The 57,671-nt window shown below is 69.5% G+C and carries 44 protein-coding genes and 5 pseudogenes (1 of these 49 running past the window's edge); 25 read left to right on the top strand and 24 right to left on the bottom strand.

What is annotated here, in order from left to right:
• The 3 genes from ACIA6T_RS29125 to ACIA6T_RS29115 form a co-directional block, all read right to left on the bottom strand.
• Positions 1–380 carry the 5' portion of an SDR family NAD(P)-dependent oxidoreductase gene (locus ACIA6T_RS29125; protein ID WP_399449470.1) on the bottom strand. The gene continues 358 nt to the left of window position 1, outside the view, so the window shows 380 of its 738 coding nt (coding positions 1–380); the start codon lies at positions 378–380; its stop codon lies off the left edge, out of view.
• The gene (locus ACIA6T_RS29120) at positions 377–1,120 is read right to left on the bottom strand and encodes a class I SAM-dependent DNA methyltransferase (RefSeq protein ID WP_399449469.1); all 744 of its coding nucleotides are present in this window, start codon (positions 1,118–1,120) and stop codon (positions 377–379) included. Before ACIA6T_RS29120 ends, ACIA6T_RS29125 begins: the two co-directional genes overlap by 4 nt.
• Positions 1,121–1,458: 338 nt before the next feature.
• Entirely contained in the window at positions 1,459–2,424 is a 966-nt protein-coding gene (locus ACIA6T_RS29115; protein WP_399449468.1) for a UDP-glucuronic acid decarboxylase family protein, read from the bottom strand.
• A 103-nt stretch (positions 2,425–2,527) separates the two neighbouring features.
• On the opposite strand from ACIA6T_RS29115, the gene ACIA6T_RS29110 reads away from it, so the two are divergent.
• Positions 2,528–3,778: a sugar efflux transporter gene (locus ACIA6T_RS29110; RefSeq protein ID WP_399449467.1), complete on the top strand. Its 1,251-nt coding sequence runs from the start codon at positions 2,528–2,530 to the stop codon at positions 3,776–3,778.
• Between the two features lie 19 nt (positions 3,779–3,797).
• Here ACIA6T_RS29110 and ACIA6T_RS29105 read toward each other — a convergent pair whose 3' ends face one another.
• On the bottom strand, positions 3,798–4,703 hold the full coding sequence (locus ACIA6T_RS29105; protein WP_399449466.1) for a glycosyltransferase family A protein: 906 nt from the start codon (positions 4,701–4,703) through the stop codon (positions 3,798–3,800).
• Positions 4,704–4,855: 152 nt separating this feature from the next.
• Here ACIA6T_RS29105 and ACIA6T_RS29100 point away from each other — a divergent pair, with 152 nt between their 5' ends.
• A complete protein-coding gene (locus ACIA6T_RS29100; RefSeq protein WP_399449465.1) occupies positions 4,856–6,040 on the top strand; it encodes a glycosyltransferase in 1,185 nt (394 codons plus the stop codon).
• A gap of 72 nt (positions 6,041–6,112) precedes the next feature.
• On the opposite strand, the gene ACIA6T_RS29095 is transcribed toward ACIA6T_RS29100, so the two are convergent.
• Positions 6,113–8,134, bottom strand: coding sequence for an alpha/beta hydrolase family protein (locus ACIA6T_RS29095; protein ID WP_399449464.1), 2,022 nt, complete (start codon positions 8,132–8,134; stop codon positions 6,113–6,115).
• A gap of 388 nt (positions 8,135–8,522) precedes the next feature.
• Here ACIA6T_RS29095 and ACIA6T_RS29090 point away from each other — a divergent pair, with 388 nt between their 5' ends.
• The 11 genes from ACIA6T_RS29090 to ACIA6T_RS29040 all read left to right on the top strand — a co-directional run bounded on the left by ACIA6T_RS29090 (position 8,523) and on the right by ACIA6T_RS29040 (position 21,888).
• Positions 8,523–9,089 (top strand): hypothetical protein, encoded by a 567-nt coding sequence (locus ACIA6T_RS29090; protein WP_399449463.1) that lies wholly within the window; start codon positions 8,523–8,525, stop codon positions 9,087–9,089.
• A gap of 106 nt (positions 9,090–9,195) precedes the next feature.
• Positions 9,196–11,238, top strand: a complete 2,043-nt coding sequence (locus tag ACIA6T_RS29085) for a non-ribosomal peptide synthetase (protein WP_399449462.1) — start codon at positions 9,196–9,198, stop codon at positions 11,236–11,238.
• Positions 11,235–11,996 (top strand): thioesterase II family protein, encoded by a 762-nt coding sequence (locus ACIA6T_RS29080; RefSeq protein ID WP_399449461.1) that lies wholly within the window; start codon positions 11,235–11,237, stop codon positions 11,994–11,996. Before ACIA6T_RS29085 ends, ACIA6T_RS29080 begins: the two co-directional genes overlap by 4 nt.
• A gap of 110 nt (positions 11,997–12,106) precedes the next feature.
• Positions 12,107–13,117, top strand: coding sequence for a glycosyltransferase family 2 protein (locus ACIA6T_RS29075; RefSeq protein ID WP_399449460.1), 1,011 nt, complete (start codon positions 12,107–12,109; stop codon positions 13,115–13,117).
• Complete coding sequence (locus tag ACIA6T_RS29070) at positions 13,114–14,562, top strand: NAD(P)/FAD-dependent oxidoreductase (protein ID WP_399449459.1); 1,449 nt, start codon at positions 13,114–13,116, stop codon at positions 14,560–14,562. Before ACIA6T_RS29075 ends, ACIA6T_RS29070 begins: the two co-directional genes overlap by 4 nt.
• Positions 14,555–15,988 carry an aspartate aminotransferase family protein gene (locus tag ACIA6T_RS29065; protein ID WP_399449458.1) on the top strand — a complete coding sequence of 478 codons (1,434 nt, stop codon included), beginning with the start codon at positions 14,555–14,557 and terminating at the stop codon, positions 15,986–15,988. Before ACIA6T_RS29070 ends, ACIA6T_RS29065 begins: the two co-directional genes overlap by 8 nt.
• A complete protein-coding gene (locus ACIA6T_RS29060) occupies positions 15,985–16,371 on the top strand; it encodes a hypothetical protein (RefSeq protein WP_399449457.1) in 387 nt (128 codons plus the stop codon). Before ACIA6T_RS29065 ends, ACIA6T_RS29060 begins: the two co-directional genes overlap by 4 nt.
• On the top strand, positions 16,368–17,861 hold the full coding sequence (locus ACIA6T_RS29055) for an FAD-dependent oxidoreductase (RefSeq protein WP_399449456.1): 1,494 nt from the start codon (positions 16,368–16,370) through the stop codon (positions 17,859–17,861). The genes ACIA6T_RS29060 and ACIA6T_RS29055 overlap by 4 nt, the downstream gene beginning before the upstream one ends.
• Before the next feature lie 371 nt (positions 17,862–18,232).
• Entirely contained in the window at positions 18,233–19,141 is a 909-nt protein-coding gene (locus ACIA6T_RS29050) for a UTP--glucose-1-phosphate uridylyltransferase (protein WP_399449455.1), read from the top strand.
• Positions 19,142–19,765: 624 nt separating this feature from the next.
• Positions 19,766–20,662: a glycosyltransferase family 2 protein gene (locus ACIA6T_RS29045; RefSeq protein WP_399449454.1), complete on the top strand. Its 897-nt coding sequence runs from the start codon at positions 19,766–19,768 to the stop codon at positions 20,660–20,662.
• 410 nt (positions 20,663–21,072) lie between these two features.
• The gene (locus ACIA6T_RS29040) at positions 21,073–21,888 is read left to right on the top strand and encodes a glycosyltransferase family 8 protein (protein ID WP_218518593.1); all 816 of its coding nucleotides are present in this window, start codon (positions 21,073–21,075) and stop codon (positions 21,886–21,888) included.
• A 305-nt stretch (positions 21,889–22,193) separates the two neighbouring features.
• On the opposite strand, the gene ACIA6T_RS29035 is transcribed toward ACIA6T_RS29040, so the two are convergent.
• The 3 genes from ACIA6T_RS29035 to ACIA6T_RS29025 all read right to left on the bottom strand — a co-directional run bounded on the left by ACIA6T_RS29035 (position 22,194) and on the right by ACIA6T_RS29025 (position 26,875).
• Positions 22,194–23,972, bottom strand: a complete 1,779-nt coding sequence (locus ACIA6T_RS29035) for an ABC transporter ATP-binding protein (protein ID WP_399449452.1) — start codon at positions 23,970–23,972, stop codon at positions 22,194–22,196.
• Positions 23,969–25,780, bottom strand: coding sequence for an ABC transporter ATP-binding protein (locus ACIA6T_RS29030; RefSeq protein ID WP_399449451.1), 1,812 nt, complete (start codon positions 25,778–25,780; stop codon positions 23,969–23,971). Before ACIA6T_RS29030 ends, ACIA6T_RS29035 begins: the two co-directional genes overlap by 4 nt.
• Before the next feature lie 156 nt (positions 25,781–25,936).
• Positions 25,937–26,875 (bottom strand): hypothetical protein, encoded by a 939-nt coding sequence (locus tag ACIA6T_RS29025; protein ID WP_399449450.1) that lies wholly within the window; start codon positions 26,873–26,875, stop codon positions 25,937–25,939.
• Positions 26,876–27,260: 385 nt separating this feature from the next.
• Here ACIA6T_RS29025 and ACIA6T_RS29020 point away from each other — a divergent pair.
• Positions 27,261–27,395: pseudogene (locus ACIA6T_RS29020) on the top strand (VOC family protein); the annotation flags it as partial.
• Between the two features lie 1,402 nt (positions 27,396–28,797).
• On the opposite strand, the gene ACIA6T_RS29015 reads toward ACIA6T_RS29020, so the two are convergent.
• Positions 28,798–29,778: a phosphotransferase family protein gene (locus ACIA6T_RS29015; protein WP_399449449.1), complete on the bottom strand. Its 981-nt coding sequence runs from the start codon at positions 29,776–29,778 to the stop codon at positions 28,798–28,800.
• Between the two features lie 187 nt (positions 29,779–29,965).
• On the opposite strand from ACIA6T_RS29015, the gene ACIA6T_RS29010 reads away from it, so the two are divergent.
• Positions 29,966–31,075: a MupA/Atu3671 family FMN-dependent luciferase-like monooxygenase gene (locus ACIA6T_RS29010; RefSeq protein WP_399449448.1), complete on the top strand. Its 1,110-nt coding sequence runs from the start codon at positions 29,966–29,968 to the stop codon at positions 31,073–31,075.
• Here ACIA6T_RS29010 and ACIA6T_RS29005 read toward each other — a convergent pair.
• From ACIA6T_RS29005 to ACIA6T_RS28975, 7 genes are all read right to left on the bottom strand, one after another.
• Complete coding sequence (locus ACIA6T_RS29005) at positions 31,045–31,425, bottom strand: phosphomannose isomerase type II C-terminal cupin domain (protein WP_399449447.1); 381 nt, start codon at positions 31,423–31,425, stop codon at positions 31,045–31,047. The two genes, ACIA6T_RS29010 and ACIA6T_RS29005, sit on opposite strands and share 31 nt — an antisense overlap.
• A gap of 46 nt (positions 31,426–31,471) precedes the next feature.
• Entirely contained in the window at positions 31,472–32,818 is a 1,347-nt protein-coding gene (locus ACIA6T_RS29000) for a hypothetical protein (RefSeq protein ID WP_399449446.1), read from the bottom strand.
• Positions 32,819–32,904: 86 nt separating this feature from the next.
• A complete protein-coding gene (locus ACIA6T_RS28995) occupies positions 32,905–33,870 on the bottom strand; it encodes a hypothetical protein (protein WP_399449445.1) in 966 nt (321 codons plus the stop codon).
• A 152-nt stretch (positions 33,871–34,022) separates the two neighbouring features.
• Positions 34,023–35,111, bottom strand: a complete 1,089-nt coding sequence (locus ACIA6T_RS28990) for an SPASM domain-containing protein (protein ID WP_399449444.1) — start codon at positions 35,109–35,111, stop codon at positions 34,023–34,025.
• A gap of 38 nt (positions 35,112–35,149) precedes the next feature.
• Entirely contained in the window at positions 35,150–36,469 is a 1,320-nt protein-coding gene (locus ACIA6T_RS28985) for a hypothetical protein (RefSeq protein ID WP_399449443.1), read from the bottom strand.
• 24 nt (positions 36,470–36,493) lie between these two features.
• Positions 36,494–36,730, bottom strand: coding sequence for an acyl carrier protein (locus ACIA6T_RS28980; protein ID WP_399449442.1), 237 nt, complete (start codon positions 36,728–36,730; stop codon positions 36,494–36,496).
• A 2-nt stretch (positions 36,731–36,732) separates the two neighbouring features.
• The gene (locus ACIA6T_RS28975) at positions 36,733–37,932 is read right to left on the bottom strand and encodes a radical SAM protein (RefSeq protein WP_399449440.1); all 1,200 of its coding nucleotides are present in this window, start codon (positions 37,930–37,932) and stop codon (positions 36,733–36,735) included.
• 359 nt (positions 37,933–38,291) lie between these two features.
• Here ACIA6T_RS28975 and ACIA6T_RS28970 point away from each other — a divergent pair, with 359 nt between their 5' ends.
• Positions 38,292–39,701, top strand: coding sequence for an MATE family efflux transporter (locus ACIA6T_RS28970; RefSeq protein WP_399449439.1), 1,410 nt, complete (start codon positions 38,292–38,294; stop codon positions 39,699–39,701).
• A 60-nt stretch (positions 39,702–39,761) separates the two neighbouring features.
• Here ACIA6T_RS28970 and ACIA6T_RS28965 read toward each other — a convergent pair whose 3' ends face one another.
• On the bottom strand, positions 39,762–40,742 hold the full coding sequence (locus tag ACIA6T_RS28965) for a ParB/RepB/Spo0J family partition protein (protein ID WP_399449438.1): 981 nt from the start codon (positions 40,740–40,742) through the stop codon (positions 39,762–39,764).
• Positions 40,743–41,330: 588 nt separating this feature from the next.
• Between ACIA6T_RS28965 and ACIA6T_RS28960 the strand changes: the two genes are divergently transcribed.
• The 3 genes from ACIA6T_RS28960 to tkt all read left to right on the top strand — a co-directional run bounded on the left by ACIA6T_RS28960 (position 41,331) and on the right by tkt (position 45,880).
• A complete protein-coding gene (locus ACIA6T_RS28960; protein WP_399449437.1) occupies positions 41,331–42,647 on the top strand; it encodes a condensation domain-containing protein in 1,317 nt (438 codons plus the stop codon).
• A 183-nt stretch (positions 42,648–42,830) separates the two neighbouring features.
• Complete coding sequence (locus ACIA6T_RS28955; protein ID WP_399449436.1) at positions 42,831–43,829, top strand: glycosyltransferase family 2 protein; 999 nt, start codon at positions 42,831–42,833, stop codon at positions 43,827–43,829.
• Positions 43,826–45,880, top strand: coding sequence for a transketolase (tkt, locus tag ACIA6T_RS28950; protein ID WP_399449435.1), 2,055 nt, complete (start codon positions 43,826–43,828; stop codon positions 45,878–45,880). Before ACIA6T_RS28955 ends, tkt begins: the two co-directional genes overlap by 4 nt.
• Positions 45,881–45,943: 63 nt before the next feature.
• On the opposite strand, the gene ACIA6T_RS28945 is transcribed toward tkt, so the two are convergent.
• Positions 45,944–46,732, bottom strand: a complete 789-nt coding sequence (locus tag ACIA6T_RS28945) for an SDR family NAD(P)-dependent oxidoreductase (protein WP_399449434.1) — start codon at positions 46,730–46,732, stop codon at positions 45,944–45,946.
• A gap of 317 nt (positions 46,733–47,049) precedes the next feature.
• Here ACIA6T_RS28945 and ACIA6T_RS28940 point away from each other — a divergent pair.
• Positions 47,050–47,310, top strand: a pseudogene (locus ACIA6T_RS28940) (transposase family protein); the annotation flags it as partial.
• A 76-nt stretch (positions 47,311–47,386) separates the two neighbouring features.
• Here the strand turns inward: ACIA6T_RS28940 and ACIA6T_RS28935 are convergent.
• Positions 47,387–47,482, bottom strand: a pseudogene (locus tag ACIA6T_RS28935) (pentapeptide repeat-containing protein); the annotation flags it as partial.
• 568 nt (positions 47,483–48,050) lie between these two features.
• Between ACIA6T_RS28935 and ACIA6T_RS28930 the strand changes: the two are divergent.
• Both ACIA6T_RS28930 and ACIA6T_RS28925 read left to right on the top strand, forming a co-directional pair.
• The gene (locus ACIA6T_RS28930) at positions 48,051–48,581 is read left to right on the top strand and encodes a hypothetical protein (RefSeq protein ID WP_399449433.1); all 531 of its coding nucleotides are present in this window, start codon (positions 48,051–48,053) and stop codon (positions 48,579–48,581) included.
• Positions 48,582–48,809: 228 nt separating this feature from the next.
• A pseudogene (locus ACIA6T_RS28925) lies at positions 48,810–49,649 on the top strand (IS1380 family transposase); the annotation flags it as partial.
• A 514-nt stretch (positions 49,650–50,163) separates the two neighbouring features.
• Here the strand turns inward: ACIA6T_RS28925 and ACIA6T_RS28920 are convergent.
• Positions 50,164–51,351: an MFS transporter gene (locus ACIA6T_RS28920; protein ID WP_399449516.1), complete on the bottom strand. Its 1,188-nt coding sequence runs from the start codon at positions 51,349–51,351 to the stop codon at positions 50,164–50,166.
• A 758-nt stretch (positions 51,352–52,109) separates the two neighbouring features.
• Between ACIA6T_RS28920 and ACIA6T_RS28915 the strand changes: the two genes are divergently transcribed.
• Positions 52,110–52,790, top strand: coding sequence for an IS5 family transposase (locus ACIA6T_RS28915; RefSeq protein WP_399449432.1), 681 nt, complete (start codon positions 52,110–52,112; stop codon positions 52,788–52,790).
• A gap of 85 nt (positions 52,791–52,875) precedes the next feature.
• On the opposite strand, the gene ACIA6T_RS28910 is transcribed toward ACIA6T_RS28915, so the two are convergent.
• The 4 genes from ACIA6T_RS28910 to ACIA6T_RS28895 form a co-directional block, all read right to left on the bottom strand.
• A complete protein-coding gene (locus ACIA6T_RS28910) occupies positions 52,876–53,382 on the bottom strand; it encodes a hypothetical protein (protein ID WP_399449515.1) in 507 nt (168 codons plus the stop codon).
• 157 nt (positions 53,383–53,539) lie between these two features.
• A complete protein-coding gene (locus ACIA6T_RS28905; protein ID WP_399449431.1) occupies positions 53,540–54,835 on the bottom strand; it encodes a transposase in 1,296 nt (431 codons plus the stop codon).
• On the bottom strand, positions 54,772–55,245 hold the full coding sequence (locus tag ACIA6T_RS28900; RefSeq protein WP_399449430.1) for a transposase: 474 nt from the start codon (positions 55,243–55,245) through the stop codon (positions 54,772–54,774). The genes ACIA6T_RS28905 and ACIA6T_RS28900 overlap by 64 nt, the downstream gene beginning before the upstream one ends.
• A gap of 95 nt (positions 55,246–55,340) precedes the next feature.
• A complete protein-coding gene (locus ACIA6T_RS28895; RefSeq protein ID WP_399449429.1) occupies positions 55,341–55,634 on the bottom strand; it encodes a hypothetical protein in 294 nt (97 codons plus the stop codon).
• 152 nt (positions 55,635–55,786) lie between these two features.
• Here ACIA6T_RS28895 and ACIA6T_RS28890 point away from each other — a divergent pair.
• Positions 55,787–56,179, top strand: a pseudogene (locus ACIA6T_RS28890) (transposase family protein); the annotation flags it as partial.
• A gap of 80 nt (positions 56,180–56,259) precedes the next feature.
• Entirely contained in the window at positions 56,260–57,576 is a 1,317-nt protein-coding gene (locus ACIA6T_RS28885; RefSeq protein WP_399449428.1) for a phytase, read from the top strand.
• Positions 57,577–57,671: the final 95 nt, after the last annotated feature.

Here is a 57,671-nt window from a genome sequence, read left to right as displayed (position 1 = left end):
AGCAGCGGCAACAGGGCGTGGATCATGGCGACCGCGCCGGTCACGTTGACGTCGAGGAGGCCGCGGGTGAGGCCGGCGGTGGTGTCGGCGGCGGTGGCGCCGGCGAACACGCCCGCGTTGTTGACGAGGATGTCGAGCCGTCCGTGGTCCTGTTCCAGACGGCCCGTGAGCGCGGCGACACTGCCGGTGTCGGTCACGTCGACCGCCACGGGCGTCACCCGGACGCCGTCCTTCTCCAGCGAGCGGGCGGCGGCCGCGCCGCGTTCGGCGTCGCGGCTGCCGAGCAGGACGACGGCGCCGCGCAGCGCCAGTTGCCGGGCGGTCTCCAGGCCGATGCCCCGGTTGGCCCCGGTGACCAGGGCGAGCGCACCGGGCCTCATCGGGCGCGCCGGTACACCGACACGTGTCCGGTGCTGTCGGGGCCGAAGGGATGGCCGGACCAGTCGGCGACCCGCCGTTCGAGGCGGAGACCGGCGCGGTCTGCCATCAGGTCGAGTTCGGCGGGCCAGCAGTAGCGCTCGGCGTGCGGGCGCATATGGATGCCGTCGGCGTCGAAGGTGATCTTCTGGCTGTGGAAGCGCTGTGCCGCCAGGTCGAAGCGGTACACCTCGATGGCGGCGGAGTCCTCCGTGACGGACAGGGTGTGGACGCGCTGACCCCGGTCGAAGAAGGCCGGGTCGGGGACGTACGCCTCGATCACGAAGGCGGCCTCCTCGTCGAGGACGCGGGCGACGTTGTCGAAGCAGGCCTGCTGCCGCTCGGCCTCCAGCAGATTGAAGATCGTGTTGTAGACGAGATAGACGAGGGTGAAGGGGCCGTCCACCCGGACCTCGGCCATGTCCCCGACGGTCACCGGGACGGCGTCGCCGCCGGGCTTCTCGCGCAGCCGCGCGGCCATCCTCGCGGATCCCTCGACTCCTTCGACCCTGATGCCCCGGGCAGCCAGCGGCAGGGCCACCCGGCCGGTGCCGACGGCGAGTTCGAGGACGCGTCCACCGCCGGCGAGCCCGGCGAGGAAGTCCACGGCGGGCGTCGGGTCGAGGGTCGTCCTGTCGTCGTAGTCGTCGGCCCACACCTCGCCGAAGAGCGCCGGATCGCCGAACTTCCTGTGGGTGGCCATGAGAAACCCTTCACTCGATGTCATCCGCCCCTCATATTGCCTCGCTTGGCAATATGAGGGCAACATATTGCCTGTGGATCGGCTGAACTTCCGGCCGGAGGCGCCGTCCGGAGCCCTGCGCTGCCCTCACCGGCGATCGTCGCCGTACGGTTTCCCCGCCCCGACCGCCGCGTCGATATCGATGCCGCGCTGGTCACTGGGCTGATCGGCGCGATCTGGTGATCGCGTGGACGCTGTTCTCCGGCGAGAGTCCGGGGGCATTCCGGCGCACGACCGTCTGGCGGCGGATCTACGGAGCGGGTGCCGCGTCCCGGCCAGGGGCGCGGCACTCGCTCCGGCTATCCGGCCACTGTGACCTCCCCGCCCCGCAGTTCGCCCGACCGCGAGCGAAACCACTCGATGGTGTGCCCGAGCCCCTCCGTCAGGTCGACGAGCGGCCGCCAGCCGAGGGTACGGACGGCGCGTTCGATGGCCGGGCGGCGGCGCGGCGGGTCGTCCTGCGGCAGCTCCCGGTAGTGGACCGGCGCCGATATCTCCGTCATCTCCCGTACCATGACGGCCAGTTGGCCCACGGTGAACTCCGCGGGATTACCCAGGTTGACCGGCCCGTTGTGATCGGAGTCGAGCATGGCCATCAGGCCGCGGACCAGGTCGTCGACATAACAGAAACTCCGGGTCTGCTCGCCGTCGCCGTAGACGGTGATCGGATCCCCGCCCAGCGCCTGAGAGATGAAGTTGCTGACCACCCGCCCGTCGTCCGCGCGCATCCGCGGGCCGTACGTGTTGAAGATGCGGACGATGCCCGTGTTCACCCCGAGGGCGCCCCGGTACGCGGTGGTGAGGGCCTCCGCGAACCGCTTGCTCTCGTCGTAGACACTGCGTGGCCCGACCGGGTTCACATGCCCCCAGTACTCCTCCGTCTGCGGGTGCACCTGCGGGCTGCCGTAGACCTCGCTCGTGGACGCGAGGAGGAAGCGCGCGCGATGCCGCCGGGCGAGGTCGAGGGCGTGCTCGGTGCCACGGCTGCCGGCCGCCAGGGTCTGCAAAGGGCGCCGCAGATAGTCGGGTGGGGAGGCGGGGCTGGCCAGATGGGCCACGGCGTCCACCGGGCCCGGCACGCCCAGCCCCCGGGTGACGTCCGCCTCGACGAACCAGAAGGCCGGGCTGCGCCGCGCGTTCTCAAGGTTCTCCAGTCGTCCGGTCGACAGGTCGTCGACGCAGACGACGCTGTCGCCCCGGCGCAGCAGCGCGTCGCACAGGTGCGATCCGAGGAAGCCGGCCCCGCCGGTGATGACGACTCGCATGATCCTCCTCAATCGATCAGTCGAACGTTTGCCAAAAGCATTGCCTTACCTGTGCCAACTTGGCAATATTGGTGCGCCCAGATTTGCCAAAGAAAGGGTTGTTGTGACCAGTACCGGCTTCACGGCGGCCTTGTGGGGCCGTGCCCGCGTGCTGCACGGCTCGGCGGTGGGACTGGTCAGGGACGGTGCCCTCACCGGGCTGGTCGCGAACACGGGCCTGATCGGCGTCTCCGGCGCCATGATGAGCACCTCCGGCAGCCTGTTCCTGGCCGAGGAAATCGGCGTCGGCCCGATGTTGATCGGCCTGTTCTTCCTCGGCAGGGGCGTCCTCGGGGTCCTGTCGGGACTCGCCCTGGGCGCGCTGTCCGACCGGATCGGCAACCGGCGCCTGCTGCTCGCCCTGTGCACTCTGCTGTCCGCGGTCGGCACCTTCGCCTACGTCGTCGTCCGCGACTACTACCTGCTCTTCGCGTTCGGCGCGGTCTTCTTCGCGCTCGGCAGCGCCTGCTTCCCGCAACTGCTCGCCTACACCAGGGAGTTCGCCGAGACCCGTTCGCTGGACACCACGTTCTTCAACTCCCTGCTGCGCGCCCTTACCTCCTTGGCCTGGGTCGTCGGCCCCCCGATCGGCTTCCTGCTGATCGACACCCAGGGCTTCGGCGTCATGTACCTCGCCGTCACGGTGATGTACGTCCTGGCCTGCGTCCTGTGCCTGTGGCTGCTGCCGAACCGGCCCGCACCCGCCGCCGCCCAGCTGCCCTCGGCCGAGGGCAGCCTGTTCGCCGGCCTCCGGCGGTCCTCCTGGACGCTGCTCGCCGCCACCGTGCTGCTGCTGGCGGTCAACAGCGTCTACCAGATCGACATCGCGCTGTTCGTCACGGAGCAGCTCGCCTATGGCACGAGCTTCACGGGACTGCTGCTCGGACTCACCTCGGCGTTGGAGATCCCGGTGATGATATACCTGGGTGCCCGAGCGGAACGGATCGGCAAACGGCGGCTCGTGACATACGCCGCCGGCTGCGCGACCGTGTTCTTCGCCGCCCTGCCGCTGGCCGAGTCCCGGCTCGCCCTACTCGCGCTCCAGGTACTCAACGCCTTCTTCATGGCGGTGATGCTGAGCATCCCCGTGACCATCCTCCAGGAGACCATGCCCGACCGGGTGGGGGTGGCCTCGTCGCTGTTCACGGGCGCGTTCCAGGTCGGCGTGATGCTGGGCGGCGCCACCGCGGGCGCCGTCATCGCCTGGATCGGCTACGGCCGTGTCTTCTGGGTGTGCGCGCTGCTCGCTGCCCTGGCGACGGCGCTGCTCATGCTGGGGCGCGAGTCCGGACCCGACGGTGCCCAGGTGCCGTGAGCGGCGCGCCCGCCGCCGGTCAGCCGGTGGGTGCCGTGAGCGGTACGCTCACCGTCGGTTGCTCGGCGGGCGCCGCCGCAGTCGCCCGCGGCCGGCTGATCCGGTTCGAGACACCGCCGAGGTAGTACCGCACGGTCGGTTGCCCCGTCGACACCATCGCGACGCCGTTGTCCTGCAGGGTGCGCAGTAGCTTGTCGTCGGGAGCGGTGTTGGCCTCGTGCTCCGCGTCGGTGAACGTCTCCGGGATGGGCAGCTCCAGCAGCAGCTCCCGGCGCACCAGCCACACGCTCTGGTCCACCAGGGAGACCGGGTCCTCGGCTCGTATCGTGCTGCTGGTGCGGAAGGGGTCGCCCGGACCCCGGGGATCGGCGCGGTCCAGCAGGATGTTGGTGCCCCGGACACGGACGCCCTTGTCGCACATGACCTCGTAGATGCGCGCCGCCTCGGCCGGTTCGGTGACGGTGTGCCAGGCCTCGTCGAGATACGGGGCGCCGTCGGCGTACCACATGGTCCGCCCGGAGTGGGCGACCCGCACCCCGTGCTCCAGCGCGCAGTCCAGGAGGCCGCTGAGGTGGTGGGGCTCGTACTCGTTGTCGTCGTCCAGGAACGCGATCCAGTTCGCCGAGGAGACCCGGACACCGGTGTTGAACAGCCGCGAGAGCCGGGGGTAGACGCGGCGCTTGTCGCCCGGCGGCTCGTCGCGCTCGGCCGGCGGGCGTGGCTCCTGGTGCACGGTCACCCGCAGTCCCGGGCGGACGGGGGCGGCGGAGGCGGCCGCCACCGTCTCGGGGTCCTCGTCGTCGATGACGATCACATGCTCGATCAGACCGTCGAAGTCCTGTGCGTACACGGAGTCCATGGCGCGCCTGAGCAGCCGCGGCCGCCCTCGCGTCGCCGTCACGACGCCGATCGTGTCCTCGCTCATATGTTCTCCCCTTGCTCAACGGGGTACGGGGCTTCACTCCTCGCGGTACGGGAGCCGGCTACGATCCAACCAAGCATTGCCAAGTTAGGCAAGTATCTGGCAATATGTTGTCACCGGGGTGGCCGTGGAGTGATCCTCAAGGAGGGCGTGCGGTGGGTGGTCCCAGAGTCAGCGTCGTGATCCCGTACAAACAACGCCTGCGCAACTTCCGCGTCGCGCTCGCGGCGCTCGCCGAACAGACCTTGCCCAGCTCCGAGTTCGAGATCGTCGTCGGGGCGCTGGAGTACTCGCCGGAATACCTTGAGGCGTGCCGGGAGTACGCCGGCCGGCTGACCATCGTCTCCGTACTGGTCGACGAGGAGTGGAATCTGTGCCGCTCACGGAACCTCGCGCTGCGCCAGGTCTCCGGCGAGGTGGTGGTCTTCCTCGACGCCGACCTCGCCCTGCCCCCGCGCTGTCTCGAGACCCTCTACGGCCGGTACTACGCGGACGGGCAGGACGTGTGCGTGGTCGGTCAGATCGTCGGGCTCGACGGGCGCTCGGACCGGGAGGCGGAGACCGCGGACCTGCCGGAACACCGGCGGTTTCGGGAACTGCTCGCGGAGCTGGAGGCGGCTCCGGGCGAGCGCCACGACAAGCGGTGGCGGTTCGACCCGTTCGTGCTGCCCTGGACCCTGGTCTGGGGCGCGTTCATCGTGGTGCCGACCGCGTCGGTCCGCCGGCACGGGCTGTTGTTCGACGAGGGTTTCCACGGCTGGGGCGGCGAGGACCAGGAGTGGGGCTACCGCGTGCACACGGCGGGCATCCCGATCGTGCGCGGGGAGGACGTGTACGGGCTGCATCTGCCGCACATCCGTGATGTCTCGTCCAACTTCCGTGAGTTCGACGTCAACATGGACTACTTCCTCACCAAGTGGCCCGTCCTGGACGTCGAGCTCTTCCGCGCCTTCGACATGTGGGGCGCCAACCGCTCCTACGAAGAGGTCCGGCGCGAGATCGCGGCGATCGTGCCCGGCCCGGACGGCGCGCTCGGCGTCGCGCGCGGCACCGTTGACGGCAGGGACACCCTCGTCGTCGGCGTTCCACTGAGCGTCCCGGCCGGAGGACCCCCCGAGATCGTCGATCCCGCGGTCCGTGGGAGGTTCGAGACCCCGGCGAGCGTGCTCCCGCTGGTCGGCCTGGCGCTTCCGTTCGCCGGGGAGAGCGTCGAGGAGTGCCGGGTGCTCCCTGCCGTGACGCGGCTGAGCGAGCGGTACCGGAAGACCGTGCTGGACGAGGTCTCCCGGGTCGCGCGGCATGTCGTGACGGAGGCGGAGACCGCCGACCCGGCCGTCTGACGCCCGTCCGGCACCCCGGACAGGTGCGAGCCGGCCGGTGCCCCGTCGGGAACACCGGCCGGCTCCCGGCGCTCACGCCGACAGCTCCAGGCGCGGCACCCCGGGCGGCTCGAAGCCGAACATTTGGCCGTAGACGGACAGTTCCGCATGCAGACAGGCCATGACCGTCTCCGCCCTGTGGAACCCGTGCTGCTCACCCTCGAATGTGAGGTAGGCGTGCGGGACCGCGCCACCCAGCCGCTCCAGGAACCGCTCCGCCTGCACGGGCGGGGTGACCGTGTCGTCGAGGCCCTGCATGATGACGAACGGCGCCCGCACCCGGTCGGCCCGCCGCAGCGGCGACGCCCGTGCGTAGCGCTCCGCGGCCTGCGGCCAGGGACCCAGCAGGCTCTCCAGGTACCTCGACTCGAAGTCGTGCGTGCCGCGGTCGCGCCACTCCTCGGGGTCGAGCAGCGGGTAGTAGATGCCGGCGACGCGGTACAGGGACGGCTCGGCCGCCAGCGAGGCCGCCGCCGTCCACCCGCCCGCACTGCCGCCCCGGATGCCGATCCGCTCGGGGTCGGCGAGGCCCCGGGCCACCAGACCCCGGGCCACGGCGGCGCAGTCCTGCACGTCGACCACGCCCCAGTTGCCGCGCAGCCGCTCCCGGTAGGGCCTGCCGAAGCCGGTCGAGCCGCCGTACTGCACGTCGACCACGCCGATGCCCCGGCTGGTGAAGTAGGCGGTCTCCCGGTTCGCGACCAGCTGACCCCGGGTGGTGGGGCCGCCGTGCGCCTGCACCAGGAACGGCGGCAACTCGCCCTCGGGAGCGGTGAATCCGGGGTTGTGCGGCAGGTGGACGAACGCGTGGACGTCCTCTCCGTCCTCGTTGCGGAAGACCTCGTGACGGCCGTACGGCAGCCAGTCGGCGTGCCGGAAGGCCTCCTGCCCCGGGCCGGTGCCGCGCAGCACCTCCAGGCACGGCCCCTCGGAGGCGTGGCAGTGCTCGGGGGAGTCCAAGTCGACCAGGACGACGGAGGACCGCAGCCGTGGCCCCGCCGCCGTGCCCGCGACCCGACGGCCGTCGGTCGCCAACTGTGCCCACTCGGTGTACGGCGACGGCACGTCGACCAGTGAGCCGTCCGGGTGCAGCACGGCCAGTCGGCGCTCGCTCGTCCCGTGCACCACGAACAGCCGCCCGTCGTCCGCCGGCAGGAACCAGCGCGCGCCGATCCGCCACAGCGGCTCACCGAACTCCTCCGCGCGCGGGCACAGACAGCGGCTGTCCCCCTCCGGACCGATCTCGTGGAGGTTCCACCAGCCGTCCGGATCGCTCAGCGCATAGAGCACTCCGGGCCGGTCCGGCGCCCACTCCACCTGGCCGACCGAGACGCCCGGCCCGCCCGCGATCCGCTGGGCGGACCCCAGCGTGCCGTCGGGCCGCACCGGGGCGCACATCAGATCCGTGGTCTCCCACGGCATGTCCGGGTGGTTCCAGCCGATCCAGGCCACCTGCCGGCCGTCCGGCGAGACCTTGGGACCGGTCATCAGGTGATGGCCGGCGCCGAGCACCCGCACCGCCCCCGGGTCGCCGGCCGCGCGGCCGTCCAGCGGCAGCGCCACCAGCGCCCGGCGGACCTCCGTGCCGGCCGCGTCGAGCAGGGTCTCGCGCAGGCACCACACCTCTTCGCCGACCCGCGCGAAGTCGGCGTAACGGAGCCCGGCGGGCAGCTCAGGCTCCGGGCTGAGCGGCACCGGGTCGGCGCCCGGCACCCAGCGGTAGACCCGCTGGTCGTCGGCGTGCGTGAAGACGAACCCGGCGGAGATGTCCGTGCCGAGGGCGAGCCAGGGGCGTCCGCCGTACTCGATGACCCGGGAGCGCACGCTCCAGCCCGCGCCGAGCAGATCAGCGACGGTACCGTCCGGGGCCCGGCCGACCAGTGCCGAGCGGCCGCCCTCCTGAGGCCTGAGCTCGGTCCACCACACGTGCTCGCCGACGAAACCGACCCACTCGACGCGGGTGCCGGCGGCCGCCTCGGCAGCGGTGATCGGCGACGCCCAGGTGCCGTACGGGGCGGTCCGTGCCGTTGCCTCGGCCACCTCTGCTCTTGTCATTATTTGCCTCCCGGCATTGACCATGCTTCACATAAAGGTTGCCTCTTTGTGCCAAGGATGGCAGCATATTGTCAGAAGTCGAGGCGGGGGAATGAAGAGGGGTTGCCTGTGAACGGGACCGCACCGGAGGCAACACTGGAGAAGCTCCTGGGCGCTCTGGGCCTCCGCAGCGTCATCCCCGTCCCGGGAAAGCCGCTCGCGGCCCACTCCCCGGGCTCCGGCGCCGCGGCCGTGGGGATCGGGCTGTTGTGCCGCACCGTGTCCGCGGGGCAGTGCCAGGTGGCCGCCGCCGCCGTCATGCTGCCCCGGCCGCCCGCGCGGGATCCGGCCGCCCGCGCCCTCAGTCCGATGGCCGGTCGGCCGACGCGTGCTGCGCCGGGTCGCCGCCGTGCCCCGCATCCGCCGCGTCATCCTGGTCGGCGTCCTCGGCACGTTCGTGTGCGCCCAGTTCTCCTCAGTCTTCGTCTTCCACGTCGCCCAGGACTTCGAGTCGGCCGCGCTGCGCTCGTTCCTCGTGGCGGGACCGGTGATCCGGATCGTGCTCCTGCGGGCCGGGGGCACCGCGGTCTTCAGCAGGCCGATGACCCGCGACATGACGCCCTTCGCCGTGCTCGGCGGTGCCGGCCTGCTCTTCGGCGTCTCCCTGACGGCCCTGGGCCCGGGTCCGGCCCCCGCTGTCGGCGCGGTCCTCGCCGGCCGGGTGGTCTCCGTGGCCGAGACGGCGTTCGGCCCCATGGCGAGTGCCGCGTACGCCGCACTGCCCATCGACTCCGGCCCGGAGGCGTTCAATCTGCGTCAGGTGCGCTGGTCCTTCGGCGAGGTGCTCGGCGCGCTGTCGGGCGGCGCCCTGTCCGTCGCGCCGCACAGCCAGGGCCACGGCCGGCTCCACCGGGTCGTTCTCGACGCCCTCACGCTGACCGGCCGCGGGCCCGCTCCAGTGCCTCGCGCACCGTGACACGGGCGCCACCGACAACGCCACCGACGCCCCGCAGCCGGCGACCGTGACGGCGGGACGCACCCCCGCACCGCACAACCACCCCACACCCACCAGAGGAGTCCCGATGACCAGGTCACTCCAGACCGAGGTGCCGCCCGGCCGGCCGGTATCCGAGGGGATCCGGGGCGATGAACCGGAAGCGCTCGGCAGTGGTCTGCTCCTGCCCAGGGCCGAGCCGGCACTGGTGCACGAACTCGTGGCGCGGTTCGCCCGGGTGACCCCCACCGCCACGGCCGTCAGCAGCGGCGAGGGCGCCATCGGCTACCGGGCGCTGGACGTCTGGGCCGGCCGGATCGCGTCCCGGCTCACGCGGGCGGGCGTGCGCCGGGGCAGCCGCGTCGGCGTCCTGGTGGAGCCGTCCACCGCGATGGTGGCGACGGTGCTCGGCGTCCTGCGCGCCAAGGCGGCGTACGTCCCCGTGGACCTCGCCCACCCCGGCCGCCGTATCGTCGACGTACTGGGTGACGCCCGTGTCGACGCCGTCGTGGTCACCCGGGCCGCCGCGGACCGGGTGAGCGGCCTCGGCCTGCCGGTGGTGCCGGTGGAGGAGACGGACGGGACGGAGCCCGGTGCCGAGGCGGTGCCCGCAGGCACCGCCGACGACGAGGACGACCCGGAGGCCGATCCGCTCACCGGCGACGACCCCGCCTACCTCATCTACACCTCCGGCAGCACCGGCGAGCCCAAGGGTGTCGAGGTCGGGCACCGGGAGCTGGCCGCCTCGACCCTGGCCCGGCGCATGGTCTACGCCGGCAAGCCCGTTTTCCTGCTCGTCTCGCCGCTCGCCTTCGACTCCTCCGTCGCCGGTCTGTGGGGCACGCTCACGGCCGGCGGACACCTGGTCGTGGCCGGAGCCGACGAGGTATGCGACCCCGAGCGGTTGTCCCGTCTCGTCGAACGCCACGGGGTGACCCGACTGCTGTGCGTGCCCTCCCTGTACAGCGTGCTGCTCGACGCCGCCGAACGGTACGGGATGGAGCGACTGCGCACCCTGGAGATCGTGATCACGGCCGGCGAACCACTTCCCACGGAGCTGATGGACCGTCACTTCGCCCTGCATGAGGACCCGGTAGCCCTGGTCAACGAGTACGGCCCCACCGAGGCGACGGTCTGGGCGAGCTACCGCCGTTACGACGCCCCGGGGCCGGTCTCCATCGGAGGGCCCGTCCCCGGTGTCCGGCTGTACGTGCTCGACGAGCGGCTGCGCCCGGTGCCGCGCGGCACCGATGGCGAGCTGTACATCGGCGGCGCCGGGGTGAGCCGCGGTTACTTCGGGCGCCCGGACGCCACCGCCCGTGTCTTCCTCGACGACCCCTTCGCCCCTGTGCCCGGCGCGCGGATGTACCGCACCGGCGACCTCGTCCGCTGGACCGCTGAGGGCACCCTCGACTTCCTGGGCCGTCGCGACCACCAGGTCAAGATCCGTGGTCACCGGATCGAACTCGGCGCTGTGGAGGCCGCGTTGGGCTCCCTTCCCGGAGTACGCGAGGCGGTCGTCGTGCCGGACACGGCGGGGACCTCCCTCACCGGGTTCGCGCTGACACCCTCACTGCCTGACGCCCAGGACCTGCGCGAGCGGCTCGCCCGCGTGCTGCCGGCCGCGATGGTGCCCGCCCGGATCGAGGTGCTCGACTCCTTCCCCCGCACGGTCAACGGCAAGGCCGACCGCGCCCGCCTGCGCGACCGGGCCCGGCAGCCGGACCCCGACGCCGAGTCCGCCGCCGCGGGCACCGCCGACCCGACCATGCCCCCCGCCCCACCGCAGCCCGGCGCTGCCGGTGCCGACGCCGACCCGACCGAAGCGGTCCGGGCGGCCTGGGCCGAGATCCTGAAGGCGCGAGCGGTACCTGTCGACGTCAACTTCTTCGACCTGGGCGGCCATTCGCTCGCGATGTTCCAGCTCCAGGACGCGCTGGAGCGCCACACCGGCAGGCGCCCTCCGATCGTCGCCCTCTTCCGCCATACGACGGTGATGGCGCAGGCCGAGCTGATCAAGGGCGGCGGCGCTCAGGCACACGACGCCGAGGCCGAGGCCCGACGCTCGGCAGCCCGCCGCGCCCGCGCCCTGCGCGCCCGCCGCCACGCGAACCAGGAGCAGCCGAAGTGACCCCCGCGACGCCCGCCCCGGTATCCCTTCCGCCGCACACTCCCCGGGCCCGCTGGCTGCACTGCCCCGTCCCGCTGCCCGACCCGGACCGGCGGCTGGTCTGCTTCCCTCACGCGGGGGGATCCGCCGCGTTCTTCCGGGACTGGAGTGGCCGGCTGCCCGGAACCGAGGTGCACACCGTGCGCTACCCGGGCCGTGCCGAGCGCATCGACGAACCGCCGGCCAGGGACCTGCGCGTCCTCGCCCACGCCGTCGCGAGCGCCGTGGAGCCTCTGGCCGACCGGCCCCTGCTGTTGTTCGGGCACAGCATGGGCGCCGCGGTAGCCCTGGAGACGGCCCGCGCGCTGGAGCGGCGCGGCATCCTCCCCGCCCACCTCGTCGCGTCCGGCTCCCGGGACGCCCCCTACCCCGGCCCCGAGGACCCCGCCGCCGCGCGGGAAGAGGACGACGAAACCGTCGTCGCGCGCCTGCTCGCACTCGGCGGCACCGACCCGGAACTCGCGGCCGACCCGGAGTTCCGGTCCCTGGTCCTGCCCTACGTCCGCGACGACGGCCGCATGTTCCACGCCTACCTGCCCCGCCCCGACGACCCGCCCCTGAGCTGCCCCGTGACCACGATCGTCGGGGAGGCCGACCCCGACGCCGACCTCCGCCCCTGGTCCACGCTGACCACCGCCTCCCACCGCGAGCACGTGGTCGAAGGAGACCACTTCTACCTGGTGCCGAAGCCCCCCTTCGCCCTCATCCAAGCCCTCTGACCGACAGGCCTGCACGGGCGCGGGCGCCTGCGGCATCTCGACCTCCAGCCAGGCACCGCCGTGCACGCGAACCGAACACCCGACCACCGCGATCCACGACCGCACAGCGCATGCCGACAACTCCGCACCGCACCGCAGGAGGGGTTCCCATCGCTAACGACCAGCCGAGCGCAGCACCCCCGCGCTCGTTCCTCATCAGCGTCGTCCTGCCCTGTTACAACGAGGACCAGGTACTGCGACGCACCCATGACCGCCTCGCCCGTGCCCTGCACGACCTCCGGCACGAGATCGTCTACGTCGACGACGGCAGCACCGACGGCACGTGGTCGCTCATCCAGCAATTCGCCGACTCCCCCGACCACTTGGTGCGCGGAGTGCGCTTCAGCCGCAACTTCGGGCACCAGGCGGCCGCTCTGGCCGGCCTCGCCGAGGCCACCGGGGACGCCGTCGTCCTGATGGACGCCGACCTCCAAGACCCTCCCGAGCTCATCCCGAGCATGACGGAGCAGTGGTTCAAAGGCTGGTCGATCGTCTCCGCGCGCCGCGCCACCCGCCACGGCGAGACCCAGCTCAAGAAGTCCACCGCGTATCTCTACTACCGCCTCCTGGCCCGGCTCAGTGACCAGCCCGTCGCCCTCGACACCGGCGACTTCCGGCTCCTCGACCGCAAGGTCGTCGACTTCGTGACCTCGCTCGGGGAGAAGGAGCTGTTCCTGCGCGGCGCGATCAGTTGGACAGGTTTCCCCGAGACGAGCATCACCTACGAGCGGGACGCCCGTGGCGCCGGCACCACCAAGTACACCCTGCGCAAGATGCTGGCGCTCTCGCGCACCGGCATCCTCGCCGGAGCGGCCACCCTGCCGCTGCGTATCCCCACCTGTCTCGGCGCCGTCTCGCTGCTCGGCGCGGGCGCCGCGCTGGCCCGCGGCAGCGTCCGGCAGGCCGCCCCGCTCGGTGCGTTCGGAGCGCAGTCGCTGGCCTGCGGGGTGCTGGGGGAGTACCTGCTCGGCGTCTTCCGCCAGGTCCAGGGCCGCCCGCCCTACCTGGTCATGGAACGGACCGATTCGAGCCGCGGCACCGACGCGAAGGCATCCGCGGCCCGCGTGAAGGAGTTGGCATGAGCATGAACGCCGGAAACGTGAACCCCCGCGACACGAGCGCACCGGAAGCGGACGACCTGCGGGACGCCGTCGTCGTCGGCGGCGGCTTCACCGGCCTCACCGCCGCCCTGGAACTCGCCGAGCGAGGACACCGCGTGACGGTCGTGGAGCGCGAGCCCGAACTCGGTGGCCTGGCCGGAAGCTTCGACGTCGGCGACGGCCGGCGCATCGAGCGCTTCTACCACCACTGGTTCGACTCCGACCGCGAGATGTTCGACCTGTGCGAGCGGCTCGGTGTCCCGGACGCGCTCGAGTCCCACCTCACCCGCACCGGCATGTACTACGCCAACTCCATCTACCGCCTCTCCCGCCCGCTGGACCTGCTGCGCTTCGCCCCGCTCCCGCTCCTGGACCGCGTGCGGCTCGGCGTCCTCGCCCTGCGCGGCCGGCGCGTCACCGACTGGCGCACCCTGGAGCACCGTACGGCCGAGGAGTGGCTGGTCTCCCTCGGCGGACGCCGGGTCTACGACGTCGTGTGGCGGCCCCTGCTGGAGGGCAAGTTCGGCCAGTACGCGGACCAGGTCGGGGCCACCTGGATGTGGACGAAGCTCGCGCTGCGCGGGGGCAGCCGCACCAAGTCGGGCAGTGAGATCCTCTACTACCTGCGCGGCGGCAGCGAGATCCTGGTCAACGCCCTGCACAAGCGGCTGACCGAGCTCGGCGTGGAGGTACTCGCCGGCACCGCGGTCGATGCGGTGACCACCGACGACGCCGGTGTCACCGGCGTCCGCACCGAAGACGGAACGTTCCTGCCCGCCCGGCAGGTCCTGCTCACCGTCGCCCCGGAACTCGCCGCGAACCTGCTCTCCGCCGACGGGCCCGACGTTCCGGCCCACCCGGCGCTGCCCGCCCTCACGCGCCGACTGCGCGACATCCGCTACCTGGCGAACGTCTGCCTGGTCCTGGAGAACAACCGCAGGCTCTCCGACACGTACTGGCTCAACGTCAACGATCCGTCGTTCCCCTACGTCGGCGTCATCGAGCACACCAACATGGACTCCCCCAGCCGGTACGGCAACCGGCACGTCGTCTACCTCTCCAAGTACCTGCCGGCCGATGCCGAGCTGTACCGGATGAGCGACGAGGAGGTCTTCACGTACAGTCTCCCGTACCTGCGCCGGATGTTCCCCGGCTTCGACCGGAGCTGGGTCGAGGACTACCACGTCTGGCGCGCCGAGTACGCCCAACCCGTGATCACCCCCAACTACAGCCGGGACATGCCCCCGACGCGGACCGCCGTGCACGGCCTGTACCTGGCGAGCATGGCGCAGGTGTTCCCGGAGGACCGCGGCACCAATCACGCCGCGCGGGAGGGCCGCAGGAGCGGACAGCTGATGGCCGACCGACTGCGCACCGCCGGCGGGCCGGCCGCGCCGCGAGCGGAGGAGGAGGCCTCCCGTGCCTGAGCTGCTGACCCTCGACGATGCCGAGAACCTCGGCATCGACCAGGTCCACGACCTGTACGGAAAGTACATCAGCCGCAGCGAGGCCTCGCTCCTCGGCACCTTCGGGTTCGGCCGCGACCTCGTCGACAGCGCCGAGGGCGCGTGGATCCAGTTGCGGGACGGGCGCCGCCTCCTCGACTTCACCGGCGGGGTCGGCGTCCTCAGCCACGGACACAACCACCCCCGGATCCTCGCGGCCCGCGACCGGTTCCGGGAACGGCGGCGCATGGAGGTGCACAAGATCTACCTGTCGCCCTACGTCGCCGCGCTCGGCCACAACCTCGCCGCCCTGCTCCCGGGCGACCTGAACATCTCGTACTTCCCGAACTCGGGCGCCGAGGCCGTCGAGGGCGCCGTCAAACTGGCGTACAAGTACCACGGTGGCCGGCGCGGCACGATCCTGCACACCGACATCTCCTTCCACGGCAAGCTGCTCGGCGCCGGCAGCCTCACCGCGTCTTCCGAGATCCACTTCGAGTATCCGCGGCTGCCGGGCACGGACTCCTTCGCCTACGGCGACCTGGAGTCCTTCCGGCTCGCTCTGGAACGCCACACCGACGAGCGCGGCCGCAGCGACGTGTACGCGGTGGTGCTGGAGCCGTTCAGCGCCTCCAGCCTGCGCGAGTGCTCCGCGGAGTTCCTGTACGAGGCGCGTCGGCTGTGCACCGAGCAGGACATCCTGCTGATCTTCGACGAGGTGTACACGGGCTGGGGCAAGACGGGCCAGCTCTTCCACTTCATGCACCACCCCGGCCTGGTCCCCGACGTGGTGACGACGTCGAAGTCGTTCGGCGGCGGCAAGTCCTCGATCTCCGGCTACATCGCCCGCGAGCCGGTCTTCCGCAAGGCCTACGACAACCCGCGCGACGTCACGCTGCACAGCACCACGTACCACGGCTTCGGCGAGGAGACCGCGACGGCCCTGGAGGCGGTCGCGGTCGCCGTCGAGGAGGACTTCCCGGCGCGAGCCCGCGCTCTCGAGACAATCCTCGTGCCCGGCCTCGCCGACATCGCCGCCCGCCACCCCAAACTCGTGGCGGGCATCGCCGGCCGGGGTGCCCTGCACGGCGTCCGGCTGCGTCCCAGAGCCCAGCTGCCTACGGCCGTACGCGACCTGATTCCCGTCCAACTGGCCAAAGATCCGCAGGCGTTCGCCAAGCTGATCACCGGTGCCGTGATCGCGGCGCTCTACCGGGACCACGACATCCTCTCCTTCTTCGGCTCCACCCAGGACATCGCGCTGATCGTGTCGCCGCCGCTGGTGGCCGACGAGAAGGAGGCCCGGTTCTTCCTGGACGCACTCGACGCCGTGCTCGACCGGGGCGCGCCCCGGCTGCTGGCGGACTTCGTGAAGGAGACGGCGACGGCGGCGAGGAGGACACGATGAGGCGCGGCAGCGGGCCGATGCTCGCGGCCCTGCGCGCGAGCGGCCTGCGATCGTACTGGCGGCGCCAGTACCCCGTTCTGCGTGAGGCGCCCGCGATGGCGGCCGCCGAGGCGCACTTGCTGAACACCCTGCGGACGCTGCCGCTGACCCAGCGCGCCGGATACGCGGCCGTGCTGCGAATGCTGCCCCTGGCGTACCGGCTCACGACTGGCGGACGCTCCCTGCACCACGCGGCCGGCAGCGACGCGAACGGCGCCGGGGGAGGGCGGGGCCTGGGGGCGCTGACCGTGCTGCCGGGCTTCCGTGAGGTCGTCCGGTCGAGCACCGCGCTTGCCCTCCTCGGCGCCCTGGACGGCCGTACCGGACGGGAGGCGGCACGGTGAGACGGGGATTCGGACGGCAGCGGAGCGTCGACACGGACGTCCTCGTGATCGGCTCGGGCGCGGGCGGCTCGGTGGCGGCGCTCGAACTGGCGGCGGCCGGGCGGCAGGTGACGGTCCTGGAGGAGGGGCCCAGGGCCGATACCGCAGCCCTCGCCGCGGCGAGCCCGGCCGAGAACATGCGCAACCTGTACCGCAACGGCGGGCTCACGCCCGTCCTGGGCACCCCCACCATCGTCTACGGCGAGGGGCGCGCCGTGGGCGGCACGACCCTGGTCAACGGCGGGCTGCTGTGGGAGCCGCCGCCCGCGCTGCTCGCGCGCTGGGCGGCGGTGTCGGGCATCGACGGCTATCGCGCGGCGGACCTCGCGCCCCATCTGAAGACGGTCTCGGACCGGCTCGGCCCCATCGTGCAGCAGCACGGCGACGGCGGCGCCAACCGTGACTCGCGGCTCCTGGCAGTCGGCGCCGACCGCCTCGGCTGGCGCTGGCAGCACGCCCGCCGAGTCGTGCAGGGCTGTCTGCACCGCAACCGCTGCACCACCGGCTGCCCCAGCGGAGCCAAACAGAGCATGGCCGTCAGCTATCTCCCCCGGGCCGAGGCGCTGGGCGCGCGCGTCTACCCCGACACCCGTGTCCTGCGCCTCCTGCACGACGGCCGCACCGTGCACGGGGCCCTCGCCACCGGCCCCGACGGCGCCCGCACCGAGTACCGGGCCCGCTCGGTGTTCCTGGCGGCCGGCCCGCTCGGCACCCCCGGCCTGCTCCAGCGCAGCCGCATCCAGCAGCGCCGCGCGGGACGGGACCTGGCGCTCCACGTCAACCTGCGGACCGTAGCGCGCTTTCCCGAGCGGGTGGCCGCGCACGACGGCACCATTTTCACCGCGCAGCTGAAGGAGTTCGGCGACCGCGGCATCCTGGTGATGCCGTCCAACGTCTCGCGCGGGGCCCTCGCCGCCGCTCTGGCAGGCCGCAACCCCGCTGAGGTCACCCAGTATCTCGACGACTACGACAGGCTGGGCGTCTACACCACGCAGGTGCGGCTGCACGGCACGGCCACCGTGCGGGCCCTGCCTGGCGGCGGGCTGCTGCTGCGGCACAGCATGACGACCATGGACCACGGCGCCCTTGTCGAGGCCTTCCGTATCGGCTCCCGCCTGCTCCTCGCCGCCGGCGCCGACCAGCTGACGCCCCCGGTGTCCTCGGCACCGCCCCTGAGCACCATGGCCGAGGTCGAGGAGTTCTGTCGCCGGGTCCGGCCGGGCGACTGGGAACTGGTGTCGGTGCACGGCATGGCGTCCGCGCGGATGGCGCAGGCGGAGCGCGGCGGGGTCTGCGACGAGCGGGGCCGGCCGTACGGCTTCGAGGGCTTGCGCGTGTGCGACGCCAGCGTCCTCCCCGGCGTCACGGGCATCAGTCCCCAGGGCACGATCATGGCATTCGCCCACGAGATCACCGCCCGATTCATCGAGGACGGGGAGCCGACGGCATGAGGGACACGACGCGGGGGCGGCACCAGCGGCCGGACCGGAGGTCCGCCTGTCCACTACGGCCGCCCTGTCGCCTCCTGCGTGGGCTTCGCCCTGATCGGCGCCCTCCAGTCCTTCCACGGCCCCTCGATCCAGCCGTGGCCTGTTCCCTCATTCCTGTCGACATCGACCGCGCCGCGCATGTCGGGGATGCGCCTACCGACCCGGACGCTGCGCGCCGTGCCGGTGCGATGGGCGCTGCCGCGGGCTGGGGACACCTGTACGACGACACCGCACCAGCAGACCTGTTGCTGCGCAGCCCCGGCGAACTGCTCGTCTGCGTGTCGGCAGCAGAAGTGGCGACTGCGCCAGATCACTCGGACTAAGAAGGGCCTATGTCCAAGACCATTCGCAGGGCTGTCATCCCCGCCGCGGGGCTGGGATCCCGTCTTCTTCCCTTGACGAAGGCAACACCCAAGGAAATGCTGCCGGTCGGCGATAAGCCGGTCATCGAACACACGGTGCGGGAGCTCGTGGCGTCAGGCATTACCGACATCACCATTGTCGTTTCAGGCGGCAAGGGCTTGATTCAGGAGCATTTCCGCCCCAATCCGGCACTGGTATCGCAACTGCGCGAGGAGGGCAAGACCGTCTACGCAGACACCGTGGAGGAAGTCGGCGAGCTCTCCAGGAGAGGGCACATCACCTATCTTCACCAGCAGGGCCCGTATGGAAACGGCACCCCGGTCCTCAACGCGGCGCGGAACTTCGGCGACGAACCGATACTGGTCTTGTGGCCCGACGACGTGTTCGTCGCACAAGTACCTCGCGCACAGCAGCTGATCAGAGCCTACGAGGCGACGAGTTGTCCCGTGCTGGCCGTGATGCCCATGGCGGCGGACGACTCCCAGTGCTACGGCGTGCCGGTGGTCAAAGAGGACTTCGGAGACGGTCTTCTTCGTGTCACCGGCCTTGTGGAGAAGCCGAAGCCGCAGGACGCGCCGTCGGCGTACGCGGCCATCGGCGGTTATGTCGTCACCCCAGGAATCATCGACGAGCTTCGCGAGGAGACCAAGCGCTGGTACGAGCACCGCACCGGCGAGATCTACCTGACTGACGCAATCAACGCCTACGCCACCGCCCATGCTGTATACGGGCAGGTCATTCAGGGGAAGTGGTACGACACTGGTAATCCACTGGCGTATCTCACCGCCCAGTTCGCCGCAGCCCTTGCCGACCCGGAACACGGCCCCCTTCTGCGCAAGCTGACCGATGAACTCGACGGGCCCACGGTGCCTGCCTGACCTCGGTCTTTCGTGACGGTCCGTCGGATTCTCCGGCGGGCCTTGGTCTGAACCGCGCGGACATGGGTGAGGGCGTCTGAGGAGCGAGTCGATGGTCTGTTTCATGTACCGCCAGGCTCGATCTCGGTGGTGAGCTGGGCGACGAGCTGTTCGCGATGTGCTGGTCACGTTCGGCAGCTTCGGGGTTGTGGCAGATCACGAACCGTTCGGTGCCGGAGATCCGCACCTCCTCGACCCGCGTGTTCTGGACGATCTCGCTGGGGCGTACCCGCCGGGACAGGGCGGCCTTGACCTCCGGACTGCCGGAGCGAAGTTCCTCACCGACGATCCAGGCGATCCCGCCCTGGCGGAGGTAGCGGCGGTTGCGTTAGCTGGAGAAGCCGCGGTCGGTGACCCGCACGCTCTCGTCCCGCGCGGCCGGTGAGCCGATGGTGTCTGGACAAGGAATGACTGATACCGCCGCCGGAATTACCCGCCACGTTGGGCAGCGCTTCCATGCCGGAATTCGAGTGGAGGTGCTTAATGATCTGGCGAATCGAGAGCGGGACATTCTGATGCATCAAGGGCTAATTCCTCCCGGTGAGGGGAGAATCTCTGGAAGGAAATCCTGGAAGGGTCGGTTCAATGGCGATCAGAATGGTCTGCATGGTGGGCGGGGATACTTCACTGCTCGGTCCAGCCATCGAGCACTACCGGCGCCTTGGCGTTGACCGATTCCACATGGTGCGCCACGCGGACAGTCTGGACGATCCAGCTGTCGCAGCGTCGGAGGAGGTCATGCGGCGGGCCGGACTGGCGTTCTCCCGGGTCGTGGTCGGGCCCTGGCACGAGCACCTGAACCCGGCGGTCATCCGGGAGACGATGAGCGAACACCCTGACGATTGGTGGGTGGTGGCCGATCTCGACGAGTTCCAGCTCTACCCCGACGGACTCACCGCCGTTATCGCCTACTGCGAGCGGAACGGCTACGACTTCGTGCAGGGTGCCTTCCTCGACCGGGTCGCGTCTGACGGCACCCTGCCGGAGCCCGACAGGTCGGCACCGGAGGCGCTGTGGCGCCAGTACGGGCTGGCCGGGCTTCTCACCCTGCGACTGCTCCATGCCCGGCCCACCAAGGTCACGCTGGCCCGAGGGCGGACCGAGCTGTCCTACGGACAGCACAACAGTTGGTCCGGCCGGAGTGTGCCGCCTGGCGACATCTACGCCCAGGTGCACCACTTCAAGTGGACCGGTTCGGCCTGTACGCGACTGGCCCGCCGGGCGGAGTCCTATGCCTCCGGCGCCTGGGAGATCAACAATTCGGTGATCATCGAGGAGTCTCTGGCTTTCCTCGAGCACGTCGACGCCCACGGGGGCCGGATCGATGTCAGCGACTCCTCCTTTGGGTTCCTGCCTTGCGGCGAGGCGTACACGGACTACGTGAACTGGCCTGAGGTAGCAGCCGAACTCGCCGGCAGATACACGGAGTTCGACGCCGGGCGGGCCCGTAGGCGGCGGGCCGACCCGACGCTGCGCCTCTGACGGGACCTGCGGTGGCCGTGCTGCGGTGGGTGCCGCGCGCTCCTCACGAAGCCGGCGGACAGCCGCGCCGCAAGGCCGGACGCCCCGGCCCCCCATGGCCATGTCACGGTTCAGTCCTCTGTTGGGCTGTCCGGTGGTACGGGCCGCCGCGGGCGCCGGCCAACGGTCGCAGCGGATGGGCCCGACCGCCCCGCCATGTCCGGCGTTTGCCAATCCTGGCAACCTATTAGCTATCAAACAACCAGGGACTTCGGGCATCCGGAGTCTGCCAGCGCATTCCAAAGCCGCCTCGTGACCTCCCTTCTATTGCCAAGAGTTGCCAACTCCTCCTAGGTTGAGGGTCGAGCCACACGTCGGCCGCATGCCCGGACGGCGGCGCCCAGCCCGGATCACGAACCCGAGGAGCGAGGATGGGGCAGCAGGACATCCATGTGGTGTTCGCGGTAGACGACAACTACGCCACAGCCGCGACGGTCGTCGCCAGGTCGATCCGCGACGGCCTGCGCGACCGAACGCGCGGACTTGTCTTCCACGTCATCGACTCCGGACTCGGCGAGGGCAGCACCCGGATGCTCGGCGACGCGGGCGACGTCCGGATCCACGAGGTGCCCGACCGTCTGGAGATGGCGGTGCCCCGCAAGCACTGGACGGCAGCGACACTGCACCGCCTGCACATCGGCGAGATCGTTCCCGAGGACGTACACCGGGTGATCTACCTCGACGTCGACACGATCGTCCTGGACAACCTCGCGGAGCTGTATGACACCGACCTCGCCGGCGCGCCGATCGGCGCGGTCATCAATGAAGTGGCCCCGGCCCGTCTGCTGACACTCGGCACGACACGGGCGAGCCTCAGTGAGACCGGCGCCAAGGCGCCGGGCTACTTCAACGCCGGTGTCCTGCTCATCGACATGGATCAGTGGCGTGCCGAGGACATCACCACGCGGGCGGTGCACATCTACCGCACATACGGAAAAGACATTCCGACCCTGGACCAGGACATCCTGAACCACCTGTTCGCGGAACGCTGGGCCCCCATTCCCTCGAAATGGAACAAGTTCATCGAGCACCCGGTGCACGGACGATTCGGCCAAGGCCGGATGGAATATCTCACCCGCCGCGAAGGAATAATCCACTACATCGGCGGTGACAAGCCGTGGAGCGACGAATTCCCCGACAATCCGCTGCGGCGGATCTACCGCGAGTTCACCACCGTTCCCGCCTGACGACCCGACATCCAGGCGAGCACCCGTGAGCACCAACCACCTGCGCCCCGGCGAGGTGTACCCCCACTGCGGACCAGGTCCACCGGCTGGTGGCGGCGCAGTTCCCGCAGTGGGCCGACCTGCCGGTCACCCCCGTGGCGGCCTCAAGGGTGGACAACGCCGTCTTTCGGCTCGGGAACAGCAATGCGGGCCAGGACCGGTGCCCCGGAAGGGCTGGGCGCGAACCGATCGCGCGGTCACCACCGCCCCGGGGACGTGGACGTCGTCGATCGCGAACACACGTTCAACGCTTGCGCATGACACTCCTACCTATAGGCCTGCATCTGCGTCCGGTACAGCTCGGCATACTCGCCGTCGGTCGCAAACAGGTGCGCGTGCGTGCCTTGTTCGGTGATGCGACCGTCGCCGATGACGACGATGTGGTCGGCCGTGTGGACGGTGGAGAAGCGGTGGGAGACCAGCGCGGTGACGGCGCCGCGGCCGGCCGACTCCCGGGTCTGTTCCATGAAGAGTTCGTACAGCTCATGCTCGGCCTGCGGATCGAGGGCGGCTGTGGGCTCGTCGAGCACCAGAAGCAGCGGAGCCTGCCGCATCAGCCCTCGTGCGAGGGCAACCCGTTGCCACTGGCCGTGGGAGAGTTCGACTCCGCCGAAGGTCTTTCCCAACTGGGTTTCAAGGCCTTCGGGGAGTTCGTGGACGAGGCGTGTGGCGCGTGCGCGGTCCAGCGCCTCGGCGACCTGGGAGGCGTTCTGGACGGCGGGCAGGTCGCCGGCGCCCACGGATTCGCGCAGCGGCGTCTGGAGCTTGAGGAAGTCCTGCAGTACGCCGGTGCACACCGCCGCCCAGGCGGCGGGGTCGAGCTCCCGCAGGTCGACGCCGTCGACGGTGATCATTCCGGTGGTCGGCTGCTGCACGCCCAAGAGGAGTTTGACCAGGGTGCTCTTTCCGGCTCCGTTGGCTCCCGCGATACCCAGCGACGAGCCCGCCGGAATGGTCAGGTTGATCTCGCGCAGCGCGGGGGACACGGCGCCGGGGTAGGTGAAGGAGACGTTCCGTAGCTCGATGGCCCCCTTGAGACGGACAGGCGCCGGTGTTCCCGCGCGGGTGGTGACCGCAGCGTAGTCGAGGAGCCATCGGTGATGTTCCGCGATCCGGCCGCCGTTGGCGACCTGGATGATGGTGTCGACGGCCAGTTGCTGCTGTGCCCGCAGCTGGCCGGCGAGCGAGATGATGAACACGGCGTCCCCAGCGGTGGCGCCGCCCGTCCTCAGCAGATGTCCGACCACGACGAGGGCCCCGGCGAGGGCGGTGAAGTACAGCACCCATCCGCCGATCTCGTAGACCAGTCCGCGGAGCCGGACGCGCGCCTCGTGCTGCGCTCCCTCTGCCCACAGGTCGTTCGCACGTCTGTCCAGCCGCATGCCGTTGCCGCAGACCCACACCTCCTTCGCGGTCTGCGGGCGCAGGCAGAGATCGTGCAGTTCGGCCTCCTGCCGGAAGTGCTCCACGGCGGCGTCGGCCGCCTGCTGCTGCATCCGTTTGGCCCTATTGGTCAGGGGGAGGATCGGTACCGCGCAGGCGGCGAGGAGGGCGAGCAGCGGATGGATGTCCACGAGGAGCCAGAGGCTCATGGCGATGCCGGCCAGCGCAGAGAGCGCGTAGGCGGCGGCCCAGCCCGTGTTGGTGAGGGCCAGCGTGCCCCGTCGGAGCATCACGATGCGGTTGATGAACTCGCTGCGCTCCAAGTGGGCGATCGTGGGGATCTTCGCGGCGGCCTCGGTGACCTCCTGTTCCAGCGCCAGCTGGATGCGGTTACACAGGTCGTTGCGGTAGTTGACGGAGATCCGCTGACCGATCGTCTGGAGCACGTGGCAGACGATGCCCAGGGCCACCGCTCCCAGCAGACCAACCGCGATGTCGAGTTCGGCCGAGTCCACGAGCCACCGCTGGCTGAGCGCGGTCAGGGAGACGAGCCCGGCCTGCAGGCCAACGAGTACCCCGACGGCGATGGTCGTTCGCCGATCGGCCCTGAAGCTCAGCGACAGCGTGTGCCGGGTCATGCGCAGACTGTTCCGCATGCTCATCCGCGCTTCTCCTCAGGCTCTGCGGCGTTCGGCTCGGAACCTTCCCGCTCTGTGGCGTCAGGCTCGGCGGCGCCGTCCGAGAAGCGGGAGGCCTGGAGCCGGAACAAGCGCGCGTACTCGCCACCTCTCCTGAGGAGGTCGGTGTGGCTGCCATCCTCCGTGATCCGCCCGTTGTCCAGGATCACGATCCGGTCGGCGGACCTCACTGTGGAGAGCCGATGGGAGATCAGTACTACGGAGGCGTTGCGGACCGCGCCGACGACCTCGTCGTAGAACCGAGCCTCGGCCTTCACGTCGAGATGGGCGGTCGGCTCGTCCAGCACCACCAGTCGTCTGCCGTGGGACACGGCGTACAGCGTGCGCACGGCCGCCAGCCGCTGCCACTGCCCCCCTGACAGTCCGCGCCCTCCGCTGCCGGTGTTCCACAACACCGTGTCCAGCCCGGACTCCAGCGAGGCCAGCACCGGCTCCAGGGCACCGAGGCGCAGCAGTTCCTCAAGCTCGTCGTCCCAGGTATCCGCCTCGGGGGCGGCCAGGGTGATGTTCTCCCGAAGGGTCAGCGGGTATTGGACGAAGTCCTGGAACAAGGCCGTCATCCTGCTCCGCCACTTGGCGGGATCCAGGGTGCACAAGTCCTCCCCGTCGACGGTGATCCGGCCGGCTGTCGGCGTGTACAGTCCGGCGAGCAGCTTGATGAGCGTCGTCTTTCCAGCGCCGTTCACCCCCACGATCGCCAGCCGCTCTCCGGGCCGGATGGTGAGGTTCAGGCCGGAGAGGACGGGGCGTGACGCGCCGGGGTAGGTGAACGTCACGTCCTCGAAGCGGATCGTGGAGACCGTGGCGGCGGGTGTCCGTGTTCCCGTCACCGGCGGTGGCAGGCCCTCCAACTGGCGCAGGGCGTGATGGGCCGTCTTGCCGTACTCGATGTCGTACGACTCATTTCCCATGTTCGCGACGGCGAAGACGCCCCATGCCGCCACCAGGCAGAAGGCCAGGGTGCCCACGTCGATCTCGCCGTCGAGCGCCGCGGCACCGGGAACTCCGAGGGCCAGGGCGGCGCAGACAGCGGTGATCGCCATGGAGAGCTTCTGGCGGTGCAGGACGTTTCTGCGGATGCGCCAGTAATCGGCCAGCCAGGCGTAGTGTGCGGCCAGGCGGCGTTCGCTCACCCAGCCGGCCAGTCCGAACAGCCGCAGCTCCGTTGCCGCTTCCGGGCCGGCGGCCAGATCCGCCCAGAAGTCGACCTTGCGGCGCTCCGGCGTTGCGGCGTCCTTCACGTTCTCCAGGAACAGCCACTGCCGCAGCGTGATGGACCGGATCACGAAGCAGAGCACGACGAGCGCGCAGGCCAGGAGCGGGAAGTAGACGGCGAGAGCGACGCCCATGGCGAACGCCGAGAGCATGCGCCCGCCCGTCTGCACCTGGCCCACCGCGGCCATTCCGACGGAGCGTTCGCGCCAGGCGATGCCCTGGTCGGCCGCGCGCGAGGCGACGTCCTGGAACTCGGGGTCCTCCAGGTGCGAGATCCCGGCGGGGCGCAGGGCGATGAGCCGCATGCGGGAGCGGGCGGCGCCGTCGATGGTCTTGGCCATGGACTGCTTGAACGCCAGCCCCGCGATCTCGGCGGCCTGGCGCAGCAGCATGGCGGCGGCGAAGCCCGCCGCCGGCCAGAGGTAATCGCCCGTCTCATCGGTCAGGACGTGGACGAGCCTCTGGGCGCAGAGGGCGGTCAACGGTGCGATCGCGACCTCCACGAGCGTCGTCAGGACGATGGCGGCCAGGAGACGGCGGCTTCCGAATCGGAGCATCCCGAGAAGCTCACGGCGTTCTTCGTAGAGGCCTCCGAGGCGAGTCCAGCTGAGGTCGCGCAGGGAGAAGGCGGGATAAGGGACAGGACTCGTCATGCGTTCAGCTCCCCTCCGTCCCGTGTCCATGCGCGGAGGCGCGAGTCGCGGGATGCTGGATCAAGGGCACTTCCTGCCTTCCAGCCGGGCGAGGACGGAAGTGAACAGAGGCGCATAACGGCCGAAATTGTCAAGCGTGTGCGCCGTCCTGCCCGATGCCTTGCTGGAGGCGAAGTAATGGCACATGACGCGCCGATCCGCGTACGGCAGCCACTCCCACGGGCCAGAGCGGTAGGCCTCGCCCAGCGACCTGACGGCGCCGCCGAGTCTGCCTCCGAGCACGGAATAGAACATCTGGGTGACATGACGAGGACGGAAAAGGATGTCGCGCGGAGTGTCCTCCATCATCTTTTCAAGGTAATCCGCATCGAAGAATCGCTTGCGATCGGCGCACATGAATCCGCAGCACATCTCCGGCACGTAGGGCACGGACGGCAGGGCCTCGGGGATCCAGCTCACACCCATCGGGCCGCGCCCGTGGTCGAACTGCTCGTAGGAGTAGAGGAACGCGGTCCGGTCCGTGGAGTCGGCATTCCACCGCATCAGCTCGTCCGGGGTGTCGACGAACACGATGTCGCTGTCCATGCCGATAATCTTCTCGGTTTCCGCGAGCACGAAATAGTCGACCAGTTGCAGGATGCGCACGTTGCGCCGCCGGACCTCCAGCAACAACGGGCAGCGGGCCAGCGTCTCTTCGACGACGGCGTCGGCGGTGGCGCGGGGAATCACCCGAATTCCCTTGACGTGCCGCCGCAACGTATCGACGTCTTCCTTGGCGAGGCTGCCGTCGTCGTGCACGACAGCGCAGACACCGGGCCAGAAATGCCCCAGCGATTTGATGGCGAACAGATACAGGGGAACGTGTTCGCGGGAGACCAGCGAGTGGACCTCGACGGCAGCCGTGCCGTCCAGTCGTGCCTGCGGAGAGCCGAGGATTCCGCGGAGCAGTTCCTCGGGCTCCCGCGGCTGCCGAGGCGAATCCGCTGTGGACTGGCTCACGTGACCCTCACCCCTCAGGTGTTCACCTTCGCGTAATCGAAAAAGTCCTCGGATCGGGCACCACGCCACTCCGGCGCCGAGCATCCGCGTCGAGACTATGGGACAGTGCCAACGTTGGCAAGACATTGACAACATTAGGCAATGCGGGTCTGGTGGGAGGCGCACCCCGTACAGCCACCCCTTTGGGCCCTTCGCGCCCTTCAGGTTGCCTCTATAACTCCTGCCGAACGCCTGCGGCGGTTCGTTGTTTCCTGCATCGAGCATCTGGAAGCCACCCGTCTTCCTCGTTTCCGAATATGAGGTGAGCGTCGATGTGCGCACCGCCCTCGCCTTCACCCTCGGGTCCCTGAAGGCCGGCTACGCCCCTCCGCACTCCGGGGGATCGATGACCAGTGGGTTCACCGAGTTGGTCGTCGACTGCCACGATCCGGAGCGGCTCGCGGCCTTCTGGTGCGCGGTCCTGGGCTTCAGGGTGATCGACCGGAGCGAGGGCAAGGTCGAGATCGGCTGCCGGGAGCCGGCGTCCTGCTGGCCGGCGCCACCGCGGGCGTAGCCACCCGGTGGGCCGGTTACACAGCCGTGTTCTTCTTCTGCGCAGGGCCGTCGACGGCTGCCGTGTTTCTGGTCGCGGCGGGGTGGCGTGCCGTCACATGCCACGGCGCCCATCCGGATGCGGGCGACCGCCCGGAGCCGAGGTCCGGCAAGGACGCCGAATCCGGCACCGGACCGACACCGGACCGGTGAGGAGTCGGCTCCGGAGCGGCACCCCTCGCAGTCACCCGCGGCCGGCCCTACGGGAGCCGGAGAGCGCCGAGTTCGTCCCCGGTCACACGAGACTCAGAAGTCCAGCAGACTTCATCGTTTGCCGTGCCGAGCCTCCAACGACCGAGGGCGGCCGCCACCGCAAGTTGGTCGAGCGGAGTCGCCATGGCCACGGAGGAGGGACCTGTCGCCCGAATCGAATGGGCCGTTTCGACGTGACCCCGACCGTCATCGGCTCGGCGCGGGTCATGTCCCTTCTCGTGCGACACCGTTGCCTTTGGCGGGAGACGCCGATGTCAAGGGGCCCATCCGTCAGGGATCACTTGGGTGTGGATGGTGCATTTCTGGGCCTTCCGGGGGTGCCGTTTCCGGTTGAAGGGGTATTTGCTGTCCCTCTTCAACATCTGTGACTTCACTCGCCACCGTCGTTGCTGTGGGATCAGGTTCTCCAGAACGGCATGGCCGATCGCGCCGACCAGCGTCACCGGCTCCCTGCTGACGAGACGCTGGCAGACTTCGATGACAACGGGACCTCCGGGTTACCCGCCCTGGCTCGAAACCAAGGGACTTACCCGAGGTCCCGTCCTGCTGTTCGCCTCCTCGACGACCCGCCCGTCGGCCTAACGCAACGGTGTTGCACGACAAGGGACGCCATCACGGTGCGGGCACACGTTGGTGGGACAGCCGGCCCAAAGACCGTCCCACCCATGCCAAACCACCGCTACAATCGCCTCCGCCAAGTCGTTGACCAGGACTAATGCAGAAGTCCGGCTGGAGTATTGGCCCTGGCGCTGGAGTACGCGGCCGATCCCGCGACCTTGACGTGGCTGCGCTGCCTCGTCGAAGAGCAGGGGCAGTTGGCCGGTTCGTCGTGGAATAGTGCCGGCAGACTCTTGCGGCACCGGCCCGAGGGCCTCCGCTCACCGTCCGGGCTCTTGACCGGCGACTGCTCGTCGATGAGGGGAACGTCCCCCTGGGCCTTCGGATCCCACTGCGCTGACGTCCTCACTGCACCTGACCTGGATGCTCTCTCCGGGGCATCCGCTGGCCAGTCTCCGATGACGCATCACATGGAGTGCGTGTCCATCCTTGAGCTCGCCGTAAAGGGCGCCCGACCCGCTGGTCCTCACCGTTGCTCTGAGGTGCGGCGGTCCCAGTGCCTACTCGCCGAGCAGGGCCACGGTCTCCCGTAGGCGCTCGCACGCCCAGTCGTACTGCTCGGTGCCGGTGTGCGCGCGGAAGTTCGTCTCGATGATCTGGATCAAGGAGAGGTGGAGGTTGTACAGCCGCCGACGGGTCCGCTCGGTGGTGGTGAGCGGTCCGTGGCCGTAGCCGCGGATGAAGGCCGAGGCGTCCCCGAACGCACCCGACTCGGTCCCGGTGAAGCCGAACTCCATCAGCGGATCACCGTAGAACGCCCGCTCGTGGTCGACGATCGCCACGACCTGGCCGTCACGCACCATGCAATTGCCCGGCCACAGGTCCCACTCGACGAACCGGGGCTCGGTCACCTCGTCCAGCGAATCGGCGTGGGCGGCCACGATGTCGCGGATCGCGCCGTAGCCGTGGGGGAGGACGACATCGCGTCGCTCGCCGTCGGCCAGCAGGTCCTCGACCATCCGCAGGAAGGCCGCGCGCCACGTGCGCTCGCCCGGTCCGGCCAGCGGGCCGAAGACGGCGCCGGGGATGGTGTTGAGCTCGCGGGTGATCGCTCCGAGGGCCTCGTCGTACGCGTTGATCTGCGCTTGGGGCAGGGTGTCCCTGATGACCTGGAGGTTGTCCGCATCGATGTACGTCATGAAGAAGTAGTCGGCGTCGCACACCTCATGGGTCCGATCGGCGAAGTCGACCTCCGGCACGGGAACCTTCGTGTGCTCTCGGATCAGTCGCAGCGCCTCCAGTTCGGTGGCCATAGCGCCGCGCTCGTAGGTCATGACCTCGACATCCGGCGGCGGCGCGATCTTGAGGACGACGTGCGTGCCGGATCGCAGCCGGATCCGGTAGGCCACGTTGAACCAGCCGTTGCTCAGTTCATCGACCCAGTCCTCGCCCGCGACGCACACCTCTTCCGGGCCGTAGGCGCGGGCGACCATGGTGCGAAGCGCCTCAACGGGCTGCCGGTTCTTTGTGATGCTCTCCATCAGTAATCCTCCGCCCCAAGCATGATCGGACGGTAGCACCAGGACGGAGTTGTGCACTCGGGCCTCCTGGGACGCCTTGCCACCGCTGGTCTCTCGGCAACGTCGATTGCTAGCGTGGCGATTGTCCGGGCGCATGGTATGCGAGATGTGTCGGAGCCTTGGCGTCAGACAACTGACGGAGGAAACCGTGGATTTCAGCCTGTTCTATTTCGCGGACGACGGGGAAGCCGCGGGCGATCGCTATCGCCTGCTGATGGAGGGCGCCCGCTTCGCGGACGAGCACGGGCTCGCCGCCGTCTGGACACCCGAGCGGCACTTCCACCGCTTCGGCGGCCTGTTCCCGAACCCGTCCGTCACGGCCGCGGCGGTGGCGGCCGTGACCTCGCGGGTGCAGGTACGGGCGGGCAGTGTGGTGCTGCCGCTGCACCATCCGGTGCGGGTGGCCGAGGAGTGGGCCATGGTGGACAACCTCTCGCACGGCCGGGCCGGCGTGGCGCTCGCCTCCGGCTGGAACCCCCGGGACTTCCTCTTCAACCCGGACGCGTACGCCGACCGCCGGGAGCGCACGGTGGCCGCCGTCGAGACCCTTCGCCGGCTCTGGCGGGGCGAGACCTTCGACGCCGAGCCGGAGTACCGGGTCTACCCGCCGCCGGTGCAGGCGGAGATTCCGCTGTGGCTCACCAGCAGCGGCAACCCGGGCACGTTCGAGACCGCCGGGCACGTCGGCGCCGGTGTGCTGACGAACCTGCTCACGCAGAGCATGGAGGCGTTGGCGGAGAACGTCGCGGCATATCGGCGCGCCTACGCGGGCTCGGGGCGCGACGGCCGTGGACACGTCGTCCTGATGCTGCACACCTGCCTCGGCGAGGATCTCGAGTCGGTGGAGCACGTCGTGCGCGAGCCGCTGCGGCGCTATCTGATGTCCGCGCTGGATCTGAACCTGCGCTCGACCGGGTCGACCGCGGACAAGGGGACGGCCTCGGGCGAGGGGACTCCCACGGCGCGGCCGTCCGCGCAGGAGCGGGCCCGGGCCTGGGCCAGATCCACCTTCGCCCCGGCGGCCGTCGACGGCGCCTACCAGCGCTATCTCACCTCGGACGGCTTGTTCGGCGCGGTGTCGGACGTGCTGCCCGTCGTGGAGCGCGCGCGGGAGGCGGGCGTCGACGAGATCGCGTGTCTCATCGACTTCGGCGTGCCGGTCGAGGCGGCGCTCAGTGGGCTGACACGGCTGGACGAGTTGCGTGCCGTGGTGGACGGGGGGGAGGTTCAGCGGTCCGTGGAAGCGAGCAGACGGTAGTTGTCCTCCAGGCGTTCGATGTCCTCTTCGTCGAAGAAGCCGAGGGACAGTTCGAGGAACCTGCGCGGCTCACCGCCCGGGTTGTGGACGCGGTGGGCGAGGCCGCGCGGAATCCAGATGCGTTCGCCGGAGGCCGCCGACCACGCGCGATCATCGATCCGCACGTCGAGCGGGCCGTCCAGAACAGTCCACCACTCGTCGCGTTTGGCGTGCCGGTGCAGACTCACCCGCTGTCCCGGATCGATGGTGATGAACTTGACGGTCGATGCGGTGTTCAGCGTCAGCCGCTCCTGAACGCCGTAGGGCCGCGGATAGTAGTGGATCTCCGGCTCGGTGGCTTCCTCGCGCATGTCTCTCAGCTCCTAGCTCGTGCTCAACCGCTCGGTCGTGCTCGGTTCAGGCTTTCAACGACTCGGTGACGAGGACGTCCTCCAGCGTGGCGAGCGCCGAGGCGGCGGTGGCCGGCGCAATCCGTGTGTCGTCGCAGACCACTTGCAGGATCAGCTCCTCGCCGTCGCTGCCGAGATCGGCGAAGAGGGTGGCATCGCCCATGTCGCGCCGGCCGACGGTGGTGATGGATGACTCTTCGAGCAGGGCCTTCAGATCCGGCAGCCCGCTCTCCAGGCCCGCCCACACACCGCGATCGCTGCGCACGTCGTTGAAGTAGTACGAGAGGTCGGTCGCGAGCCCCTTCGCCGTGAGATCGGTGAGCGCGTCACGCCACTTGAGGCAGTCGTATCGCGAGCGGCTGTACGTGGTGATCGTCCGGGCGTAGAGGTTTTTCGTGTATTCGGCGAACCGGTCGCCGCCGCGATTCTCACTCGGCAGGACGAGCAGCCCGTTCCCGATGGTCTGGCCGACGAAATGCGTGAGCTTTGGATGCGACCGGTTGTTGCAGACGAGCAGAAGAGCGGAGAGCTCGCTGTCGACGTGTTGGCGGAGGGTTCTCGTCAGCGCGGAGACGACGACGCCGCTCGCGCTCACCCCGTGACGCAGGGCGAGTGCCTCGACGGCGACCGCGGCTGCCCGGGACCGGAGAATCGTCACCGAGAATGCGCCGGGAGCCATCGCCATCAGGCCGCGGCCGGACGGCAGTTTCGAGGACGAGGCCAGCCAGCCGTCGATCACGGCGTCGCTTCTGCGGACCTGGTCGGCCGACTGCTCGTAGCCGACGAGGTCCGCGGTCTGCATTCCGAGCGCGCGGGTTTCGCGCCCCTCGACCGCGTCGCGGAGCAGGCGATCCAGCGGACGGCAGGCGCTTCCGTCGAACGCGAGATGTGACATCGCAACGTTGATCTGTGTGACGATCCCGCCGACGTGCTGCAGTCCCAGCCGGATCTGGGGTTCGTCCATGCCGAACGCCCTGCTCGCCAGCTCCGCGCAGGCCGGATCCTTCCGCGTGTTGTACCCGTGCCGCACGGGAGCCGCGTCGGCCTGGGCCTCGGTCACGCGGACCTCGATACGGGCCTCGTCCTGGAAGGTCTGCCGCACGCGCTCCGTATCGAACGACGCGCGAAAGATGTCGAGGGAAGACAGCAGTCCCCGGAGGCGGTCGAGCGCCTCGGCCACGCTGATGCCGTCCTTCAACGAGGAGATGGGCCATGACACGTTGAGACGGTCCGACGACGGACCGAGTGCGGTCATGCTGTCCCACATGTTCCCCTGTCCCCATGTGAGGGGCATCGGGCCCTGCTCGGCCCCCCGGAGTGAGAGGCTGTGCGATTCACTGTCGACGACGGCCATCAATTCCCCTTGCTGGATCATCGATTCCTTGACCCGTATGGATCCTGTGAGATCTCAGCGCGCGATCGTCGCCGCGCCGCGAACCGTCAGTGCCTTCGCCGCCCGAATCCCTGGGCGACGATGCGGTCCGGATAGGAAGCGGCCCCGTCGAGGGCCGCACGAAGGCGCTCGTGCATGGCCTTGAGCAGGGCCGGATCACGCTGGTCCAGCCACTCCGACAGGCGCATCCCGAACCCGAGCGCACACCACACCCTTTCGTTGGCGAGCTCCCAGCCGCCCAGCGCCTCCGTGAACAGCACGGGCGTCGCGGCGTTGAGCGAGTCGATGAGGGTGCCCGCGCCCGGCTTGCTGACCACCGCGCGGCTGCGCCGGGTCAGCTCAAACGTGTCGGCCCAGTGCTCCCGGGCGTCGAACGAGGACACGCTCGCGCCCTGCCCCGCGACCAGTCGCGGAAAGGCCGTTCCCCGACCGGGCTCCCAGCTGGGGTCCTGGTGGTACGCGCTCAGCCCGGCCGGCGGATCGCTCCAGGGTTCCGGTAGGACCAGGCTCACCGATTCCCCCTGCTCGACGAGCCGCGCGGCGGCGGCCGCATGGGTCCCCATGCCCCAGCCGCCGCCATGGGCGAGGAAGCTGATCGACCGCGATTCCCAGGGGAGCCGCGCCCCGGACATCGTCACCGGGATCGTCTCGTTCAGCGTGTTCGTCCGCGCGTCGAGCAGCCACGTGTGCGTGCTGCCAGCGAGCTCCGCCGCGTGACGGTGCGACGGCGAGGGCACCGCGTCGACATGGCATACGTCGACGAGGACGTCCGGACGCCGGTCGACGTATGCCGCGACGACCTCCGTCCAGAATCCGGAGAAGACGGTGATCGAGCCCACGTCGGCCGCGTCCCACTCGTCGAAGAGCGCGGTGAGCGTCTCCGGCGCGATCAGCTCCGCGTGGTCGGTGGCCATCGCGTGGGCCGCCTTCGCCAGCCGGTAGTCGCGGCTGTATCGGCCCTTCGCGATCTGAATGCGCTGCCTGACCTCGTCGGGGAAGTACTTCTCCAGCACATACACACCGCTCGGCAACCCCCGGGCCGACAGGGCCCGATCGAGCAGCAGCCCGGGTATGTGGGTCCCCAGTGCGACTCCGGACGTCAAAGCGATGTTCATTGCCCTCGTTGCCCCGCCCTCGGTGATTCGCCCTTGTCGGTTCGCCCTGGTCAGACCGGGTGGGTCTCCAGCGAGTAGTACCGCGTGCAGGTGGGGCAGATGGGCCACAACGAGGAGCGCAGATGCTTACGGATCTTCGTGGCCTGCTCTCCCTGCCAGATGTCCAGCAGCGAGGACTCGTAGATGTTCCCGAGCGGTATGTCGTAGAACGTGTGACAGGTCGTGACGTCGCCGCGCGCCGAGATCTCCGCGTAGCGCCACGGGACGGCGCAGCGCTCGTGGAAGTCCTTCATCGCCGTCCAGTCGGCGCGCAGATAGGCCCCGACGGTCTCGACCTCGAGCGCCGCCGGCCGGGAGAAGAACTTCACGCCGGCCTGCTCGCACGTGTCCCGCGCGTCGGTCATCTGCCGGACGAGATCCTCGACATCGATCGACTCGAAGAACTGAGGGCTGCGGATATACGGGGCCGAGTGCCGCACCGCCGGAATGCCGAAGCTGTCGCGGGCCACGCGTCCGTAGTGCCGGTGCATCTCGGATGTCGCGAAGCTCTGCAACTCCAGGCTCACGGCGCCGAGTTTGCTCAGGTCGATCTCCTTGAAGAACTCCGAGATGTGTTCGGCGTTGTCCGGCGTGACCAGGTAGGTGACGCCGATCTCCGGGAACCGCACGCCGCGGCGGCGCTTCAGGCTGTCGATCGCGTCGATCCCGGCCATGGCCTTCTCGAAGACCCCGGCGCCGCGCTGCACGTCGTTGACCTCGCGCGGCCCGTCCACGGACACCCACACCCTCATGTGGCGGTCGGCCACCAGCCGGTCCGCGTGGCTGCGCAGCGTCGTCCCGTTGGTGGGAAAGACGAGCTGGCTCCCGCCGGCGTGGATCGCGTCGATGACCTGCCAGACGCCTTTGTAGAGCAGCGGCTCCCCGCCGAACAGCTCGACGTACGGCCGGACCGGCCGGCACTCCTCAAGCGTACGCAGAACCAGGTCGACGTCGAGTTCGGCGAGTTCCGGCAGGATGTGGAAAGACCCTCCGTCACCCCACTCGTAGCACATGTGGCAGCGTAGATTGCATCGTTCGAGCAGTTGCAGCACCAGCCAGGACGGGCCTGCTTTGGGGGAGCGGATGAGCGTGTTGGACATGGGCTTTTCTCTCCAAGGGGGTGGACGGCCGATGGTCGTCATCGCTCCGGGTCGTCGGCGGGCCGTGCGTGGCAGGGGTGGCGCTGATCCTCCGGATGGATTCCGCACGCGCGGGCGATCGCGATGGCCTCACGCAGCACGTGCGCCGCGGCGCCGGGCGGGTGGAACACGCCGAGGACGAGGCGGCCACGCTCGCCCCGGGTGAGGGTGTTGGCCGCGATCGGCACGACTCCCGGCCGTTGCCGCCGGTACAGCAGGCCCGCGTCGTCCAGCCTGTTCACGAATGACGGGAAGGGGCGCGTCCGGGCGTCCAGTCGCACGCCGATGAACTCGAGCGTCGCGTGCAGGCCGAGCCGCGCGGCGTGGCGCATCAGTGCCAGCGCGACGGTGCCCATGGATACGCGGGCGTTCACCTCCAGACACGGTACGACCGTTCCGTCCGTCGTGATGAGCCCGTCGATGTCCACCGGGCCGAAATACCCGGCCGCGAAGAGTTCCTTGCACAGCGTCCTGCCCGCCGTGTCGATGTGTTCCAACTGCTCCTGGCGAAACGTTTCCGGATCCACCGCGGACGAGCCCCGGTAGCGGAAGCCGTCGACGTCGTTCTCCAGCAGCCCGGTACTCCGTACGGAGCCGTCCGGGAAGATGTGCCAGTGGGACGAGAAGTCCCTGCGCTTTTCGAACAAGGGCTGGACGAGCAGTTCGAGTCGTTTGCCCCGGTCGACCTGCCGGGAGAGGTGCCGGGCCACGGAGCGGTACGCGCTCTTCGAGCGGATCGCGAGGGTTCCCTGACCGGACACGCCGTAGGGGTCCTTCAGCAGCACGACGGAGCCGGCCTGCGCGACCCTGCGTTCCAGTTCGGCGAGCGAGGTGACGGGCCACGCGGCTCCGTTCCACCCGTGGGCCAGGACGACGTCGTTGGACCACGTCTTGGAGTTGACCCGCATCGCGCACTCGGCGGTGGGCGACGGGTAGGCCAGATCCAGCGCTGAGGCGAGATCCTCGTACTCCGGGCGCGCGGCGTACGGCCGCAGGGTCATCCCGGCGACCTGGGGACGGATCACGTCCGCCCGGGCCAGCGTGCGCGCGACGACGTCGCCGGCGCCTTCGGTGTGGGGCAGGGGGTCCACCGGGAAGCCCGCTGACCGCATCGCCTCCACGAAGCCGGGTGGAGGCTCGAAGGCCGTGATCAACCGGTCGCCTTCCTCGCTCAGCGCGGAAAGCACCTCGTCCAGGGCCTGCGCGATGGCGGAGCCGTGGGCGGACCCGATGCGGGGCAGCAGGGCGAGGTCGGCGGGCCGCCAGGAATCCTCCACCCCCACCGGGCCGATGTGCAGGGAGCTCTTCCGCGGTTCCACGGCTCGCATCCGTTTCCCCGGCCCTCAGCCCCTGCTGGACACGAAGCGGCAGAACGCGTCCACGGACTGCAGGTAATCCATGTCCATGCTTTCGAAGTCCAGCTCGACCTGGAGCGTGTCCTCGACCGTGAGCAGGAACTCGATCATCTGCAGGGAGTCGAGGCCGAGATCGGAGATGATGCTTGTCTCCGGCTCGATGGGGACCTCGCGCGCCAGAACCTTGTGCAGGCACGTCGAGACGGTGCTGAAGATCGGATCCACGCCTAGACTCCATTCAGATACAGAAGGACGCACTTTGAACACACGGGCATGAGGCCCCTGCTCCGCAGAATTTCCCGCACGCGTCGGAAACGCTCGCTGTGCCAGAGATCGAGGACGTCCGTCTCGTTCAGATTTCCCACCACGAACTCGGGAAAGAACTTGCAGGAGCTGACGTTTCCATCGGCGTGGACCTCCATGCGGTTCGACACCGCGAGGCAGCGCCGCCGACCCTGGGCCGGCTTCGAGGTGCCCCGGATGAAGTCGTCCACTTCGTCCGGCCCGACCTGCGGCTGATATCGGACCCGCGACTTCCAGCGCCGCCCGGCCAGCTTGGCCATCGAATCCCGCAGGATCGGAATGGCCTCCGGCTTGAGCCGGTATGTGTACGAGTGCCACGTCGCGGGTTTGCCCGGCTCGGGCGGATTGAGCCAGGAGAACTCCTCGCGATACAGGTCGTCCATCTCGGAGGCGACGTCCTCGTTGATGTACCAGGGGAACTGGAAATAGACGCTGTCGACGCCCAGTTCCTCCGCCCATTCCATGAACTCGTACATCTGCCCGACGGTCTCGTTGCTGACCATGCAGGACAGCGAGATGGTGCCGCCGAAACGACCGGAGCGCTGGAGGTCGATCATGTGCTGGATATTGCGCATAGTCCGGTCGAAGCTGCGCGCCCCGCGCAGCGCCTCGTGGTGCTCCTTGAGCCCGTCGAGGCTGACCAGGAGGCTGAGGTTCTTCCCGATCCGCAGCAGATCATCCTCGTGGCGCCGCATGAGCAGGCCGTTCGTGCACATGGTCACGGGGCGTGGATCGGCGGCCAGCAGGTCGGCGAACTCGCCGAACTTCGAGTACATGAGCGGCTCGCCGCCCCAGACGAACAGCTTCGACTTCCGCCCGGAGGTCGCCGCGAGCACCTGACGCACGATGTCGATGCGGAGTTCGGTCTTCTGCTCGGCGAGGCTGAATTCGTGGAAGAAGCCCTGTTCGCTCCACTGATAGCAGTGCAGACAGCGGAGATTGCACTTGTAGGTGAGCTGCAGGCTCACTTCGTCCGGCACTTCCGACGCATAGCGCGGGTCTTCCTCGAGCGCGTGCAGGGTCTTCGATCGCACCGCAACCGTTCGGCGCAGATCGAGGAACTCGCGGTTGTCGAGGTTGCGTGAAGTCTGGGGGCCGGTTGCCCCCATGCCGAGTTCTGCCATGCCGCGACCTACTCTTCCCTGCGCTATTGACCGCCGCCGCGTGCATTCCCCAACGGGCGACATCGATGGACTGGGAGGTGCTCTGTTCGGATTGAGCCTTGGCCGAGAAGTACGGGATCTCCACTGTGAGCGACGCCTCGCCGGGCGTCAAACAGTTCCAACCCGGCCGCGGCGATCGTGAGTTGGGTTCTGCGAGCGGTCGCCGTTCCCGAACGGATTCCCCGAGGCATGACGGAGTTCGGGAAAGGCCGGGGGAGGTGGGGGGAGGTGGGGGAGGGCACGGAGAACCGTCACGCGTCGCGATCCGCGGTGCCGCGCGCGGTGGTTGAACCGATCACGCGCGTGGTTTCCTGCTGGGCGTGAACAGCCCCTCGAAGCGCTCGAAAACGCCGGAGGCCGCGCCGACCGCGGCCGAGGACGCCGTGGGCCGTATGGCGACCCGCCCGGTGGGCAGGCTGCTGTGGGAGAACTGCGTACAGACCATCGCGTCCGTCGGCATGTTCGGCTTCTACGCCCTGACGAACGCCTGGTTCGTCAGCCAGGGGGCCGGCGATCAGGCGATGGCCGCGGTCAACCTCGTCGCCCCGCTGCTGCTGCTGCTCGGCGCCGTGTCCACCACCGTGGGCGTCGGCGGCGCGACGCTGGTCTCCCGCGCGCTGGGCACCGGTGACAAGCGCGCGGCCTCCCGCGCGGCGGGCAACGCCTTCACGCTGTTCTGGGGCACCGCCACCGTCACCACCGTGGCCGGGCTGGTCTTCATCGACCCGCTTCTCGACGCGCTCGGCGCGACCGGTTCACTGCACGAGTACGCCCGGCAGTACGCGGTGATCCTGCTGTGCGGGTCTCTGTCCTACACCGGGTTCTCCAGCCTGGTGCGCGCCGAGGGCAGGGTCGGGTTCTCCACCCGGATGTGGATCGGCGCCATCGTGGTGCAGATCATCCTCGACCCGCTGCTGATCTTCGGTTTCGACCTCGGGGTGACCGGGGCCGCCCTGGGCACCGTCGGTGGGCAGACCGTATCCGCCGTGATGAGCTGGTGGTTCTTCTTCGCGAGGCGCGAGCGGCCGTACCGTGTCCGCCTCGCCGACCTGCGCCCGCACGCCGTGACCCTGCGCACGCTGGTGGGCATCGGGCTGCCTTCCTTCCTGGCCAACATCGGCCTCACCGTGCTCGCCGTGCTGGTCAACAGCACCCTTGCGGTGACCGGGGGCGCGATAGCGCTGACCGCGTACGTGGTCTGCTCCCGCCTGCAGACCTTCGCCGTGATGCCGCACACCGGCATCAGCCAGGGCTTGCAGCCCATCGTCAGCTACAACGCGGGGCGCGGTCTGGACGCCCGAGTGGCGCGGACGCGGGCGCTCGCGCTGCGGGCCTCGCTCGTCTACGGCACGGCCACCGCGATTCTGCTGACGGTGCTCGCCGAACCGCTCGTCGGTATCTTCGTCAGCGGCGGCGAGGCTGCCGAGGAGGCCAGGTTCGCCCTGTGCGTCATCGCTGTCGGCGGGGTCGTCATCGGTGTCGCCCCGCTGATCGCGGCCTATTTCCAGGCCCTGGGACGGCCGCTGCCCGCCTACGTCCTGACCATCGGTTCGCTGATCCTTCTGAAGGCGCCCCTGGTGATCGTGTGCGGTCTGCTGTGGGGCACGCGCGGCGTCTGGTTCGGCCTCGCCGCCGGAGAGTTCGCCACCGCGGCGGGCGCGCTGCTGCTGTTGCACCGTGTCGACCGGCGCCCGCCGCCCGCGGCGCTGGCTCTCTCCGCCGCGTCCTGAGACGCCCGATGACGCGGCGGGCGAGCGGGATTCGGGCCGTGGGGCGCCGAGCGCCTGGGCTCAGTCGAGGCCGTCGGCCGGGTTGGGCCGCGGTCCTTCGAGCCGCTGCGCGAGCTGCCCCCAGGCCTGGGCGCACTCCCGTGCCAGCAGCGCGACGTTCTGTGAGCAGTGACTTGGAACGGAGTGGGCTATCTGCGCGACGGAGGAGTGCGCTTTGAGCAGGCGCAGTAACTGTCGGCCGTGACTGGTGTACCGCAGCGAGGGATCACGGGTGAGCTGCCGCCAGGAGGCGGTCACATCGAGGCCCGGGTCGGCACCGTCCGCGGCGCTTGCCGCGGGCGAGTTCACCGAGCCCGCAGGTCCTGACTGGCCGGCCGGAACCGGGGAGTCACCGCGCAGCACACGGCGTCGCACGTCGGCGACGGTGCCGAGCGAGAGGCCGGTCTTCTTGGCAACCTCGCGCAGGGTGGCGTCGGGCCGTGCCGCCATGAGTTCCGCGGCCTTTTGGCGCCCCTCCACGGTACTGACCGGCCGCACCCGGCCGTCCCTGCCCACGCGGCTGTTCGACTGCGCAGTCTGCTCGGTTGAACGGCGCACGGCGGCGACGGTGTGCGCCGAGATGCCCACGATCGCGGCGATCGCGCGGTCCGACGAGTCCGGGCACAGGGCGAGCAGCCGGGCGGCCGCCGCGCGCCTGTCCGCGGCGGTCAGTGGCAGGCCGTGCGCGTTGTTGGCCGTCACCGAGAGGATGAACGCCGCTTCCAGGGTGCCGTCGAAGAACTTGACCTGGATGCTGTCGTCTCCCCTGAGGATCGCCGCCCTCAGCCGATGCATGCCGTCGATCACACGCATCGTGGCCTTGTGCACGATGATGGGAGGCGTGCACAGTTCGGAGTCGGCGATGAGGGCGACGTGCTCCTCGCTGATGCCGTCGAGGCGGATCAGGTCGGCGGGGAGCAGCTGATCGATTTCCACTGTGGTGATCTGACCGATGAAGTCGTCCTCGGAGACCAGTTCGTTCTCGCGGGAAACGGAAAGCACTGACACCATCGCACCTCTCGACTCCGTGATGGCACGCCATCCGCTGTCCTGCGCGGCCGACCCGAGGGGGCAGTCGTGCTGGGCAGCAGCTCAATGACAGGTGTTTGAAATTTCGAACATTAGCGCTGTGGGCAATGCAAAGGAGTATGCGCTTTCTCTCGTTGAGATCAACAGTGGGCGTGGCCGATTGCATGCCTTGTGCCGACGTCCTGCCCTGTGGCCGCGACGCGCTGCGTCTTCGGAGCGACTGCGCGATCACCTGCGGCGCCGCACCTCATCCGTGCTGAACTGCGGGTTTGCAGGGAACGCGCTTCCTTGCCCGGCGTTTGGCCGATTCTCGTCGCCTCGTGGCGGCGGCGTGTGATCGGTATTGACGATGAAGGCGGAAAACGCATACCGTACGCGGCCCGAGGGAGTCGTCCAGTGATGCGTTGCGATGGTGAATGTGTGGTTATTCCGTGCGCCATGGGCCACGGCACCGTCGCGCCTGGGCAATGGGCGCCGTCGGTCAGGGTGCCGAAGCCGCGGACGGGTGCGTCGTTGACCGGACCGCAAGGGTCTTCATCTACCGTCTGCGGGAGCCCATGAATGGACCAGTGTACGTTTGAATTCTCCGGGAATCGCTCGGCCACGGGACCCCTGACATGGGGACAGCAGGAGCAATGGAACACCATAAGGAGAATCGCGCCTGAAGACGCGAGGTTCAACCTCCCGTTCCTTTGGAGGGTCTCGAGCGGGTTCTCCCTTCCGGATGTGGTGGAAAGCATAAGAAGGTTGGTCGAGCAGCATGAGTCACTACGTAGCTTGATCACCTCCGAGAGCGAGGAGAGGCCTTCGCAGATGGTCCACAGGACGGGTGAGGCAACTGTCTCCCTGTGTTGTGTGGACGAGGACGACGAGCCCCCCTCATTGGCCTCGAACTGGGTGCGGGAGCTCGCCTCCAGGAGGTTCGAACTCTCTCGTGAGTGGCCTGTACGTTTCAGGATCCTGATGGGGCGAGCGAACCGGCCGCTCTGGGTGTGCGGCGCTGTCTCCCACATCGCGGCGGACGCCACCGCGGTGACGATCATGGAACGCGACTGGAACGTACTGCTGGGAGCGGACAAGGACACCGTCCTCGCATCACATCCGCTTCAGCCGCTGGAGCGGGCCGCTTACGAAAACTCGCAAGCCGGCAAGGAAGCGCTGGATGCGGCCGTCGGCCATTGGCGGAAAACCCTGCACGATGTGCCACGGCTGAGGTTCGGAGAACGGCGAACCGCTGAGGGCGACATCAGATTTCCGAGAATGACTCTTCACTCGAAGTCGCTCGGCGAGATCGCCCGCCGAGTGGCGAGCGACCTGGGCGTCTGGGAATCGGCCGTTCTCATGTCGAGTGCCGCCCGCGCCTTCCTGGAGATGACTGGAGACAATGCGTTCCCGATGATCGTGACGTGCTCGAACAGGCTGGGCGGAACGGCTCACGACTACGTCGGTACCATCGCTCAGCAAGGAATCGCGCCCATGGCAGGTGACGTTGAATTTGCTCACACGGTCAGGAGACTCTGGGCGTCCCTGATCAGGATGCCGAGGCACAGCATGTACGACCCGGCCCCTGTCGCGGAAATAGTCGATCAGTCCAGTGGAGGGGAATTCTTCTGGCTCGATCACTTTGTCAACCATCTCAGCCTCCCCCTCACGGAGGACGCTGCGAAGGCGTCCGAAGGGGCCGACGGCCGCCGTGGTTTCCTGACCGAGGGAAAGGTCGAATCCAGTTTCCTGCGGTTCGGCCTCATGCTCCGTACCTACGGGCCGGACGCGCAGTTCAAGCTCTTCGCCGACAACCGCTATATAGGCCGAGAATCGATGCGAGCCGCGCTCATCCGTATGGACGACTTGATTCGAGAGCAAGGGGCTCGGCGATGATGGCCCCTATCCGATACCACTCGATCCGGGCTTGCCGCACGGGCGTTCGCCGAATTCGGCGGGCACGCGCCGCTCCATGAACGATCACCGGTGTTGAACACGCCGGACGCTTCGTACGCTTCCGAAGGCGCTCTGCTGCCACCGCAGTACCGCGGAGGAAGGACCGGAAGCACCATGCCACCGATGCTGAGCATCGTCGTACCCGTATTCGATGTCGAGCTCTACCTCTCCGCCTGCCTCGAGTCGTTGGTCAGCCAGCACATTGCCGACACCGAGATCGTTGTCGTCGACGACGGCTCGGCTGACGGCAGTCGCCCGATCGCCGATGCGTGGGCCCGCAAGGACTCCCGGGTGCGGGTCCTGGAGCAACGCAACTCCGGCCTGAGCGCCGCCCGCAACGCCGGCGTGCGGGCGGCGCGCGGGACGTACCTCGCCTTCTGCGACGGCGATGACATCGTGCCGCCCGGCGCGTACGCCGCCCACATCGCCTCGCTCGAAGCCTCGGGATCCGACTTCTCGACCGGCGACGTGCGACGGATCGACAGCACCGGCGTACGCCCCCACCCCGGATACCGGAACGTGTTCGCGCAGAACCGGCACCGCACCCACATCCGGCGCCATACCGCACTGGTGCGCGACCGCATGGTGTGGAACAAGGTGTTCCGTCGCTCGTTCTGGACCTCGCGGGAGCTGGCCTTCGCGCTGCCGACGTACGAGGACGCGCCGGTCATGATGCGCGCGCACATCGAGGCCTCGGCGGTCGACGTCCTTGCGGAGGTCGTCTACTACTGGCGAATCCGCGAGGCTGGCACGCCCTCGATCACCCAACGCCGCGACGACCCTGCGAACCTGGCCGCCTGCATGCGGATGGTGGTCGACACCTTCGACGTCATCACGAGGCTGGCCGAAGACCTCATCCCCCCCTATGCGGACGACATGTGCCGCGGCGACATTCGGGATGTGCTCGAGAGCCTGAGGCTGCATGACGAGCAAGTCCTGGGCGAGGCACTGTCGTTGGCGTGCTCGTTCGTCGAGCGGGTGCCCGCCGAGCTCATCAGAGCCCTGCCCGCAGTGGACAGACGTCTGATGAACCATCTGGTCAAGGGCGAGCTGGCCGAGATCCGCCAGTTCGTGAACGGAGCACCACACACAGCCGCGAACGAAGGGGAACCAGCACAATGAGCGCCGAGAGCGCCCTGGAATGGTCCGATCTCGATGACAAGACGATCGCGGTCAGCCGTGCCCTCGTGGCCGACGCGGTCCAGCAGGCGGGCGGCGGCCACTGCGGCGCGGCGATGGCCCTCGCCCCGGCGACCTACCTCCTCTTCCAGCACCTGATGCGGCACGACCCGTCGGACCCGACGTGGATCGGCCGCGACCGGTTCGTCCTCTCGTGCGGGCACACGAGCCTGGCGCTCTACGTTCAGCTGATCCTCTCGGGCTACGACCTGTCCGTCGAGGATCTCGCGCGGCTGCGACAGTGGGGGTCACCGACCCCCTCGCACCCGGAGTACGGCCGCACACCCGGCGTCGAGATGACGACCGGGCCCCTCGGACAAGGCCTCGCGACGGCGGTCGGCATGGCGATGGCGGCGCGAAAGCAGCGCGGTCTGTTCGATCCGGAGAGCCTGCCCGGCCGCTCCGTGTTCGACCACACCGTCTGGGTCATCGCGTCAGACGGCGATCTCCAGGAGGGGCTCACCAGCGAGGCATCCTCCCTCGCCGGTCATCAGCGGCTCGGCAACCTCGTCCTCCTCTACGACGACAACCACATCTCCACCGAGGGCGACACGGGTCTGGCGTTCAGCGAGGACGTACTCGCGCGCTACGACGCCTACGGCTGGCATACGCAACGTGTTCGGGACATCAATGACATCTCGGCGCTGCATGGCGCGCTGAGCGCGGCGCGCGATGAGGCCGACCGTCCCTCGATCATCGCTGTCGAATCCGTCATCGCCTGGCCGGCACCGAACGCCCACGGCACCGCGACATCGCACGGTGGGCCGCTGGGCGCCGACGAGGTGGCGGCGACCAAGCGCCTGCTCGGACTCCCGGAGGACCAGACCCTCCACATCCCCGACGATGTGCTCCGCCACACGCGCCAGGGCGCTGAGCGTCGCCGGGATGCGCGCGCGGACTGGAACGTCCGGTTCGAGAAGTGGCGCGCGGGTAGTCCGCAGGCCGCGGAACTCCTCGACCGCATGACGAGCCGTGGTCTGCCGGACGGGTGGTGGTCCGAGCTCCCCGCCTTCCCGGCCGGTGCGCGGGCGGCGACCCGCGCGGCGTCAGGCGCGGTGCTGAACGCGGTCGCCGCGACGCTGCCCGAGCTGTGGGGCGGCTCCGCCGACCTCGGCGGGAACAACTGCACGGTGATCCACGGTGCCGACAGCTTCCTGCCCGAGCCCAAGGGCGGCGCACTCTACGGCCGGAACCTGCACTTCGGTGTCCGCGAGCACGCCATGGGCGCGATCCTCAACGGCTTCGCGCTCTACGGGTTCCGGCCCTACGGGGGCACGTTCCTCGTCTTCTCGGACTACATGCGTCCGGCGGTGCGTCTCGCGGCCCTGATGGGACTGCCGGTGACGTACGTCTGGTCGCACGATTCGATTGGCCTGGGCGAGGACGGCCCGACCCATCAGCCCGTTGAGCACCTCGCCGCGTTGCGCGCGATCCCTGGGCTCGACGTGGTGCGCCCGGCGGACGCGAACGAGACCGTGACCGCCTGGCGCACCATCCTCGAACACGGCGACCGTCCCGCCGGCCTGCTCCTGTCGCGGCAGGATCTGCCGGTGCTCGACCGGACGACGGACGCCGAGGTCGCCAGGGGCGGCTACGTGCTCGTCGCATCCTCGGCTCCGACGCCCCGGGTCATTCTGATCGGCACCGGATCCGAGGTGCAGCTCGCGGTTCGGGCGGCCGAACTGCTCGAAGCGGAGGGCATCGCGACCCGTGTGGTGTCGATGCCCTGCGTGGAGTGGTTCGTCGAGCAGGCCCAAGCCTATCGCCGCCGCGTCCTGCCGCCGGAGGTGAGGGCACGTGTCTCGGTGGAGGCCGGTATCGCCCTCGGCTGGCGTGAATTCGTCGGTGAGTACGGAGAGATCGTCGCCCTGCCGCACTACGGTGCCAGCGCGCCCTACGAAGTCCTCTACGAGAAGTTCGGCCTCACGGTGGATCGGGTTGTGGCCGCCGCCCTAACCAGCCTCACGAGAGCGGAGTCGCACGCAGGCCCCTGACCGACCTGGCCGGGCGGAGCCTTCCGAGGCCCCGGCCTGGGCACTCCTGGTCGCCTGGGCGGATCACCGACTGACCGCCTGCGACGCCTGCTGCTTCGTCTTCAGCAGCGACATCGTCGCGTCGACCACGTTTGCCCGGCCGGGTATGCACAGTTCCGCTCCGCGCTCCAACGCGGCCACCGCGACGGCTGCCACATCGTCGGCGGATTTCCACATGATCGCTGGAATCGCCGAGATCTCCTCGTCGGTGAATCCAGCGCGCCGGTCGAAATCGGTGGGAACCGGGCCGGGGCACAGTGCGGTCACGGTCACCGGGGATTCCCGGAGCTCGAGCCTGAGTGTGCGGGTGAAAGACAGCACGAACGCCTTCGATGCCGCGTAAGTGCCCTGTCCGCCCATCGGCTTGAATGCCGCCGTCGAGGCTATGTTGAGAATCGCGCCGGATTTCTGGGCGATCATTCCGTCGACGAACGTGCGGCACAGGTCCACGACGCTGACCACGTTCAGCTCCATGTGTCCGAGCTCTGCGTCGAGGTCGCACTCCGCGATGCTGCCGCGGGTGGCCGCGCCGGCGCCGTTGACCAGGATGTCGACGGTCAGCCCCGTCCGTCCGACGCGTGCCTCAAGCTCTGCTCGGTCCGTCCGACTGGTGAGATCGGCTTCGATGGTCTCGACACGGGCACCGTGCTCGCGCAGCTCATCCGCAGTGCGCCGCAGCCTGTCCCCGTCGCGCGCCACCAAAGTAGTGCCGTAACCACGCGACGCGAGCGCGCGTGCCATGGCCGCACCGATGCCCGATGACGCTCCGGTGATCAGCGCGGTTCCCCGCGGAGACGGTGGTGGAAGTGACATGACACCAACCCATCCTGACTGCCCGACGGCATTCCGAACACGCGACCGAAATTGACCATTGCTCATTCCCGCGCGTACAACTCGGCTCTGCGCTTGTCAGATTCGGCGACGACGCCTGAGGGTGGAGAACATCGCCCGGCCGATACTGTCATCGTATCCTCCCGGTCACTGACCCACACCTCGATCAAGTCGGCTGCCGCAAGCCGGGCTTGCTCATGAGGGTCTGTCAAACGAACGGCCCTGTCTCACATTCGGTGGTGACGGAGAGTCGTGAGGGTCGTTGGCCTTCTGTGAAGGACGTCAGCGGGCTTGTGCAGATGGTGTTTTCGGGTCTGTTCCCGCTGGTCGTCGAGGGTGTGGCCGACGAGGGTGAGCGGATCGTGGTGCGGGCGCGGACTCCACAGGAGGCCGCGATCTGTCCGGTGTGCGGGGCGTCGACGGGGCGGGTGCACGGCTACCACTGGCGGACAGTCGCCGACGTGCCGGTGGACGACCGTCGGGTGGTGGTCCGTGTGCGGGTGTGGCGTCTGGTGTGTCCCACCCGTGGCTGTCGGCAGACCTTCCGTGAGCAGATGCCCCGCACACGAACGGTCCGAGGCTGACCCACCGCTCGAAAACCACCTCCTCGAACCCGGCGCTGCGGTGGAAGGTCGCCGACCCGAACCGAGCATCGCTCTGGAAGGTCGCTGACTTGAACCGGGCGTCGCGGTGGAAGGTCGCTGACTCGAACCGGGCGTCGCCTTTGAAGGCCGCCGACCCGAACCGGGCCTCGCCCTCGAAGGTGGCCCAGTCGAATAGGGCGTTGCCGAGACGGGGTGTCGGGTGATGGGGTCGCGCAGGGCGTCAAGGAGAGCGTTGAGAAGGGGTTCGGTGAAGGGGGTGCTGCGATGGTCGATGTCGGTGCCGGGGGTCAGGGCAGCCAGGTAGGCCTCGCGGTCGGGGCTGGCCGGATGGGCGAGGCACGAGGCGTGGGCGCCGTGGCAGCCGACGGGGTCGCTGGCAGGGTCTGCGTCGTGTGCGCAGTGCGGCCGGAACGGTGGTTCAGGTACAGGGGGGCGGGGGTCTGCTCATGACGTGACGGCTCGCACCGAGACAAGCGCCCAGCCCCGCTCCTTCGTGGCCTGCTCCACCCGCCACGGGTCCTGCCGCACCCGCGTCGACATCCGCTGCTCCCGACGGGACTTCCCCACCTAGTCAGCCCTCACCCGCCACAGCCTGCCAGGCTCCACGCGGTGGTACGGGCAGGTTCGGTGAACCGAATGCTCAACTGCTGCCCACCGCATCCGCACTGCCCGAGGGCCTACGACACAATCCTGTCATGCGCGCTTACGAGGATCCCGCGACCTGGACACCTGAACCGGCCCGGCCGCGCTGGCAGTTGGTCCTGCGCTTTGTGGCCACCCTGGTGTGCTTCCCGGTGCTGTGCGCGTTGTGGCTGGCGGCCGCGGCCGTGCTTTTCGTCGTCGGGCTGTTCGCTGACGCGATCGCGGCCGTGAGCAACCGCTTCGAACGCGGCTACCTGCGGTTCACCGATGACACGCTGGGCGGTATTGCCCGGCTGGGTTCCTGGTTCGTGACCTGGCCGGAGCTGCGCCACGAGGGGGACACCGAGTACTACCGGGCCCGGGTCGACCGACGTGTCGCCCACTGGACCACTTTGGCCTCGGCCCCGCGCGAGCCCAAGAAGACACGGCCGCCCGTGGAGTGCTCCATCCCCCTTCGTGACTACCGTGGCGTGGGTGCCGGATACGTGGCCGAGGCCGCTGGGGGCCAGGGATGGGAACTGCGTCCGTCGGACGTCCGCAAGGAGGTACGCCTGTGGTGGGCGGCCGCCTCGCACGTCGACTGACATCGCATGGTGCCGCCACGACGTTCGTCGGATCGGTCTGGGCGCAGTGCCCCAGCCGTCATCCGGCACGCAGCGGGGCCGCACGGCCGGCAGCGGTGGCGTGGTGTCGAGGTGAGGAGTTCGGGGATCCTGCAGGTCTCCTGCAGGAGTTGGAAGGCATTGTGGCCGCCGCCGGGCTTGTCGGGATGCCAGGCCACAGCCACCGCCCGGTAGAGCCGCAAGGGCGGCCACGGCCCGGGCGGAACCGGCGAACCCGTCGCCGCCCTCCTCAGGCCCGGGAACGCGGGCTCGAACACGGCCGCCGACCACATCACCACCCAGCTCGCCCTCGCCCAGCTGCCGAAGAAGTACCGGCGCGGACGGCAGACGCTGATCCGCACGGACTCCGCGGGCGGCACCCACGATTTCGTGTCCTGGCTCACCAGGCGAGGACGATGGCTGTCCTACTCGGTCGGCATGACGGTCACCGAAGCGATCCACGAACACGTGCTGAAGGTCCCGGCCCCGGCCTGGACCCCGGCCGCCGAGACCGACGGAGAGGGCCGGGACGGTGCCTGGGTCTCCGAACTCACCGGTGACGTTCTGGACGGCCGGCCCAAGGGTATGCGGCTGATCATCCGCAAGGAACGACCACATCCCGGTGCCCAGTTGAGGATCACTGACGCGGACGGCATGCGGATCACCTGCTTCGCGACCAACACCCCCCACCGGCCGATCGCCGAGCTCGAGCTCCGTCACCGGCTGCGGGCGCGGGCCGAAGACCGGATCCGGGCCGCCCGGGCCACCGGTCTGCGCAACCTGCCCCTGCACCACACCGCCCAGAACCGCATCTGGCTGGAGATCGTCCAGATCGCCCTGGACCTGCTGGCCTGGATGCCGATGCCCGGCCTCACCGGCACCGCCCGGTTCTGGGAACCGCGCCGCCTGCGATTCCGCCTGTTCCCCGCGGCCGCTCAGCTCGTCACCACCGGCCGGCGCCGCATCCTCCGCCTTGCCCGGCACCGGCCCCGGACCGGCGAGATCACCGCCGCACTCGAACGACTTGCGCTCCTGCCCAACCCCGGCTGACCAGCAACGTCCACCGACCCGACGACAACATCACCCGCTCCGGGGCAGTGGAACCCGGCGCCCACCCGACGCGGCAGCCGGGCCGCCGACCTGCCCACCATCAGCTCCGGAAAGCGAAAGGGCCCACCGAGTCCGCCGGCAGACCCTCGCGAAAGATCGAGGCTGGCACCGGCCGATTCCGCATGACGGGTTCTCGCCCTGGAGCAGGCGGCGGTTCGCTCATCGCCCACACTTGATCAGTCGGCTCACGACGACGCACCCCGAATTGAGTGAACACGACCAAGTACACCTGCGTCCGCCAGGTACTGCCCACCGCCTTACGGGCCGTCCGTCGCGACCCGTTGTATGCGCACTCGCTCTTCCGCATCTCGTACCGCCGCGGTGGTGCCACCGGATCGTGGGTACGGCTCGATCTTCGGTATTTGTCGCCTGGCCTGGGCTTCACCGGTGGTACTTCGCTGCTGTACAGGTAACGGTCTTGGCGGGTCCGTGCCCGAGAGGGCTGGCGTGGACCTCATTTGCGGTGCTTGCCGCGGTGCGTCCGGGAGCGGATGCCGTAGGTGAGGGCGCAGGCAAGGCCGAGGCTTTGCAGTACCGCGCAGACGGTGATCAGCGTGTGTATGGCCGCTGGGCCGACGACGGCCATGAGGAGGCCGGCGAGGGGGTAGGGCAGGAGCAGGATCAGTACGGTCACCGACAGTGTGCTGCCGAACACCTCGACGGGGATGAGACGGGATCGCAGCGTGCGCAGTACGACGGCCAGCACGCTGTCGCCGGCCATGAAGACGGCGATCAGCGCCAGGTACGCCCAGTAGGAGTCGGCGTGCGCGATGAGGAAGCACGGCACGCTCGTCACCAGAGCGGCGCAGCGTCCCACTCTTGGCAGTCCCCACCGGTCGATCATGACGCGGCAGATGGCGACTGCCAGCAGCGATGCGGCGGCCGCGCAGGACCAGATCACGCCGACCGAGGCGCTGGACTGGCCGAGGTGCTTCACCACGATCACCGGGGTAGCCGCTTCCAGAAGACCGAGGGCCAGGTTGGAGAACGCCAGCCCGGCCACCAGCCACGCGAGCGCCGGCAGTGCGCGCAGGGTGGACCAGCCGGTGCGCCATCCCCGTGCAGCGGGCGCGGTCGCTTGCGCGGGTGCCTGGCGCATGCGCGGGGCGATGGCGGCCGCCAGTGTCGACAAGCCGCCGAGCACTGCGAGCATGCCACTGGAGCCGTCCCATTGCAGAAGGAAGCCGCCTGCTGCCGGGCCGACCAGAGCAGCTGTCTGGTCGATGCCGAGGAGAACCGACTGGACGCGGTGTGCCGCGTCGCCCGCGTCCCGGCTGGCGACCGCGCCGACGCTCTCGGCCGCGATGTAGCTGAACTGGGTCAGGCACCCCGCGCACGCCGCCAGGAGCATCACCAGGCCCAGGGCCATGTCGTCGTCGGTCATCACCAGGGCGGGTGCCACGCATCCGACGACCAGCGCCCGAGTCGCGGCGGCCAGCCGGAACACCCGTGCGGGCCCGTAACGGTCGACGGCCATACCGGCCAGACCGAACGTGCACAGGCGTGGTGCCCACGTCAGCACGAAGGCGATTCCGGTCAGGGAAGCCGAGTCCGTCGTGCCCAGCACCAGCAGCGGGATGCCGTAGGTGGCCATCGAGGAGGCGGTTGCATCCGCGAGACGAGGCAGGTAGATGCCCCGCATCCGGCCATAGGTGATGGTGCGGGCATGCCGGGGCACAGCAGGCCGGACTTTCGTAGCTATCAAGGCAACGGACTTTTCTGTGGACCGTGATGGCGGTCGACGAACGACCTGGACAGGAAAAGGAGCGAAGTCGGTAAATGGGTACTTTTGGGGATCCCCTTTCCTGGGAGGGTGAGGCAGGCCGCGTTCCGGACCGCGGTCACACGGGCGGGCCCGCTGCCGGACAGTCAGGACCCGGCGCCCGCGGCCCACAACTGCCGCGGGGAACCGTGACGTTTACCGATCAACAACCTGCACACCTCGAACAGCGTGATCGACTCGCCAAGTGTTACGCCGGGTAAGGCGAGGTCGTGTGCGCCGAGGCGCAAATCCTGGAGTCTCCGGCACCGCAGCCGACCGCACCCCGGACGATCACGTGCGCTCTTCACCCGAAGGTCTTGAGGGCCCGGCTCAACACAACTGACCGCACGACCGGGTCGGTCCGGAGTAACTGGCTGTTCTCTATCCGTTCGTGGAGTCGATCAGGTTTGAACGGGGCTCTGGTTCGAGTGAGTTGGCCGGTGCGGACGCATGAAGGAAGGGCCTCTTGGTGGCTCGCGGTTGTCGAATCCAGCGAGAAGCAAGAGGCTCTGGTGTCGAAGTGTCGCGTGGTTGTGGTCGTCGAGTCCAGTCCGTCCACTTCTGGGTGTGACTGCCACGCCCACCGGTTCGGGAACGCGGCCGGCCGGCCGGAGCGCCGTCCCCGGTACGCCTCGGACATGAGCGATGCGGAGTGGGCCCTGGTGCGGGATCTGCTGCCGGTGCCGGTGCCGGTGCCGGTGCCGGGATGGCTGGCGGGCCGGGGCGGCCGGCCGGAGGGCTACTGCCACCGGCAGATGATCGACGCGGTGCGCTACCTCGTCGACAACGGCATCAAGCGGCGGGCTATGCCCTGCGACTTCCCGCCCTGGCCGCGGGTGTATGCCTTCTTCGCCCGCTGGCGGGATGCGGGGCTGATGGCCGAGCTGCACGACCGGCTGCGCGAGGCCACCCGCGAGGCTGAGGGCCGCAAGGAGGAGCCGGTCGCGGCGGTCGTGGACTCGCAGTCGGTGAAGGCGGACGCCACCGTCACCCACGCCTCCCGTGGCCTCGACGCCGGTAAGAAGATCAACGGGCGCAAGCGGCACCTGCTCACCGACACCCTCGGACTCCTTCTGGCCGTGCTGGTCACGCCGGCCTCGACCACCGACCGGGACGCCGCCCGGATCCTGCTGCCCGTGGCCAGGGGCCGCTTCGGGCGGCTGGCACGGGTCTGGGCCGACGGCGGATACACCGGCCACCTCACCGACTGGACCGCGGCGCACCTCGGGCTCGTCCTCGATGTCGTCCGTCGCAGCGACGACGTCCAAGGTTTTCAGGCGCTGCCCCGCCGTTGGGTCGTGGAAAGGTCTTTTGCCTGATTCCTCCGCAGCCGGTGCCTGGTGCGTGACTACGAGCGGCGCACCGATACCAGCGAGGCCGTCATCCCGTGGTCGATGACCATGCTCATGAGCCGCCGCCTGGCCGCCCGGGGCCAGGGTCCTGTTCCGGCGCGGGCAGCATGAACCTGCCCGGTTTCGCCTCGACCAGCCAGCCTCGTTCCACCAGCCGTTTCAGCCGGGCCCGCGCGCCTTCGACGCGGGAGGCGGACGCGCTGTCCCAGCCCAGCACCACCGCCGCCCGTCGGGCACCGAGCCCGTCGGCTCCCGCCTCCACGGCGGCGGCCATCAACGCCTGGTAGTCCACCGACAACACCTCGACTCCGGGAGCGTCCTGGCGGTGAGGCACCGCCCGGCGCGGCCCGACCGGCCTCTTCTGCGACACCTCGCTGGCCACCACGGCGGGCGCATCCGCCTCGGCCGGCGCCTCCAGATACTGCTCCGAGCCGATCACCCGGCGCCGGTGCACCTCTCCCGCATCCGCCAGAGCCGCCCGCACTCGTTCCAACTCGGCTTCCAAGTGCTTCACCTGCGCGGCTGCGGCCTTCTGCCGCGTTTCCCGAATTGCCCGCATCGACGGCATCCGCCACCTCCACGACATCTCGTCCGGCAACGGGCCGAGACTGCCGTGGCAGTAGCTGCTTCATGCCTGACCAGCGAAGACGTCACACGAGGTTCGGAAAGAGAACGGCCTCTGAGCTTGACTCTGTCGGGGATCTTGGAGATGCCGGTCAGGTTCCCAGGATTCGCCAGGACTTCAGCCGGGGTATCTCACGCTGATCAAGGTAGTTCTGGAAGGCAGTCGGCCGGCGGGCCGTGGAGGCTTCCTCGGCTGGTGACAGTCCGCTGAGGCGCTCGATGTTGACGGCGATGGCCGTCAGGACGTGCTGGATGTGGGCCTTTCCCTGTCCTCGGTAGCGGCAGCGCCGCATGCCGTGTCCATGGGCGAACTCGTTGACCGTGCCCTCCACTCCGGAGCGGACCGCGTAGCGGGTCTTCCACTCGGGTGTCTGTTGCTCGGTGCGGACGCGGAGTTGCAGGTCTCGGAGTTCTCGTGGGGGAAAGCCGACGGTGCGGGCGCTGTCGGCGGTGGTGCACTGGGTGCGGGCCGGACAGGGGCGGCACTGGCTTTTGGTGAACCTGGCCACGATCAGCGGGGCCGCGGTGGGCGAGGACGTCGGGTAGGGGCCGTGCCGGCCCGCGCTGACTTGTCCCTGGGGGCAGGTGACCTGCCGACGGTCGTAGTCGATGTGGAAGTCGTCCCGGGCGAAGCCCTCGGCCCGGCGGTGTGGCCGGGTGGGGTTGCTCCGCAGCGGCCCGGAGACGGTGACCTGGTGTTCACGAGCAGCCTGTTCCAGGTGGGGCAGGGAGGTGTAGCCGGCATCGACCAGGTGCTCGGCGGGCAGCAGTCCTCGACGCGCCAGGCGGGTGTGGATGCCGGGCAGGACCTGACTGTCGTGGGTGGTGGCCGCGGTGGTGGCCACGTCCGTGATCACGTTGGGGCCGTCGGGAGCGCAGGTCTCGGTCAGATGAGTGGCGAACCCCTTCCAGCTGATGATGTGGCCGTGCCGTGCGTAGCGGGCCGAGGTGTCGTAGGGAGAGACGATCGCCCGGGACGATGGCGGTAGCCCGGGCCCGCCTTCCGTCTCGGCGGTGCGCCAGCGCAGGTGTCCTTGGGCGTCACGGTGGTAGTTCTGCACCATGATTTGGCGCAGGGCCTGGACGCGAGGGCCAGGCGTGCGGTCTGCTCCGTGCTGGTCGAGGTGTTCCAGGAGGCGGACGGCGTCGTCTCCGGTGGTAAGGATCCTGGTCTTGGGCTTGGTGGGGTTCTTGCCCAGACGGACCGGCCGGCCGTAGCGGATCCCCCAGTCCTCATCGACCAGCCCGTCCAGCAGGTGAGGGGAGACACCGGCGACCTCTTCGAGTGCGGCGCGGACCGCCCCGGTGACCAGCTCCAGGCGGGTCAGGTCGCGCACCGAGGCCAGGACGTGGGTGGAGTCGGTGCGCTGCGTGGTGCGCTCGCGCACCAGGCCGGGGCCTCCTTGAGGCGGGCCAGCGCCAGGTCGAGGAGGCGGTCGGCACGGTCGTCTTCGGCGAGACGGTCGCGGAAGTCGGTCAGCACGCTGTGGTGGAAGCCGGGATCGTCCAGCTCCACGGCCATCGCGTACTTGAAGTCGATGCGGCAGCGGACCGCCTCGGCGGCCTGCCGGTCCGACAGGCCGAGCAGGAACTGCAGCACACAGATGGTGGCCAGTTGAGCAGGCGAGAGCCCGGGGCGCCCGTCCCGCGGGTACCAGTCGGCGAAGTCCTCGTCGCGCCACAGTCCGTCGAGGCGGTCACGGACCCATATCGCCGTCGTTCCGACCGGGTTGCTCGCCCGTGCGACCTGCGCAGTCAGAGGCGGGACCTGCTCACCGGAACGGGGGCGAAGGGACAACGGGCACCTCGACAGCTGCATCGGTCGGCGGAACCACCCGAGCATGCCCGTTGATCATGCTGCCGCACCGGGAAACTCCAAGATCCCCGACAGAGTCAAGCTGAGACCTTGCCCTTGCCCTCGCACGCCGCGTAGAGGGGGTAGGCGCCTTCCTGCGGGGTGAATGCGGGCAGTTCCTGGTTCTTGGTGCCGGTGGTCTCGGCTACCAGGGTCTGCGCGTTCTTGGGCAGGTCCAGGCCGGGCGGCTGTGTGGCAGGTGCCTGTGTGGGCTTGGCGGAGGAAGTGGTCGGAGCGGTGGGGCTCGGACGCTTCACCTCGGGCTCGTCGGAGCAGCCTCCGGCGAGGAACAGTGTGGCCACGGCGGCAGCGGTGAGTGTGGAGCGACGCAACGGGGTCTCCCGGGAGAGGGCGGGGTGCCCGGCCCTGGTGTCAGGGCCGGGCGCGGGGGCTAGAAGATCTTCATCAGTCTTCTAGTGGACACTCCAGCCTTCGCGGTAGAGGTTGTCCCGTAACTGCTGGTCAGAAGTGAGATGATCATGCCGTGGCTGGTGTGATCACGGCGTCGGAGCCCTCGTGGACAGGCCCGTTCACCGGGCTGGGCCCGCGGCAGTTCAACAAGCTGATCACCGCGTTGCGTCGTGAGGGGGCCGATCCGGTCCGCAAGGGCCGGCCGTGGTCGCTGCCGCTTCAGGGCCGGGTGCTGCTGGTGGCCGCGTACTAACGCACCAACCTCACCCTGCGCCGGCTCGCCCCGCTGTTCGGCATCTCGAAGCCGGCGGCCGACCGGATCGTCGACCACCTCGGACCGGCTCTCGCGCTCCAGCCCCGGCGGCGGTTAGCGGCCGACCCCGGGCTCTGTCGCCACGCTCCCGACGTACGATCCGCTGTCCGAGACGTCGTTCACCTCGTGTACATGCGAGGTCGGGGTTACCGGTCGGTCGGCGGCTGCCGTGCCGACACGAAGAGGGCCCACTCTCTCGCAGGACCACCCACTCCCTCTCAGAGGAGATCCGCGTGACTCGCTCCACGAGCGCCCGGTCGGCCGTGCTGGCCGTGATCACGACCCTCACAGCGGCGGCCCTGGCTGTGCCGGCCCAGGCCGAGGGCCGCCACCGCGTCTCCGGCGATTCACTGCCGTCCATTACCCCCCGCGCGGAGACGCCGGTGCTGCACGACGACGACGAAGGCGGCAACGCCGACGCGGACGACCCCGCCATCTGGCGCAACACCGCGGCCCCTGACCGCAGCCTCGTCGTCGCCACCGCCAAGGAGGGCGGTCTGCGCGTCTACGACCTGGACGCGCGACTGGTGCAGTCGGTAGCCGCGCCTCCCGCCGTGGGTGAGGACGACGCCCCGGGCCGGTTCAACAACGTGGATCTCCTCCACGGGCTGCGGCTCTCCTCGGGGAAGGCCGACCTGGCCGTCACCAGCGACCGTGGCCACGATCGACTGCGTTTCTACCGCATCGACCGAGACCGCACAGGCGGTCCGCTGACCGACGTCACCGACCCCGCCTCGCCGCCCGTGTTCTCCCAGGACCAGGCCGAGATCAACGACCAGCGGACCGCCTACGGTCTGGCGACCTGGACGGACCCGGCGACCGGGAGGTCCTACGCCCTGGTCAGCCGCCGCGAGCGCACCAGCATCGCCCTCCTGGAGCTGCTGCCGGCCGCGGACGGCAAGGTCACGTACCGCAAGATCCGCGCCCTGGACCTGCCCTCCGCCTTCCGGCTGCCCGACGGCACCTCGTGGTCCCCGTGCGGCGAGCCCGGCGAGCTGCCGCAGGTCGAGGGCATGGTCGTCGACCCGGCCAACGGCATGCTCTACGCCGGCCAGGAGGACATCGGCATCTGGCGCCTGCGCGCCGACCTCACCGGCACGCCGAAACTGATCGACAAGGTCCGCGAGTACGGCGTCCCCGGTGCCTACGACGAGGAGACCGAGGAGTGCGCGCCGGGCGCCGACCCCGGCTACGGCGGCACGAAGATCTCCGCGGACGTCGAGGGCCTGACGCTGCTCACCGAGTCCGACGGCGACGGCCATCTCCTCGCCTCCAGCCAGGGCGACGACACCTTCGCCGCCTACGACCGCGAGCTGGAGGACGCCAACGAGTACGAGGGAGGCTTCCGGGTCACGGCCGCGAGCGACACCCTCGACGGCTCCGAGGAGTGCGACGGCGCTGCGGCCCTCAACGCCCCGCTCGGTTCCAAGTACCCGAACGGACTCCTCGTCGTCCAGGACGGACACGACGCCCCCGGCGACGGCGACCGGGACGCGACCAACTTCAAGTTCGTCGACCTCGGCAAGGTCGTGGACGCCCTCGACGACTGACCCTCACCCGGGGGGGGGGGGGGGGGGGGGGGGGGGGGGGGGGGGGGCCCCCCCGCGCCCCCCCCCCCCCCCCCCCGCCGCCCCCCCCGGGGGGC

This window comes from Streptomyces sp. NPDC051740 (assembly GCF_044453165.1).
Taxonomy (GTDB): Bacteria; Actinomycetota; Actinomycetes; order Streptomycetales; family Streptomycetaceae; genus Streptomyces; species Streptomyces atrovirens.
This window is presented reverse-complemented; position numbering and strand designations above follow the sequence as displayed.

Coding starts and splice junctions, on each gene's coding strand:
- ACIA6T_RS29105 (WP_399449466.1), bottom strand. CDS start 4,703: ATGAGCGAGGACACGATCGGCGTCGTGACGGCGACGCGAGGGCGGCCG.
- ACIA6T_RS29095 (WP_399449464.1), bottom strand. CDS start 8,134: ATGACAAGAGCAGAGGTGGCCGAGGCAACGGCACGGACCGCCCCGTAC.
- ACIA6T_RS29115 (WP_399449468.1), bottom strand. CDS start 2,424: ATGCGAGTCGTCATCACCGGCGGGGCCGGCTTCCTCGGATCGCACCTG.
- ACIA6T_RS29050 (WP_399449455.1), top strand. CDS start 18,233: ATGTCCAAGACCATTCGCAGGGCTGTCATCCCCGCCGCGGGGCTGGGA.
- ACIA6T_RS29075 (WP_399449460.1), top strand. CDS start 12,107: ATGCCGACAACTCCGCACCGCACCGCAGGAGGGGTTCCCATCGCTAAC.
- tkt (WP_399449435.1), top strand. CDS start 43,826: ATGAGCGCCGAGAGCGCCCTGGAATGGTCCGATCTCGATGACAAGACG.
- ACIA6T_RS29085 (WP_399449462.1), top strand. CDS start 9,196: ATGACCAGGTCACTCCAGACCGAGGTGCCGCCCGGCCGGCCGGTATCC.
- ACIA6T_RS28945 (WP_399449434.1), bottom strand. CDS start 46,732: ATGTCACTTCCACCACCGTCTCCGCGGGGAACCGCGCTGATCACCGGA.
- ACIA6T_RS29120 (WP_399449469.1), bottom strand. CDS start 1,120: ATGGCCACCCACAGGAAGTTCGGCGATCCGGCGCTCTTCGGCGAGGTG.
- ACIA6T_RS29045 (WP_399449454.1), top strand. CDS start 19,766: ATGGCGATCAGAATGGTCTGCATGGTGGGCGGGGATACTTCACTGCTC.
- ACIA6T_RS29030 (WP_399449451.1), bottom strand. CDS start 25,780: ATGCTCCGATTCGGAAGCCGCCGTCTCCTGGCCGCCATCGTCCTGACG.
- ACIA6T_RS29005 (WP_399449447.1), bottom strand. CDS start 31,425: ATGCGCGAGGAAGCCACCGAGCCGGAGATCCACTACTATCCGCGGCCC.
- ACIA6T_RS29060 (WP_399449457.1), top strand. CDS start 15,985: ATGAGGCGCGGCAGCGGGCCGATGCTCGCGGCCCTGCGCGCGAGCGGC.
- ACIA6T_RS28960 (WP_399449437.1), top strand. CDS start 41,331: ATGGACCAGTGTACGTTTGAATTCTCCGGGAATCGCTCGGCCACGGGA.
- ACIA6T_RS28910 (WP_399449515.1), bottom strand. CDS start 53,382: ATGCGGGCAATTCGGGAAACGCGGCAGAAGGCCGCAGCCGCGCAGGTG.
- ACIA6T_RS28990 (WP_399449444.1), bottom strand. CDS start 35,111: ATGTCCAACACGCTCATCCGCTCCCCCAAAGCAGGCCCGTCCTGGCTG.
- ACIA6T_RS29035 (WP_399449452.1), bottom strand. CDS start 23,972: ATGAGCATGCGGAACAGTCTGCGCATGACCCGGCACACGCTGTCGCTG.
- ACIA6T_RS28955 (WP_399449436.1), top strand. CDS start 42,831: ATGCTGAGCATCGTCGTACCCGTATTCGATGTCGAGCTCTACCTCTCC.
- ACIA6T_RS29015 (WP_399449449.1), bottom strand. CDS start 29,778: ATGGAGAGCATCACAAAGAACCGGCAGCCCGTTGAGGCGCTTCGCACC.
- ACIA6T_RS28975 (WP_399449440.1), bottom strand. CDS start 37,932: ATGGCAGAACTCGGCATGGGGGCAACCGGCCCCCAGACTTCACGCAAC.
- ACIA6T_RS28915 (WP_399449432.1), top strand. CDS start 52,110: ATGAGCGATGCGGAGTGGGCCCTGGTGCGGGATCTGCTGCCGGTGCCG.
- ACIA6T_RS29070 (WP_399449459.1), top strand. CDS start 13,114: ATGAGCATGAACGCCGGAAACGTGAACCCCCGCGACACGAGCGCACCG.
- ACIA6T_RS29000 (WP_399449446.1), bottom strand. CDS start 32,818: ATGGCCGTCGTCGACAGTGAATCGCACAGCCTCTCACTCCGGGGGGCC.
- ACIA6T_RS28930 (WP_399449433.1), top strand. CDS start 48,051: ATGCGCGCTTACGAGGATCCCGCGACCTGGACACCTGAACCGGCCCGG.
- ACIA6T_RS29040 (WP_218518593.1), top strand. CDS start 21,073: ATGGGGCAGCAGGACATCCATGTGGTGTTCGCGGTAGACGACAACTAC.
- ACIA6T_RS28920 (WP_399449516.1), bottom strand. CDS start 51,351: ATGCGGGGCATCTACCTGCCTCGTCTCGCGGATGCAACCGCCTCCTCG.